At 69.0% G+C, this 47,892-nt stretch carries 39 protein-coding genes and 7 pseudogenes; 25 read left to right on the forward strand and 21 right to left on the reverse strand.

Translation table 11 applies throughout. The annotated features are described in order from the left end of the window. Positions 1 to 351: 351 nt before the first annotated feature. The 8 genes and pseudogenes from ACFXJ5_RS36180 to ACFXJ5_RS36215 all read left to right on the forward strand — a co-directional run. The gene (locus ACFXJ5_RS36180) at positions 352 to 2,994 is read left to right on the forward strand and encodes a Helicase associated domain protein (RefSeq protein WP_384641040.1); all 2,643 of its coding nucleotides are present in this window, start codon (positions 352 to 354) and stop codon (positions 2,992 to 2,994) included. Positions 2,995 to 3,192: 198 nt separating this feature from the next. Further along, a pseudogene (locus tag ACFXJ5_RS36185) lies at positions 3,193 to 5,667 on the forward strand (helicase associated domain-containing protein); the annotation flags it as partial. 292 nt (positions 5,668 to 5,959) lie between these two features. Next, positions 5,960 to 6,397 carry a helicase associated domain-containing protein gene (locus ACFXJ5_RS36190; RefSeq protein WP_384641043.1) on the forward strand — a complete coding sequence of 146 codons (438 nt, stop codon included), beginning with the start codon at positions 5,960 to 5,962 and terminating at the stop codon, positions 6,395 to 6,397. 118 nt (positions 6,398 to 6,515) lie between these two features. Further along, positions 6,516 to 7,286, forward strand: coding sequence for a TnsA-like heteromeric transposase endonuclease subunit (locus tag ACFXJ5_RS36195; RefSeq protein WP_384641046.1), 771 nt, complete (start codon positions 6,516 to 6,518; stop codon positions 7,284 to 7,286). 5 nt (positions 7,287 to 7,291) lie between these two features. After that, positions 7,292 to 9,448 carry a Mu transposase C-terminal domain-containing protein gene (locus ACFXJ5_RS36200; RefSeq protein ID WP_384641049.1) on the forward strand — a complete coding sequence of 719 codons (2,157 nt, stop codon included), beginning with the start codon at positions 7,292 to 7,294 and terminating at the stop codon, positions 9,446 to 9,448. A 116-nt stretch (positions 9,449 to 9,564) separates the two neighbouring features. Further along, positions 9,565 to 10,545 carry a TniB family NTP-binding protein gene (locus tag ACFXJ5_RS36205; protein WP_384641052.1) on the forward strand — a complete coding sequence of 327 codons (981 nt, stop codon included), beginning with the start codon at positions 9,565 to 9,567 and terminating at the stop codon, positions 10,543 to 10,545. Next, complete coding sequence (locus tag ACFXJ5_RS36210; RefSeq protein ID WP_384641055.1) at positions 10,542 to 11,498, forward strand: TniQ family protein; 957 nt, start codon at positions 10,542 to 10,544, stop codon at positions 11,496 to 11,498. Before ACFXJ5_RS36205 ends, ACFXJ5_RS36210 begins: the two co-directional genes overlap by 4 nt. Positions 11,499 to 12,046: 548 nt before the next feature. Next, positions 12,047 to 12,292, forward strand: a pseudogene (locus ACFXJ5_RS36215) (helicase associated domain-containing protein); the annotation flags it as partial. A gap of 15 nt (positions 12,293 to 12,307) precedes the next feature. Here ACFXJ5_RS36215 and ACFXJ5_RS36220 read toward each other — a convergent pair. Further along, positions 12,308 to 13,174 carry a hypothetical protein gene (locus ACFXJ5_RS36220; protein ID WP_384641145.1) on the reverse strand — a complete coding sequence of 289 codons (867 nt, stop codon included), beginning with the start codon at positions 13,172 to 13,174 and terminating at the stop codon, positions 12,308 to 12,310. 340 nt (positions 13,175 to 13,514) lie between these two features. Here ACFXJ5_RS36220 and ACFXJ5_RS36225 point away from each other — a divergent pair, with 340 nt between their 5' ends. Next, the gene (locus ACFXJ5_RS36225) at positions 13,515 to 14,216 is read left to right on the forward strand and encodes a 2-phosphosulfolactate phosphatase (RefSeq protein ID WP_384641058.1); all 702 of its coding nucleotides are present in this window, start codon (positions 13,515 to 13,517) and stop codon (positions 14,214 to 14,216) included. A 3-nt stretch (positions 14,217 to 14,219) separates the two neighbouring features. Then, a pseudogene (locus tag ACFXJ5_RS36230) lies at positions 14,220 to 14,768 on the forward strand (helicase associated domain-containing protein); the annotation flags it as partial. Positions 14,769 to 14,861: 93 nt separating this feature from the next. On the opposite strand, the gene ACFXJ5_RS36235 reads toward ACFXJ5_RS36230, so the two are convergent. The 4 genes from ACFXJ5_RS36235 to ACFXJ5_RS36250 form a co-directional block, all read right to left on the reverse strand. Beyond that, positions 14,862 to 15,407: a TIGR02391 family protein gene (locus tag ACFXJ5_RS36235; protein ID WP_384641061.1), complete on the reverse strand. Its 546-nt coding sequence runs from the start codon at positions 15,405 to 15,407 to the stop codon at positions 14,862 to 14,864. 5 nt (positions 15,408 to 15,412) lie between these two features. After that, positions 15,413 to 15,646, reverse strand: a complete 234-nt coding sequence (locus tag ACFXJ5_RS36240; RefSeq protein WP_384641064.1) for a hypothetical protein — start codon at positions 15,644 to 15,646, stop codon at positions 15,413 to 15,415. 80 nt (positions 15,647 to 15,726) lie between these two features. Then, positions 15,727 to 16,065 carry a thioredoxin family protein gene (locus tag ACFXJ5_RS36245; protein WP_384641066.1) on the reverse strand — a complete coding sequence of 113 codons (339 nt, stop codon included), beginning with the start codon at positions 16,063 to 16,065 and terminating at the stop codon, positions 15,727 to 15,729. A 557-nt stretch (positions 16,066 to 16,622) separates the two neighbouring features. Then, positions 16,623 to 17,762, reverse strand: a complete 1,140-nt coding sequence (locus ACFXJ5_RS36250) for a PucR family transcriptional regulator (RefSeq protein WP_384641069.1) — start codon at positions 17,760 to 17,762, stop codon at positions 16,623 to 16,625. A gap of 86 nt (positions 17,763 to 17,848) precedes the next feature. Here ACFXJ5_RS36250 and ACFXJ5_RS36255 point away from each other — a divergent pair, with 86 nt between their 5' ends. From ACFXJ5_RS36255 to ACFXJ5_RS36265, 3 genes are all read left to right on the forward strand, one after another. Next, positions 17,849 to 18,904, forward strand: a complete 1,056-nt coding sequence (locus tag ACFXJ5_RS36255; RefSeq protein ID WP_384641073.1) for a ferredoxin reductase — start codon at positions 17,849 to 17,851, stop codon at positions 18,902 to 18,904. Positions 18,905 to 18,911: 7 nt separating this feature from the next. Then, the gene (locus tag ACFXJ5_RS36260; RefSeq protein ID WP_384641076.1) at positions 18,912 to 20,030 is read left to right on the forward strand and encodes a fatty acid desaturase family protein; all 1,119 of its coding nucleotides are present in this window, start codon (positions 18,912 to 18,914) and stop codon (positions 20,028 to 20,030) included. A gap of 272 nt (positions 20,031 to 20,302) precedes the next feature. Next, on the forward strand, positions 20,303 to 20,998 hold the full coding sequence (locus ACFXJ5_RS36265) for an HAD family hydrolase (protein ID WP_384641079.1): 696 nt from the start codon (positions 20,303 to 20,305) through the stop codon (positions 20,996 to 20,998). Here ACFXJ5_RS36265 and ACFXJ5_RS36270 read toward each other — a convergent pair. The 3 genes and pseudogenes from ACFXJ5_RS36270 to ACFXJ5_RS36280 form a co-directional block, all read right to left on the reverse strand. After that, positions 20,964 to 21,882, reverse strand: a pseudogene (locus ACFXJ5_RS36270) (IS5 family transposase); the annotation flags it as partial. The gene ACFXJ5_RS36265 and the pseudogene ACFXJ5_RS36270 sit on opposite strands and share 35 nt — an antisense overlap. Next, positions 21,779 to 22,321 (reverse strand): hypothetical protein, encoded by a 543-nt coding sequence (locus ACFXJ5_RS36275; RefSeq protein ID WP_384641148.1) that lies wholly within the window; start codon positions 22,319 to 22,321, stop codon positions 21,779 to 21,781. The pseudogene ACFXJ5_RS36270 and the gene ACFXJ5_RS36275, both read right to left, overlap by 104 nt. A gap of 321 nt (positions 22,322 to 22,642) precedes the next feature. Further along, complete coding sequence (locus ACFXJ5_RS36280; protein ID WP_384641082.1) at positions 22,643 to 24,073, reverse strand: DUF2397 family protein; 1,431 nt, start codon at positions 24,071 to 24,073, stop codon at positions 22,643 to 22,645. Positions 24,074 to 25,542: 1,469 nt separating this feature from the next. Between ACFXJ5_RS36280 and ACFXJ5_RS36285 the strand changes: the two genes are divergently transcribed. From ACFXJ5_RS36285 to ACFXJ5_RS36295, 3 genes are read left to right on the forward strand one after another with little or no spacing between them, the layout of a single operon-like run. After that, the gene (locus tag ACFXJ5_RS36285; RefSeq protein ID WP_384641085.1) at positions 25,543 to 25,779 is read left to right on the forward strand and encodes a hypothetical protein; all 237 of its coding nucleotides are present in this window, start codon (positions 25,543 to 25,545) and stop codon (positions 25,777 to 25,779) included. Between the two features lie 30 nt (positions 25,780 to 25,809). Next, positions 25,810 to 26,499 carry an IS21-like element helper ATPase IstB gene (gene istB / locus ACFXJ5_RS36290; RefSeq protein ID WP_384641140.1) on the forward strand — a complete coding sequence of 230 codons (690 nt, stop codon included), beginning with the start codon at positions 25,810 to 25,812 and terminating at the stop codon, positions 26,497 to 26,499. Between the two features lie 13 nt (positions 26,500 to 26,512). After that, the gene (locus ACFXJ5_RS36295; RefSeq protein WP_384641088.1) at positions 26,513 to 27,040 is read left to right on the forward strand and encodes a YbhB/YbcL family Raf kinase inhibitor-like protein; all 528 of its coding nucleotides are present in this window, start codon (positions 26,513 to 26,515) and stop codon (positions 27,038 to 27,040) included. Between the two features lie 91 nt (positions 27,041 to 27,131). Here ACFXJ5_RS36295 and ACFXJ5_RS36300 read toward each other — a convergent pair whose 3' ends face one another. Next, complete coding sequence (locus tag ACFXJ5_RS36300) at positions 27,132 to 27,389, reverse strand: helicase associated domain-containing protein (RefSeq protein WP_384641142.1); 258 nt, start codon at positions 27,387 to 27,389, stop codon at positions 27,132 to 27,134. Between the two features lie 12 nt (positions 27,390 to 27,401). Between ACFXJ5_RS36300 and ACFXJ5_RS36305 the strand changes: the two genes are divergently transcribed. From ACFXJ5_RS36305 to ACFXJ5_RS36315, 3 genes are all read left to right on the forward strand, one after another. Continuing rightward, positions 27,402 to 27,638 (forward strand): hypothetical protein, encoded by a 237-nt coding sequence (locus ACFXJ5_RS36305; protein WP_384641151.1) that lies wholly within the window; start codon positions 27,402 to 27,404, stop codon positions 27,636 to 27,638. Between the two features lie 339 nt (positions 27,639 to 27,977). After that, positions 27,978 to 28,496, forward strand: a complete 519-nt coding sequence (locus tag ACFXJ5_RS36310) for a hypothetical protein (protein WP_384641091.1) — start codon at positions 27,978 to 27,980, stop codon at positions 28,494 to 28,496. Between the two features lie 528 nt (positions 28,497 to 29,024). Further along, positions 29,025 to 29,474: a hypothetical protein gene (locus tag ACFXJ5_RS36315; RefSeq protein WP_384641094.1), complete on the forward strand. Its 450-nt coding sequence runs from the start codon at positions 29,025 to 29,027 to the stop codon at positions 29,472 to 29,474. 66 nt (positions 29,475 to 29,540) lie between these two features. Here ACFXJ5_RS36315 and ACFXJ5_RS36320 read toward each other — a convergent pair whose 3' ends face one another. Then, positions 29,541 to 31,787 carry a DUF262 domain-containing protein gene (locus tag ACFXJ5_RS36320; RefSeq protein WP_384641097.1) on the reverse strand — a complete coding sequence of 749 codons (2,247 nt, stop codon included), beginning with the start codon at positions 31,785 to 31,787 and terminating at the stop codon, positions 29,541 to 29,543. A 155-nt stretch (positions 31,788 to 31,942) separates the two neighbouring features. Between ACFXJ5_RS36320 and ACFXJ5_RS36325 the strand changes: the two genes are divergently transcribed. Further along, positions 31,943 to 32,455 (forward strand): hypothetical protein, encoded by a 513-nt coding sequence (locus ACFXJ5_RS36325; protein WP_384641100.1) that lies wholly within the window; start codon positions 31,943 to 31,945, stop codon positions 32,453 to 32,455. A gap of 3 nt (positions 32,456 to 32,458) precedes the next feature. On the opposite strand, the gene ACFXJ5_RS36330 is transcribed toward ACFXJ5_RS36325, so the two are convergent. Then, complete coding sequence (locus ACFXJ5_RS36330) at positions 32,459 to 33,646, reverse strand: M20 family metallopeptidase (protein WP_384641103.1); 1,188 nt, start codon at positions 33,644 to 33,646, stop codon at positions 32,459 to 32,461. Positions 33,647 to 33,665: 19 nt separating this feature from the next. Then, a complete protein-coding gene (locus ACFXJ5_RS36335) occupies positions 33,666 to 34,055 on the reverse strand; it encodes a hypothetical protein (protein WP_384641106.1) in 390 nt (129 codons plus the stop codon). A gap of 266 nt (positions 34,056 to 34,321) precedes the next feature. Between ACFXJ5_RS36335 and ACFXJ5_RS36340 the strand changes: the two are divergent. Further along, positions 34,322 to 35,352 (forward strand): annotated as a pseudogene (locus ACFXJ5_RS36340) (IS5 family transposase). Between the two features lie 123 nt (positions 35,353 to 35,475). On the opposite strand, the gene ACFXJ5_RS36345 reads toward ACFXJ5_RS36340, so the two are convergent. Next, positions 35,476 to 35,922, reverse strand: coding sequence for an anthrone oxygenase family protein (locus tag ACFXJ5_RS36345; RefSeq protein WP_384641109.1), 447 nt, complete (start codon positions 35,920 to 35,922; stop codon positions 35,476 to 35,478). 92 nt (positions 35,923 to 36,014) lie between these two features. Here ACFXJ5_RS36345 and ACFXJ5_RS36350 point away from each other — a divergent pair, with 92 nt between their 5' ends. After that, the gene (locus ACFXJ5_RS36350) at positions 36,015 to 36,593 is read left to right on the forward strand and encodes a TetR/AcrR family transcriptional regulator (protein ID WP_384641112.1); all 579 of its coding nucleotides are present in this window, start codon (positions 36,015 to 36,017) and stop codon (positions 36,591 to 36,593) included. Positions 36,594 to 36,749: 156 nt separating this feature from the next. Here ACFXJ5_RS36350 and ACFXJ5_RS36355 read toward each other — a convergent pair whose 3' ends face one another. From ACFXJ5_RS36355 to ACFXJ5_RS36370, 4 genes are all read right to left on the reverse strand, one after another. Next, on the reverse strand, positions 36,750 to 37,358 hold the full coding sequence (locus ACFXJ5_RS36355) for a TetR family transcriptional regulator (protein WP_384641115.1): 609 nt from the start codon (positions 37,356 to 37,358) through the stop codon (positions 36,750 to 36,752). 136 nt (positions 37,359 to 37,494) lie between these two features. Continuing rightward, positions 37,495 to 38,508 carry an NADP-dependent oxidoreductase gene (locus ACFXJ5_RS36360; protein WP_384641118.1) on the reverse strand — a complete coding sequence of 338 codons (1,014 nt, stop codon included), beginning with the start codon at positions 38,506 to 38,508 and terminating at the stop codon, positions 37,495 to 37,497. A 74-nt stretch (positions 38,509 to 38,582) separates the two neighbouring features. Then, positions 38,583 to 39,494 carry an alpha/beta hydrolase gene (locus tag ACFXJ5_RS36365; RefSeq protein WP_384641121.1) on the reverse strand — a complete coding sequence of 304 codons (912 nt, stop codon included), beginning with the start codon at positions 39,492 to 39,494 and terminating at the stop codon, positions 38,583 to 38,585. Between the two features lie 74 nt (positions 39,495 to 39,568). After that, entirely contained in the window at positions 39,569 to 40,384 is an 816-nt protein-coding gene (locus ACFXJ5_RS36370) for an oxidoreductase (RefSeq protein ID WP_384641124.1), read from the reverse strand. A gap of 329 nt (positions 40,385 to 40,713) precedes the next feature. Between ACFXJ5_RS36370 and ACFXJ5_RS41275 the strand changes: the two genes are divergently transcribed. Together ACFXJ5_RS41275 and ACFXJ5_RS41280 are read left to right on the forward strand one after the other, a co-directional pair. Continuing rightward, positions 40,714 to 41,786 (forward strand): IS630 family transposase gene (locus ACFXJ5_RS41275; protein ID WP_459254000.1). Its coding sequence is split into 2 segments (ribosomal slippage): positions 40,714 to 41,200 and positions 41,200 to 41,786, totalling 1,074 coding nucleotides; the frame shifts between segments, so codons are not numbered across the junction. Between the two features lie 104 nt (positions 41,787 to 41,890). Then, positions 41,891 to 42,370 (forward strand): Mom family adenine methylcarbamoylation protein, encoded by a 480-nt coding sequence (locus ACFXJ5_RS41280; protein ID WP_459254001.1) that lies wholly within the window; start codon positions 41,891 to 41,893, stop codon positions 42,368 to 42,370. 150 nt (positions 42,371 to 42,520) lie between these two features. Here ACFXJ5_RS41280 and ACFXJ5_RS36385 read toward each other — a convergent pair. The 4 genes and pseudogenes from ACFXJ5_RS36385 to ACFXJ5_RS36400 form a co-directional block, all read right to left on the reverse strand. Continuing rightward, a pseudogene (locus ACFXJ5_RS36385) lies at positions 42,521 to 42,890 on the reverse strand (single stranded DNA-binding domain-containing protein); the annotation flags it as partial. A gap of 378 nt (positions 42,891 to 43,268) precedes the next feature. Beyond that, a complete protein-coding gene (locus ACFXJ5_RS36390; RefSeq protein WP_384641132.1) occupies positions 43,269 to 44,051 on the reverse strand; it encodes a hypothetical protein in 783 nt (260 codons plus the stop codon). Beyond that, positions 44,048 to 44,620, reverse strand: coding sequence for an RNA polymerase sigma factor (locus ACFXJ5_RS36395; RefSeq protein ID WP_384641135.1), 573 nt, complete (start codon positions 44,618 to 44,620; stop codon positions 44,048 to 44,050). Before ACFXJ5_RS36395 ends, ACFXJ5_RS36390 begins: the two co-directional genes overlap by 4 nt. 166 nt (positions 44,621 to 44,786) lie before the next feature. After that, positions 44,787 to 45,496 (reverse strand): annotated as a pseudogene (locus ACFXJ5_RS36400) (N-acyl homoserine lactonase family protein). Between the two features lie 545 nt (positions 45,497 to 46,041). Between ACFXJ5_RS36400 and ACFXJ5_RS36405 the strand changes: the two are divergent. Continuing rightward, positions 46,042 to 47,646: an ISL3 family transposase gene (locus ACFXJ5_RS36405; RefSeq protein ID WP_384641137.1), complete on the forward strand. Its 1,605-nt coding sequence runs from the start codon at positions 46,042 to 46,044 to the stop codon at positions 47,644 to 47,646. Positions 47,647 to 47,892: the final 246 nt, after the last annotated feature.

The raw sequence follows: 47,892 nt of genomic DNA on the forward strand, positions 1-47,892 counted from the left end.
GGCCGTGGGTACGGCCCGCATTGCGGGCCGTCAGTCCGTGCTTCGCACGGCCCGGATGATCGCATGTCAGGTAGCACTAATTTCTTCTGTAGTACGGGGAGTTGGGGCGTGCTGCGCACTTCCCAACTGGGGTGGGTCCGCTGCGCTCCCCCACCCCCGGGTCCTTCCGGCTGCGCCTGCAGGACCAGGACCCGCTACGCGGGTCGGCTGGCAGCAAGGGGTGACGGGGGCTCATCTGAGGGAGCTTCAGTGTAGTGCGTGTAAATGAATGAGATGCGGCATGTAGACTTGGTGGAATAGTGGCACACCCTCTCCCTTCACGGCCCCAGAATATGGAATGGAGATTTCCCAATGTCTGCGATTCGGCTTCGCGAGCACCAGGTGGACGCGAATTCGCGTATCCGTAAGTGGGTTGGATTTCCTGCAAGATCTGTTGTGCCGGAGCAGGGTGCCCGTGCCACCGCGGTGTCAGCGACCGGGTCCGGGAAGACGTACACGGCTGCTGCGGCCGCGCTGGACCTGTTCCGTGACGGCCGGATCCTGGTCATGGTGCCCACCCTCGATCTGCTGGTGCAGACCGCCCAGGCGTGGCGCGCGATCGGCCACCGCAGTCCGATGGTGGCGGTGTGCTCGCTGGAGAAGGACCAGGTGCTGGAGCAGCTCGGGGTGCGGACCACCACCAACCCGGTCCAGCTCGCTCTGTGGGCCGGCAGCGGTCCGGTCGTCGTGTTCGCCACGTACGCCTCTCTGGTGGACCGGGAAGACCCGAGGGACATCACCGGGAGGCGGAGGATCCGGGGGCCGATCGAGCACGCCCTGGCGGGTGGGGAGCTGATGTACGGGCAGCGGCTCGCGCCGTTCGACCTCGCGGTGGTGGATGAGGCCCACGGAACCGCTGGTGATCTTGGTCGGCCCTGGGCGGCCATCCACGACCAGGCGCGCATCCAGGCCGACTACAGGCTCTACCTCACCGCGACCCCGCGGATTCTCGCCGCGCCTCGGCCGCAGAAAGGGCGGGACGGCCAGGAGCTGGAGGTCGCGTCGATGACCTCCGACCCGGAGGGAACCTACGGCGAGCGGATCGTAGACCTCGGGCTGTCCGAGGCCATCGAGCGCGGGATTTTGGCCGGGTTCGAGATCGACGTGTTGGAGATCCGCGACCCCGACCCGATGCTGGTGCTGTCGGAGGAGGCGTTGCGGGGTCGGCGCCTGGCGCTGCTGCAGACCGCACTGCTGGAGCACGCCGCAGCCCACAACCTCAACACCGTGATGGTTTTTCACCAGCGCGTGGAGGAAGCGGAAGCCTTCGCAGCGAAGCTGCCGGAGACCGCTGCGGAGCTCTACGCCACCGAGGTGTCCGACAAGGCCCTGGAAGACGCCGCGCAACTGCCGCCGTCCTCGATGGGGGCGGAACCGTACGAGCTGGAGAGCTACCGGCACGTGCCCGCTAACCGGGTGTGGGCGCAGTGGCTGTGCGGGGACCACCTGGTCGCCGAACGCCGCGAGGTGATCCGGCAGTTCGCCAACGGCATCAACGCCGCCGGACGCCGGGTCCACCGCGCGTTCCTGTGCTCGGTGCGGGTTCTCGGGGAAGGCGTCGACATCGTCGGCGAGCGCGGTGTGGAAGCGATCTGCTTCGCCGACACCCGCGGCTCCCAAGTCGAGATCGTCCAGAACATCGGCAGAGCCTTGCGGCCCAACCCGGACGGCACGACCAAAGTGGCCAGGATCCTGGTCCCGGTCTTCCTCGCGCCCGGCGAGAATCCCGAGGACATGGTCGCCTCCTCCAGCTACAAGCCGCTCGTAGCCGTCCTGCAGGGCCTGCGCTCGCATGATGAGCGGCTCGTGGAACAGTTGGCCTCCCGCGCCCTGTCGCGGGGCCGGGAGCAGCGGCGTGTCCACGTCCGGCGCGATGCCCAGGGCCGCATCATCGCGGCCGGGGCAGCGGGCGAGGGCGCGGAGGGAGAAGGAGACGGTGAGGAGGGCCAGGAGCAGCCCGAGGCGATCGAGAGTGCGCTGATGCGGTTCTCCGGGCCGCGTGATGCCGCAACGATCGCGGCGTTCCTGCGCACCCGGGTCTACCGGCCGGAATCCCTGGTCTGGCTGGAGGGCTTCCAGGCGCTACGGCGCTGGCGGGCCGAGAACGGCATCACCGGGCTGTATGCCGTGCCGTATGACATCGAGGTCACCGTCGGTGTCACGCAGTTTCCCTTGGGGCGCTGGGCGGCGCAGCAGCGGCGCGCCTACCGCGCCGGCGAGCTCGAAGACCACCGCCGCCTCCGACTGGAGGACGAAGGGATGGTGTGGGAGCCCGGAGACGAGGCATGGGAGGGCAAACTCGCCGCCCTTCGAGGCTTCCACCGGGCGCATAACCACCTCGCTCCGAGGCAGGACGCCGTGTGGCTGGAGGAGCCGATCGGGCAGCACATGGCCAATCTGCGCCGCAAGGGCGGCCTCGGCAAAGACCCTGAGCGGGCTGCTGCCCGGGCGGAGCAGCTGGCCTTGATCGATCCCGACTGGTCCTGCCCCTGGCCGCTGGACTGGCAACGCCACTACGCCGTCCTGCGCGACCTCGTCGACGCCGACGGCACCCTGCCCGACATCCACCCCGGCGTCCTCTTCGAAGGCGACGACCTGGGGAAATGGACCCAACGGCAGGCCCGCGACTGGAAGACATTGAGCGATGCGCAGCGGGAGCGGCTGACCGGGCTGGGCATCAAACCCGCTGAACGCCCCTCTGCCGCCCCCACCGGGAAGGACGCGGCAACTGGTCCGGGCAAAGTGTCAGCGGCGTTCACGCGCGGCGTGACAGCCCTCAAGCAGTACATCGAGCGGGAAGGGCACACCACCATTCCCCGCGGACACGAGGAAATACTGCCGGACGGCACCACCGTCAAGCTGGGCATCTGGCACACCAACACCAAGAGCCGCCGCGGCAGGCTCACTGACCCTCAGCGCGCCGCGCTCGCGGAACTCGGGCTGGAGTGGGCGTAGGAGCCCCGAGTTTGCAGCTTTCCTGCCAAGCCGTGGCTGGTAACCCATAACGAGTGAGGCCGACTGACGGTTATGGGAGTTGCAGATCAACGGACCGGGCAGGGCATGGGCGGCAGGAATCGGAAGCTGGCGCCGTTAGGGGCGGGGTCGATGCTCCTGGCAGGTGGGGTGTGGCGGGTGGCACCGCTGCGGGGTGAGATGACGCAGTCGTTTCTGAGCCGGGTGGCTGCACGCTATGGCGTAGGGCTCAGGGATCTGCTGGCGGCAATCGCTGAGGTGGGCGGGCTGTCGAACGTCACGGGCCAGACGCGGGTGGACAGCGAGGTGTATCTGAACCGGCAGGCTCGGGATCGGGTGTCCCAGCTGTGCCGAGTTCCGGAGGATCATTTGCGACAGGCGCTGCCAGCCTGGGCACAGGAGGAGCCTCGAAAGCGGTTCGCCGCAGGCCCAGCAGCGCAGTTTCATCACACTGCGGAGAAGGTTGTGCCCTGGGGGCCGGCGTGTCCTGAGTGCGTGGCGCGATCAGCCGGGCGCGCCGAGGGCGCGCGCTTGTACCTGGAGCCGCAGCAGCGGGTGTGCGCGCTGCACCGTCGGTGGCTGATGCAGGTGCCGGGCACGGCCGGCCGGGTGGTGGGGTTGCCGGCGGGGGGCCAGCAGTGGGTGCAGGCCCATCGTCGTCATGCGAGGTTGCTGCGTCATTCCTCGGTGGCTGTGCAGGCGTTCGAGGTGGCTGCAGCGGTGACTGCCTCGTGGTGGTGGCAGGCGTGGCCGCGGGAGCACGTGTGGCCTTCTCGGCTGCGGAGCTTGGGCAGTGGACGGATAGATCCGGAGGTGTGGCGGGTCCTGGCGCGGGAGCTGGTGACGTACCCGGAGACGGTTGCGCTCGCCACGCTGCTGGCCGATGACGGGTTCCGGCAGTGCCTGATCGCCGACGCCCGGGGACATGTGCCGTTTCGGCTGGCTGATCTGCCGGTGCTGCTTTCGGCGGTTGCGCGCTGCGTGGGGCGCCCCTGGTACGGGGAGCAGCTGGCGGATGAGACGTCGGGGCCTTTGTTCGCGTGGGCGTATCAGTGCGTGCGGCCGCCGCGTCGCACCGGGCACGGGGAGCAGGCGCTGTGGGCGGTCGCTCCGGCGCACCGTTTGCGCCCGTTGGTTGACGAGCTCGCCGCGCGGATGTCCGTCGGGGCCGGCGGGCAGAAGGTGGAGGGCAAGAGACGGCGGGGGCTTAACCGGCAGTCGGATGAGTCCTTCACGGCCGGCCTGGCGCATGCGGGTCAGTACGTGCGCGAACACGGGAACCTTGCTGTCCAGAAGGACACCATGGTGGGGTCCTTCCGGCTTGGGGAATGGCTGCACAATGTGCAGACCAGGGCCTGGGCGCTGTCGCCGGATCGTGTCCGGGTGCTGACGGTTTTGGACCCGTGGTGGAACGTCCCCTGGTCGGTGCAGTGGCAGCGCTCGTACTACCGGGCGCGCGATCACGCCGCCGTGGACGGTTGGCCGGATGCAGCCGCAGGGTTTGCCGGGACCGCCGTGCTGAACGGTGAGTGGCTGTATCTGCAGTGCACCCAGTACGACGCTCTCCACCCTGAGCAGCAGCGTCTGCTGGCGGACATCGGCGTCACGGCCGAAGCCGCCCGTGCCGCTCGGCCGCGGCGGCCCAGCATGCGGGCGCGTTTCGAGACAGGGCTGGCGCACGCCCGGGCCTATGCCACCGAACATGGCCACCTGGCGGTCTCCGGTAAGGGGGCGGTGCACGAGGGGTATCCGCTGGGGGCCTGGCTGGGGGCCCAGCGCAGTAAGGCGCACCGGGCTGCAAAGCCCACCGAGCGCTCCCGCGCGCTTGATGCCGTCGACCCGTGGTGGAATCCGCCCTGGCCGCTGTCATGGCAGAGATCCTTCGCGCAGGTCCATCGGCTGGTGCAGGACGGACACGCGCTGGATGCGCTGCGTGGCTTCCCGGGCCTCGAAGCCGAGTCCGCGCTGTGGTTGTCGCACCAGTGCGCGGTGTACGGGAGTCTGCAGCATGATCAGCATTGCCTGCTGGCAGGTATCGGCATCACGGCTGAGGAAGCCGGCAAAGTCCCCATGACGGCGGAGGAGGCCAAGGCCGCCAGCCAGGCCGCAGCACGACTGGGTGGCTCGGCCGGCTTGGCCAGCGCCCGTTCCTTCGCCGCGGCATACCGGCACTTGGCGGTGCCCTTTGACTTCATGCATGACGATTATCCGCTGGGCCGCTGGCTGGTGGCCCAGCGCAGCAAGGAGCGCCGCCACCTGCGGGCCACCGGAACCGCGTGGCCGCCCGGGCGGCGCCTGACGGAGCTGGACCCCTGGTGGAACCCGCCATGGCACTTCCCGTGGCAGCGCCACTACCAGCAGGCCCGCACGCTGTGGCAGGAGGGCAGGCTGCTCCTGCCCGGCCAGCACGGCCCGCCCGGCGACCGGGCCGAGGATGAAGATCCGCTGATGGTGTGGTTGCGCCGGCAGTGCGCCCGGCACGATGTCCTGCAACTCGAGCAGCAGAACCTTCTCGCCGACATCGGTATCACCGCCGCCACCGCCCGCACCGTCACGGCATCCCTGACCGGTCCGGCCCTGGGAGAGGTCGGGCTGGCGCAGGCTCGTAGCTACGCGGCCGAGCACGGGAACCTGGCCGTGACCGACCGCACCCGCCACAACGGCCACCCCCTAGGAAGCTGGCTCCTGCGCCAGCGCCAACGCGCCGCCGACGGACCGCATCGAGCCCGCCCGGATCACCGCGCTCAACGCCCTCGACCCTCACTGGAACCCACCCTGGCCCCTCACCTGGCAACGCGCCTACCACCGGGCCCGCGCCGCCACCGACAGCAACACCCTGACCAGGACCGACCGCCGCTGGATCAGGACACAGGCACAGCTGTGGGACAGCCTCCACCCCGCCCAGCAACAACTCCTTGCCGCCCTCGGCACCGACGGGACTGCCGCCGTGCCCGCACCGGCCCGCACGACGGCACGCCACTACCCGCCAGGCGAGGGCCTGCCCCACGCCCGCGCCTACGCCACCCTGCACAGGCACCTGGCGGTATCCATCCATACCCACCAGGACGGGTTTCCCCTGGGGCGCTGGCTCGTGCAGCAGCGCCGCAAAGCCCGCTCAGGCCAGTTGTCCGCCCGCACCCTGCAAGAACTCACCGTCCTCGACCCGTGGTGGAACCCACCCTGGCCGTTCATCTGGCAACGTGCCTACCACCGGGCCCGCGCCGCCCACGCCACAGGCCAGCCCATCCCACCCGAGCTACGACGCTGGGTCCGCAAACAGACCACCCTGTGGGACCGGCTCCACCCGCATCAGCAGGCGCTGTTGGACAACATGGGCGTCGTGGGCCGGTCCCGCATTTTCTCCGAGAATCGCCCTTTCGAGTGAGAGCAGGCAGATTCGCGTCTTCCTGACAGCCGGTCCCCACTTCGGTGGCAGGGTGAAACGACGTGAGGGCGCAGGCAGCGCCTGGAGCAGTGCCGGCGGCCAGGAGCGCGGCCTGCCCGTGGAGGTGGCATTCACCGGACCGTCCGGCCAGGTCACCCAGCTGCCGTGGGATCAGGCGGTCGGTTCGGTGCGTTTTGAGGAACTGGCGCCGGTGGCGGCGTTCCCGGTCCTGCCTGGACGCCGGTGGGGGCCTGGATGGTGGTGGTCAGCCACCACGGGGCGGCACGTGGTGCACGGCTCCGCCACAATGCGCACCCAGTTGATGACGTTGGACCGGGACCCGGAGGTGACCGGACTGTCCGCCCGGCCGGTGCGGCTCATCTGGCGGGACCCGGCCGACGGGCGCGTACGCGGGTGGGTGCCGCAGCTCTTCGCCCGGTACACGGACGGCACCGGCCTGCTCGCCGACTGCCCCTCCAGCCCGACCGTCGGCGGAGACAGGGCGCAGCGGGCACGGGTGGTCCTGGAGGCGGCGTGCGCGCGCGTGGGCTGGTCATACCGGCGCCTCGAGCCACCTCCAGCGGTGGTGGCGGCGAATCTGCGGTGGCTGGCCGGCTACCGCCACCCACGCAATCAGGGACCGCCCAGGCTGCGGGCCGCGCTGGCCGAAGCGTTCACCGAGGCCCGGCCGTTAGCCGACGGCGTAGCTGCGGTGGGCGATTCCTTGCAGGTGCTACCGGCCGCCTATCACGCGCTGTGGTGCGGGCATCTGACGACGCCTCTTGATGAGCCGCTGCACGAGCGGGCGCTGATCTGTGCTGACGCAGACCGTGGTGAGGGCGTTGAAAGGCGGCTGAGCGACGTCGGCGGCGAGCAGGAGAAAGGTTGAACGCAGTGGGCGGCACACACGGTAAGAGCCGGCGGCCAGTGGTGGAGGTCGGCGCGCACGTCGTCTACCGGGGACAGACCTGGCAGGTCGCCGCATTGCAGGGCCAGCAGGTCTACCTGCTCCCGGAGGATGGAGCCGAAACGAGCCTGCTGCTCGGGCGGTTGTTCGCCGATCCGGGCTTCGAAGTAGTGGGCGCGCAGACGCCGGACACGGTGCCGCAGTGGGGGCTGTTCGAGACCGTTCCGCTGGCAGCCCAGCAACGGGCTCTGGCCTGGCTGCCGCACGTCCGGGAGGTGGAGACCGGACTGCCGCACGCCCCAGGCAGTCGAGAAGGCCAGACGATGCGGCCGGAGTACGACCCCGAGCAGTGGACCTTGGCTCAGCGGGATGCGGCCAAGGCACAGGAGCTGACCGCGCTCGGCTTCGCCCGGGTGACGCGTACGACGGTGGAGCGGATGCGGTACGCCTACCGCAAACAGGGCTTGTGGGGGCTGGTCGACAAACGCACGGTGCCGGCACGCGGCCGGCATCCGACGGGATATGCCGACGAGCGGGTCGTGGCCGCGGTGCTGGAGGCGCTGCGGCGCCAGCGGGGCCGGTCGAAGGGGACGGTGAAGGGGCTTCAGGTAATGGTCGGGCAGATCCTGGAGGACACGCACGGGCGCGGGGTGGTGGAAATGCCGTCACGGTCGACGTTCTACCGGCTGGTGAGTGTGCTGGCCGACCCAACCGAGCGTCCGGGACGTCCCGCACGCACCGCCACCGCCCCCACCCGCGCCTCGTCGGCGCCGGTGGTGCTGCGGCCCGGGGAGCAGGTACAGATCGACACCACCCGCCTGGACATCATGGCCGTCCTCGAAGACGGCACGCTGGGGCGGCCGGAGCTGACGATCGCCGTCGACGTCGCCACCCGCTCCATCCTGGCCGCCGTCCTGCGCCCGCACAGCACCAAAGCCGTCGACGCAGCCCTGCTCCTGGCCGAGATGGCCGTCCCCCACCCAGCCCGGCCGGCCTGGCCCCAATCGCTTCACCTGTCGCGGGCCGAGGTGCCGTATCAGCGGATGCTGTCGCTGGACGAACGACTGGAGGGCGCGGCCGCCCGCCCGGTGATCGTGCCCGAGACGATCGTCGTCGACCGCGGCAAGATCTACCTCTCGCAGGGCTTCGTCGCCGCCTGCGAGACACTCGGGGTGAGCGTGCAGCCCGCTCCACCGAGGCGGCCGCAGGCCAAAGCCGTGGTGGAGCGGACCTTCGGCGCGATCAACGACCTGTTCTGCCAGCACGTCGCCGGCCACACCGGATCCAACCCCCTGCGGCGCGGCAAGGACGTGACCGCCGAGACGCGGTGGACGATCCCGCAGCTGCAGGACTTCCTCGACGAATGGATCACCTGTGGCTGGCAGAACCGGCGCCACGACGGACTGCGCCATCCCGTCCTTCCCAAAACCGCCCTCACACCGAACCAGATGTGGGCCGCACTGATCACCATCAGCGGCTACGTGCCAGTCCCACTCACCGGGGCCGACTACCTCGAACTGCTGCCGGTGCGCTGGCAGCCCATCACCGAACGCGGCATCCGCCTCGACTACCGCACCTACAACCACGACATCCTCGACCCCCACCGCGGCCAGCGCTCCTCCGTCGCCAGCAAAGACGGCAAGTGGGAGGTCCACCACAACCCCCACGACGCCCGCCAGATCTGGGTCCGCCTCACCGACAGGCAGCTCCACGAGATCGGCTGGATCCACCGCGACCACGTCCACCAACCCTTCAACGACCAGCTCTGGCGCCACATCCAGACCGAGGTCGAACAACGCGGAGACCGCGACCAGCACGAAGCCGACCTCGCCGACGCCCTCGACCAGCTCCTGCGCCGCACCCGCAGCACCACCGGGACCGAGCAAGAAACCCGCCGCCGAAGAACCCCCCGCTCCGGAAGCACGGCAGCACAGCTGCCCGATCTGCCAGGCCAGCGGCGCCCCCTCGACACGGATACCGCACCGGCCCCGGCCCCGGAGTGGAGCGAGAGCCTTGACGACCTCATCGGCATCGACGCGGCGGCCGAGACTGGCACGAGCGAGCCGGAGGGCGCGGGCATGCGGGCGGCTGAGGCTGGCGGATACGGGCTGTGGGACGCCGAAGCGGAAGCCGAGCAGTGGTGAACACCCCACCAGACACAGGCGATGCACCGGCCAGCATGTCCCCGTCGGCGGCGGACCGGCCTCACGGTGCCGCGGCAAGCGCCGACGGCGGCCCCTCTGAGGCGCAGCAGCAGTCGGTGACCACCTGGGACGGCTTCCAGGCCTTCGCCACCACACCCATGGCGGCTCCTCCCCCACCCGGGGCGCCGCGCCGCAGCCTTGAGGAACGTCTGGCCTACCACTCGCGGTTCGTCGCCGTGCGCACCCCGGCCATCGACGCCCTCGCCAAGAACGTGCGCACCCTGATGATCCTCGGCCGCCACCAAGCCGTCACCGCACGGCCGTCGCTGATCGTCACCGGCCCCGCCGGCGCCGGGAAAACCACCGCCCTGCTCCAGGTCGGCCGCACCTGCCACCTCGCCCACACCCGACGCCACGGCGCTGCAGCAGCGGCCGGGCAGGTTCCCGTCGCCTACGTCCTGGTCCCGCCCGCCGCCAGCGCCAAGACCCTGGCCACCGAGTTCGCCCGCTACCTAGGCATCCCCATCGCCGCCGCCATGTCCCAGGCCCAGATCACCAACGCTGTCTGCCACACCTACACCGCCGTAGGCGTCCAGTTGGTGATGATTGACGAGGTACACCGGCTCAACCCCCGCACCACCACCGGCGCCCAGACCGCCGACCTGCTCAAGGACCTCACCGAACGCATCGGCGCCACCTTCGTCTACGCCGGAATCGACGTCACCGCCACTCCCCTGTTCACCGGGGTGCGCGGCGCGCAGCTTGCCGGACGCGCCTCCCTCATCGACTGCGGCGCCTTCCCCGCCCGCCTCGGCGAGAGCGAACCCTTCCGCGAACTTGTCAAAGCCATGGAGACCGCCCTCGACCTGCGCGACCACCGGCCCGGAGCCCTTCCCCAACTGGCCCCCTACCTGCATGAGCGCACCGCCGGCCGCATCGGCAGCCTCGCCCGCCTCATCCGCCAGGCCGCCATCACCGCCCTGCTCGACGGCACCGAGCGCATCACCAAAACCACTCTCGACGCGATCCGCCTGGACCACCTCGCCGAACAGCACTACCGACCCCGCACCCGGCCCCGGAGTACCAACACCTCATGAGCCGGACAGACGTCACGGCCCCTGCCACAGCAGGGGCCGGCACCCCACAGCGCATCGTCGACACAGGGGCATGGCTTCGGATCCCGTCAGCCGCACCGGGCGTGCTCCACGTACGGCCACTGCCCGGCGAAGCAACCGCCTCCTACACCCAACGCCTCGCCGACACCTACCAGCTGACACTGCCCCAGCTCCTCGACGGCACCAGCATCACCCTCCACGGCCACGGCACACCACCGACGGCCGAATTCCACCTCAACCACAACGCGGCCCACCACCTCGCTGTCCTGGCCCGCACCCCACTCCCCCACCTGACGCGCGCACTGCCCCGCCTCGCCCTCAGCCGCGCTGCAACCCACGACGCCGAAGCGGCCGCGCGCTGGAAGCGACTCAAGGCGGCGCAGCAACCCGTCCGCGCCTGCACCCTGTGCGCCCTCCACCAAAGCCGCGGCGCCACCCACACCGCCTGGGTACACCCGCCACCCCACCGGCTGCTGTGCCCGCACCACCACCAAGCCGCCCCCGACCCACGACTCGCCGCCACCGTCCGCACCCAAGCCTCGCCCGAACTCGCCGCCGCGCACCACGCCCACCGGCGCCTCCTGCGACACCCCCGCGCCCTCACCGCATGGACCACAGCGCGCGCCATCACCACCCGCTGGTACGACCACCAGCAACACCTCACCCACCGCTGGCACACCCGCCTGACCCGGCTCTGCGCGACCAACCCCCACCTGACCACCACGAGCAGCGCCTCCCCCGCACTCCTGGCACGCGACCTGGTGATCTACCCGGAAACCGTTGCCCTCGCCCGCGCACTCGCCGCCCTCCCGAACCGGCCACACCGCGACACCGGCAAAGCCCTCAACCTCATCGCCCACCGACTCGGACTGCCCCACCTCGCCAGCAACGCGAACGACCCCCTCCGGGTCTTCCTCACCCACACACGCCACTGACCAGCATCATCCGGAACCCCAAGCCCCCAGAGAGCGCAGCCACCTATAGACGCGCCACCACACCTACGAGAAAACCAAGATCAATCCCACACAATCACCGAACCGCAGGCCAAGCGCCCGAACAACCAAACCGAACGCGACCCCAGGCCACGCCACTCACGCCCGAACACGGCCCCTACCCCAGCTCCAATCTCCCAGCCAAAAGACGGGACACCAGACCAAAGCAACCCAGCTCCCTGAAGATCACTGCTCCGTCACACCAAGCGCAGCGCCGGCCGCATCCCCACAGACCGCCGCCCAACCACACCACCCACCACACACCACCAACACCCAGGTACAGAAAGGCAGGCAGACGAGGGGAAGTCAGCATGGCGCACGCGCCGAAAAGGGTCGCTGAGCAGGGGAAACGCGGAACTCACCACAGGGAGCACCGCAAGTGATGACGCCAGTGATGTTGCACGGGATGCTGCACGTGATGTTGCCAGCGGAGGTTCTTCAATGCGGGTGAGATGAAGCCCGTACGGGCTAAGGAACTCGAAGAGTTGGGGATGATCTGGTCGCATTGGGACGTCGCTTTTCAGGAAGGGCTGTCAGCGGCGGAGGGGTGGGCGGCTGAACCTGGTCACCTCCTGGCATCCACGACAGCGGTCTGGGACGGGCACCCGGTGGGGGTCTGGCTGAAGAATTTGAGGACCGCCGGTCGGCGGGCGGTGGAGATCGAGGCGCGGCGTGAGGCCGGCCTGCCGGTCGGCTCCACCACGGGCGCGCTAACCGAAGAACGCAGGGACGCGCTCGAGGCCATCGACCCGTCATGGTGCCCGGCCTGGCCGGTCGCCTGGCAGCGCTGCTACAAGCTGTGCCGCAACCTCATCGAGGCCGGCACCCCGCTGCCCACGGCCCCCGGGCAGATGACGCTGCAGGGCGAAGACCTGGGCGCGTGGGTCCAGGCCCAGCGGCTCGGCTGGGACCAACTGCTGCCCGCACAGGCCTGGAAGCTCGAGCACATGCTCCACCTGTCCCCAGCAGAGGCGTCGGAGCGGCCGCCGTCGCCCCGTACACAGGCAGACAAATGGGCGGCCAAGATCCGGGCCGCGAAGCAGTTCCACGCCCGTGAGGGCCATCTCCAGGTACCCAGGAAGCACCTCGAAGTCGTGGACGGGATCGAGCACAAACTCGGCATGTTCCTGGACAACGCCCGTAGGCGCGCCGCAGCAGCGGGTGCTGGGTGCGGGCCCAGCGCTCGAACTGGCCGCGGTCCACGCCGGCTGCCTCGCCGTACTGCCACCTGGTCTGTGCTGCTGGCACAGCCGGGTGGTAGGGCTGACCGCCGGGCGGTCGGAACAGATCAGGCACCGGCCGTAGTCCACTCCCCGCGCCACGGGCAGAGCGGTGGCCGCGTCCATGAAGGCGCGCTTGGTCCGGCCCGTCCGCTCGGCCTGCTCCCACTCCAGGTTGTGCGTGTTGCACAGGTTGTGGCTGACCCGGCGGATGCGCTCGCAACCCTCAACGGCGCACTGCCAGGCGTAGACCGGGTGCTGAGGCGGGATGGAGATCAGCGCGTCACGGAAGACCGGGTCGAACCCAGGGGCATCGATGAGGGCCGTGAGCAGTTCGAGCCGGTCGCGGCCGACGCGGGTGGCGTCGGTGCGGCCGGGCAGCAGCGTCAGCGGGATCACGGCCGGGTCCCCACACCTGCTCCAACGCCGCAGCAAAGACCGGATCGTGGACGTCCACATGGCCGTAGACCTGCTCGACGGTCGCAGCCGAGGCCCAACCGCCAGCATCACGCGCGATCACCGCGTTGCCCCGTGCGACGTCCAGCACCGCGGTGGCGAAGCAGTGCCTTGTGTCCGCAGAGGCCGTGTGCGGGTGACCCCGTGTGGTGATTGAGCAGGCGGGTCGTTGCGGACCACTTTCGCGACGCAGGCAGCCGGAGGTGTTGCATTCCGAGACCGTCGATGTGATGCGCATCACGCCCTGGGTGCTTCGGGTCGGGCATGCGCGATCATGATCGGAATGGACTCTCGTTTCCTTGGCATCGCTGAGCTGGTCGAAGCCCCTTCCGCGGCGGTCGTAGTCGACGTCATGCGTGCTTTCACAGTGGCTGCCTGGGCCTTTGCCCAGGGGGCGGAAAAGATCGTTCTTGCTGAGTCGCTGGACGAAGCCCTGGCACTCAAGGCTCGCCACCCGGATTGGGTGGCGCTCAAAGACGGTCCGCCCGCGCCCGGGTTCGACACCGTCAACTCCCCGGGCCTGCTGCGGTCTATTGACCTTGGCGGACGGACCGTTGTCCAGAAAACCACGGCAGGAACGGTCGGCGCCCTTGCGGTCAAGGAGGCGCCGCTGGTGCTGTGCGCCAGCTTCGTGGTAGCGGAGGCAACGGCTCGGCTCTTGCGGACACGCGAGTGTGGCAGTGTCACGTTCGTGGTCACTGGCGAGGATGGGCAGGCCGATGAAGATCTGGCGTGTGCTCAATACATCGCTCGGAGGACCACCGAGGCCGGGACGGATGCTGCTGAGTTCCTCCGCCGCGCTGGCGAGTCGCGCGCCGCCGCCGAACTGGCGGAAGGTGTGCGTCAAGGAGTCCATCCTGATGACGTTGCACTCTGTCTTGAGCTCGACCGGTTCCCCTTTGCCATGGTGGCGGCCTTGGAAGGCTCGCTCATGGTCCTGCGTCCGTGCGCCGTGCCTTCGTTGGCCGACGACGCCTCGATCTGATACGGGAAGGACCCCGACCGTGCCGCAGCGCGGGCCGCGCAGCTGACCGCCATCGATGCGGACTGGAACTGCCCCTGGCCACTCGACTGGCAGCGCCACTACCGCGTCCTCGCCGACCTGGTCGACGCCGACGGCATCCTGCCCGACATCCAGCCGGGCGTCCTGTTCGAGGGCGACGACCCGGGCAAGTGGCTCGCACGGCAACAGGAGGCGAGCACCTGGGCGCAGCTGTCCATCGAGCAGCAGGAGCGGCTGTCCGTGCTGGGTGTGAAGCCCGCTGCGGCCTCGCCCAAGAAGAGCGCGGCTGGCGGTCCGGCCAAGGTGTCGGCGGCCTTCACGCGGGGCGTGGCGGCCCTCGCGCAGTACATCGCGCGGGAGGGCACGGGCAGGCCGGTACCGCGCGGGCACAGCGAAGAGATCGCCGTCGACGGCGAGGCCGAACCGGTGTCCGTCCGGCTTGGCGTATTTCTGAGCAGCACCAAGGCGAGACGGGACAAGCTCACCGACCCGCAATGCGCCGCCCTCGCGGAACTGGGCGTGGAGTGGGCGTAGAGACGGATGCTGAGGGGCCGGAGGGCACCGCCGTTAGTTGCTCGTCGGCCCTGCGCCATGGCGCAGGTAGGTCAGATCGGTCCTTCGCACTCGTCAATCCAGTGCGAGGAGGCTCAGGGCTGCGAGGCGTTCCAGTGCCTGCTGGGCGGTCATCTCGTCGGAGGCCACGTGGGTGGCCGTGTTGCGGACGGTCATGTTGAGTCCAGGCGCGTACTTGGACAAGCCGTTCTGCATAGAGCTGACCGTGCGGTCGCTCGGGTCCCCGGGCCACGTCAGCACCGGGCTTTTGGCGTTGAAGACCTTCTCGTAGACGTGGGTGGCGTCCATGTTGGCCAGCCCGGTGCGGGTCTTTAGCTGGGAGGTGAGAGTCTCGGCGGCGCTTTGGACGGCGAGACGGAAGTGGCCGTCGAGCCAGAGCTTCCGGGCGGCTCCCCAGATCGTCGGGTGCATCGCCTCCACTCCGGTGGTCGGAGGGAGCTCAGCCTCCGCCTTGTCCGTCAGCGCCTCCAGGCGGCCCAGGATCTGCTCCGCCGAGTCCAGCACGTCGCCCGGTTCGAGCAGCGGCTTCGGCGTAGCGACGGTCCTCCAGGCCGCGATCGGATCCACGGGTTCGGAGAAGCCGGCGACGCCTATGTACATCCGGGTCAGGCCCGGGCCGCCGACGCGCGGCCGGCTGCGCGTGCCACCCGATCTGTGGCGGCCTGGAGCTCTTGAGGCGACACGCCTTCCCGGGCGACCGCGGCAGGTAGGAGGCCACGCCCGAAGCCGGCGTCCTTCGTCTCCGTGTGGAGCTCCATGAATGCCTTGAAGGCGTTTTTGAACTCAGTCACGGCTTCGGTGGTCTTGCGGAGGTACTCGGGGTTCCGCGAAGCGTCCATGCTGCTGATCGTGTCACGGGCCCGGAAGGTTGTTGCCCGAGTAGGGGCCGAGCCGGCGGAGCACGTGCCGCAGCGGCCGCTCAGAGGTGGCCGTCCAGGAACTTCCGTACCTCGGCGATAGTCATAGGCCCCGTGCCGTGCGCCACCGCCTCTCCCTCCTTCAGCAGGACGTAGGACGGGGCTCCGGTGATCCCGTATCGCTCGGTCGCAGCCGGACAACGCGTGATGTCGGCGCGGACGACCGTCAGGCGGCCCGTGTAGTCGTCGGCGATGCCACCGACGACGAGGTCCATCACCCGGCATGGCTCGATTGCCTTGGGCCATGTCCCGGTGAAGTATGCGAGGACCGGAACTCCGCTCATCCCGAGGATGAAATTGAACTCCGCGTCCTCACGGGGGCGGTGAACCCGCTTCGCCATGGAAGCTCCTGACCTCACGTTCCATCATTCCATCCCCATCATCCCTCGCGCGGTGTGCCAGGCCGGCCCGGCCGGTCGTCCGGCTGACCTGTCGGAAGGGAGGCACGGGGCCATCGCAGAACCACGGTGGTCCCCGGCGCCAGCGGCCCGGCCCCCCTGGTGACCCGGCCTGGCCGCCCCGCCGGTCACCCAGTTGCAGCCCACCGCGCGCCCGTGGGTCAGCTCGTGCCAGGACAGCGCCCTCCACGACGACATGAAAGCCGTTTTCCAGGGCATAGCAGCCCAAATCACCGACCAGATGCTCGATGAGCGCGTCGACGAGCGGGCCGGTGCGCATCGTCCACCGGATCCAGTCGAGCCGTATCCGCCACCGCGCTTCTCAGAGACAGCACCCCCGACGGGCTTCCCGAGGCCTTGTCCGGTCTTCACATCAACCCCCGGTCTCAGCCGGCTGATACCGCTCTTCCCCGGGCCGCATGAGCCAGCTGACGGCACCGAGAACGAGACACGAATCCTGGACCGCTCGCGGACGCGGTCGTGGACGGTCGAAGTACGCGTCAGCTGACCCGAAGACCGACCGCCAGCGTCAGTTCAAGGACCCGGTGTGGCGATGCGAGATCCGGAAACAGCTCCCGCAGCTGCGACATCCGGTACCGGACCGTCTGGGGATGGACGAACAACGCCGCCGCCACCTCGTCCCGCCTGCCCTGGTGCAGCAGCCACGCCCGCAGCGTCTCCTCCAGCCGCCGTGCGGTCGCGACAGGCAAGGTCCGCAACGGTGCGAGGGCTCGGGCACGCAGGTCTGCGAACGCGTCCACGTCGGCGCTCAGCACCAGCTCGGGCAGGTGGTCTTCGGTGTCGCGAATATCAAAGGAGAGGGAGCGCGCGCGTACGGCTCGTGCGTACGAGGCGGACGCACGAGTCCATGGCCGGACCGGGCCGACCACGGCGGTGCGGTCGGTCAGCTGCCGCAAGAGATGTGATCGGTCGGCATCGGGGACGAGCAGCACACCGGTGGCGTCCGGCAGATCGTCGAGGACGAGGGTGCTCGGGTCGAGCGCGCGGTAGGCGGGCCGGGCCTGGGCGGCGGGCAGCAGGACCGCGGTCAGCGAAACCGGAGGCTGCCACCCGGCCCGTTGAACAGAGGCCAGCAGCACGTCCGGGCTCGCGCCGGCGAGGAGGTCGCGGGCCAGGTGTTCCAGGTGGCGCTCGTGGACCCTGCCCCAGGCGGCCAGTTCGTCGGCGTGGCCCGCGGCGCTCGCGGCGGAGAGCTCGTCGATGTAGGCGAAGGTCAGCTCGGCGAACTTGGCGACCTCGGCGGCGGGCAGACCTGCGGGTACGGCACCCGCTGCCAGGCATCGCCAGGCCACGCGGGCGCCGACGCGGTAGGCGCTGAGGAGGGCGTCCATCGAACGGCCGTCGCGCACCTCGCCGCGGCCCAGCTCGTAGGCTGCGTCACCGGCATCGCCGCCTGTGGCGTTCCCGCTCGCGAGGTCCAGATAGTGCCCCAGGGCGGTGCGGACGGCTCGGCGGATGGTGCCGCCCATGCGGCCCGAAAGGGCGTTGGCGTAGGGAGGGACCTCGTCGATGATCGCCTGGACGACCTCGTCGGCGGTGCTCTTCAGCGCGGCCCGAAGTGCGGTGACCGTCGTCTCACCCAGGACCAGTTCGCTAGCCCTCCGGATTGCATGGCTCACATTTTGTTCCCTACGAACAATTAAGCCGACCAGATTTACGTCCTGCGGTCAGGACTTTACACCTTGAGGCGCAGCAAGCTGGAATCATGACAAGTGCAGCCCTCCGCAGCAGGGCGTGGAAACTGCTGGAGATGGTCACGACGCCGCTGCTGCCGTCGGACTACCTCGACCTGGTCAGCCCGCTGCGTGCGGGCGCTGACCTGCGTGGGCGCATCGAGGCCGTGCACCCCGAGACGGGCGACGCCGCGACCATCGTGATCAGGCCGGGACGGGGCTGGCGCGGCCACACAGCCGGTCAGTACATGCGGATCGGGGTCGACGTCGACGGGGTGCGCCTGTGGCGTGCCTACTCCATCACCTCGCCGACAAACCGCCAGGACGGCCGCGTCACGATCACCGTGAAGGCGATCGAGGACGGCAAGGTCAGCAACCACCTGGTCCGCAGGGCGAAACCGGGCACGCTGATCCAGCTCGACCAGCCAACCGGTGACTTCGTGCTGCCGCAGGCCAAGCCCGCCAAGGTGCTCTACCTGACGGCCGGCAGCGGCATCACGCCCGTGATGGGCATGCTGCGCGACATCGAGTTCGACGACGTCGTCATGGTCCACTGCGCGCCACAGCCGCAAGACGTGATCTTCCGCAACGAACTGCACGACCTGGTCGCGGACAAGAAGCTGCGGCTCACCGAGGTGCACACCGACACAGACGGCATGCTCGACATCGCCCGTCTCGACGAACTCGTGCCCGACTGGGCCGAGCGCGAGACCTGGGCTTGCGGGCCCGCGGGCCTGCTCGACGCCGCCGAAGAGCACTGGACCGAGCACGGCGTACAAGAGCGCCTGCACACCGAACGCTTCCGCCCCAGCATCGTCGTCTCCGGCGACGGCGGCGAGGTCACGTTCAGCGCCACCGGCAAGACCGTCGACGCGGACGGCGCCACGCCGTTGCTGGACATCGGCGAGGAGGCCGGCGTGCTCATGCCCTCCGGGTGCCGCATGGGTATCTGCTTCGGCTGCATCACGCCGCTCAAGGCGGGCGCCGTGCGCGACCTGCGCACCGGCGAGATCACCGAGGCCGAGCCGGGCGTCCTCATCCAGACCTGCGTGTCCGCCGCGGCGGGCCCCTGCGACATCGAACGGTAGGAGCACCTTGACCGCCACCGACCCCACCGCCCACCTGACCGCGGAGCAGATCGAGGAGCTGGGCCGCGAGCTGGACGCGATCCGCGACGAGGTGATCGCCGGCCGCGGCGAGAAGGACGCCGCCTACATCCGCAAGGTCATCTCGGCGCAGCGCAAGCTCGAGCTGGTCAGCAGGGGCGTGCTGCTGTTCTCGATCTTCCCGCCCGCGTGGCTGCTCGGCACCGCCGGTCTGTCCGTGGCGAAGATCATGGACAACATGGAGATCGGCCACAACGTCCTGCACGGCCAGTGGGACTGGATGCGAGACCCGAAGATTCACTCCACCACCTGGGAGTGGGATCACGTCTCACCGTCCGAGCAGTGGAAGCACTCGCACAACGAACTGCACCACACGTACACCAACGTGATCGGCAAGGACAACGACCTCGGCTACGGCATCATGCGCGTCGACGAGGACCAGAAGTGGCACCCGTTCCACCTCGGCCAGCCGCTGTGGAACTTCATCAACGCCTGCTTCTTCGAGTACGGCATCGCAGCGTACGACCTGGAGCTCGGCAAGAACCTGCACAAGCGCCGCCGCAAGAACCCGCAGTTCCGCGCGCGGGCCAAGGCCGTGGGCCGCAAGATCCGCAAGCAGGTGCTCAAGGACTACGTGATCCACCCGCTGCTGTCGGGCCCGTCGTTCCTCACCACGCTCGCCGCCACGTTCACCGCGAACCTGGTCCGCAACATCTGGACCCACTCGGTGATCATGTGCGGGCACTTCCCCGAGGACGTACAGGTCTTCGAACGCCAGTCGATCAAGGGCGAGACGCACGGCCAGTGGTACCTGCGCCAGATGATGGGCTCGGCGAACATCAGCGGCACCAGGGCCATGCACTTCATGACCGGCAACCTGTCCCACCAGATCGAGCACCACCTGTTCCCGGACCTGCCGAGCAACCGGTACGCCGAAGTCGCGGTGAAGGTGCGCGCGCTGTTCGAAAAGTACGAGCTGGAGTACGTCACCGGGCCACTGCCCAAACAGGTGGTCTCCGCATGGCGCAAGGTCTTCCGGCTCTCGCTGCCGAACAAGAAACCCAAGATCAAGACGCCGGACCGCGAGCAGCAGCTCATCGCGGCCTAATTCCCGGTACTGGTTCAGACCTTTCGGCCGTACCGGCGGCACCGCCGGGTTCGGTGAGATCCGCTGCGGACGGTGGGCGACCGCGACATCAGACCGTACGACACGGGATCCGGGCAGCCCGGTGTCCGACTGCGCTGCCTGGACGTGCGCCAGGAGCTCAGAGCCTGTTTTTGATCCCGGGAGCGGCCTCGCGGTCTTGACGCTCGACAGTGAACTGTCGCCAGGGTCCTGATCTTGACGCTCGACGGTGTGCTGCGGCTAGGGTCGCGATCATGACGATCAAGGGTGTGTTGTTCGACGCGTCCGGGACCCTGCTGCGGATCGAGTCAGCCCAGAGCTGGCTGCGCGGGGTGCTCGACGACCGTGGCATCGAGGCCTCTGACGAGGAGGTACGCCTGTACGGGGAGCGGCTCGACGCCGTGGGGGCCGTACCCGGTGGCACGCCGCCACGGGTGGTGCCGGATCAGCTGGCCGCGGTGTGGCAGGCGCGCGACAGCAGCGAGGAGGCGCACCGTGCGGCGTTCACCGGTCTGGCGCGGCAGGCGGAGCTGCCCTGGGAGGGCCTGTACGACGCGCTGTACGAGCGGACGTTCCAGCCCGCCGCGTGGCGGCTCTACCCGGACGCCCTCGACGTGCTGCGGGGACTGCGCGAGCGGGGTGTGCGGATCGCGGTCGTGAGCAACGTCGGCTGGGACTGGCGGCCGGTTTTCGACGCGCTCGGCCTCACGCCGTACATCGACGCAAACATATTCTCGTACGAGGTGGGGGTGGACAAACCCGATCCACGGATCTTCCGGCTCGCCTGCGACCAGCTGGGCGTCAACCCCGCCGAAGCACTGATGGTTGGTGACGAGCGGCAGAAGGACGGCGGGGCCGAGGCGGTCGGGTGCCGCTACCTGCCGGTGGAGCACCTTCCGGTAGAGAGCCGACCGGACGGGCTGCAGGCTGTGCTCGGGATGGTGGCGTGACGCTGCCGCTCCGTTCGTCAGAGGTGGTTATTGATCCTCGGGGCGCCCCCGTCTCCGACGATGCATAGGTCAAGCTGCTTCTGGCATCACGTAGCCGTGGGTTGCGTCGCGGCGTTCGGCGGGACGGGCGTTGCGGCGGGTGAGGCGCCTCGTCATGAGCGTGATTGCTGACCAGGTGATGAGCGCTTCGCTCATGTCGGGAAGGCGTTCGTGGTCGCGGCAGTGGCGGCGGGACCTCATGATCCACGACCAAGATCGTTCTACTGCCCAGCGGCGCGGTAGGACGATGAGGCCCTTGGCGTCCGGTGGGCGGCGGACCGTTTTGACGGTGATGTCGAGGTACTTCTTCGCCCAGGGGATGAGGTTGTTCTTGGCGTAGGCGGAATCCGCCCAGACGATGGCGATTTCGGGGTGCATCAGGGCGAGGCGGAACAGCAACTCCCGGGCGACCAGGGAGTCCTGGGCGTCGGCGGGAGTGACCATGACCAGCAGGACGAGACTGCGGTGGTCGCAGATGAGGTGCCGCTTCCGCCCGTTGATTTTTTTCCGCCGTCCCATCCCCGGGTCGCCTGGCTGACGGTCTCGGATGCCTTGATGGACTGGGAGTCGACGATGACCGATGCGGTCTGGGGTGTTTTGCCCGCGGCGAGGCGGATGCGGCGACGAAGCTGGTCGCGGATGACACCGAGGATACCGGCGGCGGCCCATCTCCTGGCGAACCCGTAAATCGTGCGCCAGGGCGGGTAGTCGGCAGGCATAGCACGCCATTTTATGCCGTTATCAACCAGATAGCGTATGCCGTCGACGATCTCCCGGCGGGGCCACCGTTCTGGCGCCCCGCCCTTGGATGTCCGGCAGGCCGGGATCGGCAGCAGCGGTTCGATGAGGGCCCATTCTGCGTCGCTCATGTCCGAGGGATAGCGGGAAGTACGCATGCGAGAAGGCCAGGGGGCCGGCCCGTGGGGAATGCGGATGGGCGGACCGGGCCGGCCCCTCTGGCCTCCTTCGTGTGAGGCGGACCACCTCTCTTTTGGGGTTACGGTTCTGCGGGTGGGCGATCATGTCGAGCGAGCTCTGGATGGCGTTCGTCTGGGCGCCGATGCAGGCCACCCAGCGGCTCTTGGGAAAGAGCCGCGCATGCCCTGACAGAATCCCGTTGATCACGCTGCTGATCTGGGTGGCCTTCACCTCGGCCCAGTGCCTCTCCCACTCCTCCAGCTCGTCGGCGTCCTCGCAGAAGTGGTAGCCGGCCTGGAACGACCACAGCAGCGGCGGCCACCCCTTCTCGCCGGCGAGTTCGTGGTAGGCGGCGAGCCCGCGCACGATCTGCGACCTGGACAGTCGGTGACCGCCATCAGCCTCGGCTTCTTCAGCCCGGCCAGTGCGACCTCCATCAACGCGAGACGGATCGCATCGGCGTGACGTGCGGATGAGGGCGAACGGCGCCGGTCGCGCTCCCTGCTGGAGCGCGGCATGGCTACTGGCCTCTCAGAGGTGGTTTGTGCCACGGTCGGTGGTGATCCGTACCTTTGCGCGCGGCGCCAGGTCGTCGGTCGCGGTGGTGCCGGCAACAGCTGCGCGGGCGACATTGGAGGGACGGCGGCCGGGTTCGTGGAACAGGGGGATACGGCCGGGTAGGAGCACTCACCAAGTGGGGGCCTCCAGCGTGCCGGTGCCGGTGCCGGTGTGGACCAGGGTGCAGGCGAGACCGCCGCTGATGCCGGTGCGTCGCGGGCCCGTCGCGCCGACGCGAGCGGCGGTCATGAGGGCGGCGAGCGCAACTCGGGCAGCAGCCTCGTTCAGCCTCTGGCCGGGCACTGCGGACAAGACCGCGGCGACCGCGGCCGTGTGTTCGGCCTGCCGACGTGCCCGGGCTGCGGCCACCTGCGCCCGTACCGCCGTGTCGTCGCGGGGTGCGGTGCCCCGGCCGCGCGGGCCGGAGCGGCCTGTGGTGCGCAGCAGTGTCGGGACCGGCACCTGCGGCCCGCCGCGCCAGGACGGGTTGCGGCCGGCTTCGTCCTCGTCGGCCTGGCCGTAGAGCTTGCGCCAGGAATGATCGCCTGTCGCGGCCTGGAAGATCTGTACCCCCATGCCAGGGACCAGCACTGCTCGGGCGAGGGAGAGAGCGCGGGTGCGGCTGGAGGCTGTTCCGGCTGACGAGTGCAGTCGGCGTAGGTTGGCATGCATACTCGGCAGCGTTCGCACCAGGCGCAGCGAAAACCGTGCTGCGCGTCCGGTGCGGGCGTCGAACCAGGCGTGCAGTCCCTCCCAGTCCCCGATGCGGCCGCCACGGGAGGCGGTGAGCGCGCCGGCCGCGATGAGGTCACGGGCCTGGGAGGCATCGACCGCCGCCTGGGCCAGGGGGGCGAACCACGGCACCAGAGCCGTCAGGGCCACCGCGGCACGGGCGGAACCGGAATCGAGCTCGGCCGCAACGCGGGTGGCGTAGTCGACCAGCAGTCCTTTGAGATCTCCGGTGCGTTCCTCATCCAGATCGAACCGGTCGGCCAGGGCCATCAACGCATCCTCAGCACCGACCAGGGCAGCGTCCAGATCGTCGTGGCTGGTGAACACCGCACTCACCGCTTCCACACACGCGGCGTCAAGATGGCCTGCGGCAGGTTCTCTCGTATCCAATGCGGCGGCGAGGGATTCAAGGTGGGTGACTATGCGGTTGAGCGACACGATCGGGATCTCCCGGACCGTCGCTGTCCCGGCCAGGACCTGCCGGTAGAAGCGCTGGACGTGCCGCCCGGCAGGGCTGGCGGTGTAGCGCCAGTTTCGCGCCAGGATCTCCACATAGCGGCGTGCGCGGCTGGTGTCCGACCGCACCGAGACCGCACCAATTTCTTTGAGGGCGTCCAGGCGCGTCTCCACCACGTGCGCGTCCAGGCGAAGTCCGGAGCCAAGGAGCGCCGCCGTGACCTCGGCAGCCGTCAGATCGGTCACCGATCCTTCAAGCACATCCATGATCGCGATGTACTCGTCGGACTCACGGCGCACCAGGTACCCCACGACCCGCCGGGCATCAGACACACCATCAGCCCCAGCAAAATCCGGCTCTTCTTCCGTCACCACTCCCCCTCCACGCCGTCAGGGGCTACGCCTCCCCCGTCTCGTTTCTGGAAAGTAGACGGCACCACTGACAACGGCCCCCGAATCCGCAAATTCGAGGTTTTCCCCTTCTCCTTACGTGACTTGAATTCGTCGCCGCCAGTCACTGCTCAAGAACCGATACCGATCCGCATCAACATCATTCCGCCTCCGGAGAGACCCCCGAAGAGCCTCCGAGCTGTACCAATTGATGTCTGCGTAAGCTCCTTCGCCACGATCATCGCGCTGGGACGGCGCAACAGAACGTGGCCGTGACACAGAGGACTCACTGAGTCGTATCCAGCCAGATTTGCACAACGAGCAGCCAGCAGCAGGTACGGAAGAGCAAGGCCACGCTACCCATGAAAAATATTCGATAAAAAGTTCGAATTTGAAAGTTTTGGGACGTCCCCAACGCCCACGATTGCCGCCAGACTTACCGCCACCCATTTCCCTGAGGAGACTGCCGCCGCCGCTGCACAAGAAAGCGCCGGCGCGACCTGGCGAGCTGCTCCCCCACGAGGACACACCACTTGGCGACACGGTCCGAACCTCCCGATCTCCGTGACCAGCGCCGCGCCGCCCGCGCGCTCCTGGCGCAATGCCAGTGACGTCCGGGAGAAGGCTGTCCAACGGGCCGTCCACCAACTCCACATACGCGTGCCCGAAGCTCGGGCCGCGATCCTGTCGTCGTGAACGGCGCCGTACAGACGCCGCACCCCGACTTCCTCCTGGACGCCCTGGAGCGGCGGCGCGGCGTAAAGCGCCAGCTCACCGTTTGGGCTTCTGAGGGATCACCGGTGCAGGCGCGGACGAATCTGCGCCTCTCGCGATCCCGCCGCGTGCACTGTGCTCCGCTGTGGCGGTGGTACAGACGAACTCGGGACCAGTCAGCAGAAGCCGGGCACCGGCCGCGGGGGCCCTTCGGGTCTCCCCCGTGACCGGAGAAACGACGTGGTCATACCTATCGCGGGTGGCCGGCCGGTACGGGATGGATCCGGGCGCGCTGCTGCCGCGGTGGGACTGGACGGGATCGCGGCCCAGGGACGACTTCGGCGGCTTCCGGGACGACGCCGAGGTGCTGCTGAACACGTCTGGGCGGCAGGTGCCGGCGCAGCTGGGCGGGGTCGGGCAGCAGGACCTGGCGCGCGCCCTTCCCGCGTTCGCCGACGGCCCGCAAGCACGCGAGGAGGAGCCGGAGGATGCGGCGCGCGGCCGGCGGGGGATCGCTTCGTCCGGCCCGCACGGCCCGGTGGCGTACAGGTGCCGGCTGTGCACGGCGGCGCGTACCGGGCAGGACACCGTGGTGGTGCGGTACCTGACGCCGTGGCCGCGGGTGTGCGGCCGCCACCAGCGGTGGATGCTGACCGCCGGGGGGGGGCCACCGCCGCTCCAATCTCGACCTGCGGCACGCGCCGCAGGTCGAGGCCACGCAGCGGGCGTGGCCAGGGGTGGCTCGGCAGGCGGCCGCGGCCGGTGTCGAGCCGGGGCGGGTGTTCGCGCTGGCCCACCCGGTGGTATGCGCGTGGTGGGAGCAGGCACTGGGCTGGGAGCAGGACCAGCCCATGACCCGCACCACTGCCCATGCCTCGGCCACTGCCGCCGGCTCGGCGAAGCCGGACGGCCAGACGGCCCGCACCGGCCGGCAGACCACCGCCGACCTGGCCTTCCTCGCCCGCGCCATGTAGGCACCCGCTCTACTGGACGCCGCCGAACGCCTGGCCGAGCGCGCCCAGGCCGAAGCCTGGACCCACACCGAGTACCTGGTCGCCTGCCTGCAGCGCGAGGTCTGCGCCCGCGACAGCCACGGCGGCGAGGGCCGCATCCGCGCCGCCCGCTTCCCCGCGATCAAAACCATCGAGGAGCTAGACCTCACCCACTTGCGCGGCCTGACGCGACAACAACTCGCCCATCTGGGAACATGGGACTTCATAGCGGCCAAGGAGAACGCCGTTTTTCTGGGGCCGCCGGGGACCGGCAAGACGCACCTGGCCACCGGCCTCGCGGTCCGGGCCTGCCAGGCCGGCCACCGCGTCGCGTTCGCCACCGCCGCCCAGTGGGTCGACCGCCTGGCCGCCGCCCACCAGGCCGGGCGCCTCCAGGACGAGCTGGTCAAGCTCGGACGCTACCCGCTGATCGTGATCGACGAGGTCGGCTACATCCCCTTCGAGGCCGAGGCCGCGAACCTGTTCTTCCAGCTCGTCTCGAACCGATACGAGAGGGCCAGCGTGATCGTCACCTCGAACAAGCCTTTCGGCCGCTGGGGAGAGACCTTCGGCGACGAGACCGTCGCCGCCGCCATGATCGACCGACTCGTCCACCACGTCGAGGTCCACTCCCTCAAAGGCGAGTCCTACCGCATGCGAGGCCGCGAACTCGGCCGCAGCCGCACGACCGACAACGACTGAACAGGAAGTCCAGATGAGCTGGAACCCCTACGACCGTCTTCCCCCAGCGGCCTCCTTCTCACTGACCAGCAGCGACCTGCGCGACGGCGAGAAGCTGGCGATGCCACAGGTCAGCGGCATCTTCGGCGCCGGCGGCCAGGATGTTTCCCCGCAGCTGGCCTGGAGCGGCTTCCCGTCGGGGACGCGGAGCTTCGTGGTCACCATGTTCGACCCCGAAGCGCCCACGGTCGGCGGCTTCTGGCACTGGGCCGTGGTGAACATTCGCGGCAACGTCACCCAATTGCCCGCCGGCGCCGGCGACGAGTCCGGCCCGGGACTTCCACCGGGCGCCTTCCAGCTCCCGAACGACGCCAGGACGAAGCGCTACGTCGGCGCCGGACCGCCGCAGGGCACCGGGAAACACCGCTACATGTTCGCCGTCTTCGCCCTCGACATTCCGAGCGTCGACATCGACAGGGAAGCGACGCCCGCCTGGCTGATCTTCAACCTGCGCGGCTGCACCCTCGGACTCGCCCACCTCACAGGCTGGTACGAGAGATAGGCCTGGAACGAACCACCGAGACCACACGGTGGCCCACGACTGAACCGTTCAGACCGGCCCGAAACTGAGCCGTCGCCGACACGGACGGTGTTCAGTCTCCGTGGGAGCGGGGGCGTGGCAGCCAGCGCATATCGAGGGCTTGGAGCGCATCGAGCTGCTCCCGGGTCAGTGCCCCCGGGACTCGTCGCTTGTCGGCGATCCATCTGCCGAGCAGGAACTTGGGGCCGTCCTGGTGGCAGGCATACGCGAAGGGGACGTCGGGGTGCTGGTGTGCGCGCCAGAAGGTGCGTGCTGCGCGCAGGCCGCGGACGAAAGCCCATTCCGACGCGCCCCGGGGGCGGCGGAGCAGGAGGGCAAGGGGGTGCTGGCCGTCTTGGCGGAGGCGTTGAGGTACAGGTGGGCCCTGACCGACCCGGGCAACTTCCTCATCCCCGAGGCATCGGACGAGATCCTGACGGTGGTCCTCAGCGCTGTGCGCGAGGACGAGCGGGACGGCTACCCACAGCGTCTGGAGGCGTTCACCGAGCAGCACCGTAAGCGCCTGGAGGAGCTGCTGCGCGCGTACGGGCCGGGCAAGTCGGCCAGCCCGAAAGCCTGATCATCTGCGAACGAATGGAGGCTGTCCCGTTGGTGCGCCTTCTGCGTCGGGCCTATTCGGACTGGGAGAACTGCACGTCAGGCGACCGCCGTCGGATGCCGGAGCCGCCAGAGTGGCTGCGCAGGACGATCGGGAGTCAGCTCGTTCCGTTTCTGCTGAACTGGCGCATGACCCTTGATCACCTTGCGAGCTCCGGGCGCAACAGTCACCTGCCGCTCGGAGGATTTGGCCGGGGACGCAGCGGCTTCGTCGTGGCCGCGGGTGAGCGGTGAACGACGACGGCCGAGGTCTCTGCGTGTGGTGCGGCCGGGGGCGGGTCCGCTTCTCTAGGGTGGGCTGGTGAACCGCCTCCTGCCGTGGCCGCGAAGAGACCCGCTCGGTCGGCCGCCATCGCGGACGGACTACGCAGGTGCTCTCTACGGGTCCCTGCTCGCCGCCTCTGTCATCGTCGCGGCCAGCGCGGTCGGTGACTTCCCCCGACTCCAGCTCGTGGTGCTGCTCCTCGTGACCGGCCTGGTCTTCTGGGCCGCGCACGTCTATGCCCACCTTGCCGGCGAACGGCTGGCCGGCCAGGGCCTCGGCTGGGCCGAGGCACGACGGGTCGGGCGGCGCGAGTGGCCGATCGCCGAGGCGGCGGTACTGCCCGCCGCGACGGTGGCGCTGAGCCCGCTCCTGGGGCTGGCGCTGAGCGGTACGGCGTGGCTCGCGCTGGCGGTCGCCGTGGCACAGCAGGTCGCCTGGGCCTGCATCGGTGCTCTGCATGCCGGCGCGTCCCGTGCCCAGGCGGCCGTCGAGGGGATGGTCAACCTCGTCCTTGGGTTGGTCATCGTGGCGGCGAAGGCAGCCCTCGGACACTGAACGTGATTCTGATCCACACTCTGTCTGTGGAGCAGTGACCGGGCGTCACGGGCGCCTGGAAGGATGGCTGTTCGTGTGACTGCAGCGTGCTCTGGGCCGTCTTCTCCCATCTTTCGACGGTGATGGTGGAGGAGGTCGTGGTGCACGACGGCGTGATCACCTTCCCGGCGCGTACCGCGACGCAGCAGGCCGTCCGTCCGGGGTGCGGGACAGTGCCGGGCCGTGTCCACGACGGGTACCGGCAGCGCTCGGCGGAGGTGGCGGATGTGGCGGGATCCGGGCACCGGACCCTGATCGACCAACTGGTGAGCCGGTGCGTTTACCCAGCCCGGGACTGTGATCGCCAGACCATCGTCGAGCAGGTCGACGGGCTCACCGAGCGGTTCGCCCGGCGCACAGCTCCGCTACACCGGGCACTGGAGAGGAACGCGCCGGCCCTCGCCGGGCGGCCGGCGCCCCGGCCGGCCGCGCACCTGTCGACCCCGACAAGCCCGAATTCGCCGCTCAGACTCCTGCGAAGGCTCCCCGATGAACCGGTCGGCACCGCGCCGCTGCGCCCTGGGGGTCGCCCCGCTCGTGTTCTACCGCGAGGCAGTCCGCCTCGCCCAGGCACTGGCTGTACGGGAGCGCCAACGCCTGCGGCACACCCTCGCCCAGGAAGAGGACGACAGTTGGCTGGAGCGGGTCGCACTGCTTCTGGACGAGTGGCACATGCCGGTGGCCATGGCATTGGGCCTTGTCGAAATCTGGGCAGTGCCGAACCCCCTGCTGCCCGGGCCACGCCGCACAGGACCACCCCCGCAAGACCGGCCGGCCCGCGGCCGCTACCGGCGCCTGCCCATGGCCGCCCCGCACACCAACGGGATGCTGGAGGCGACGCTCGGCAAACGGTCCTGCCTGCCGTGGCAACTGGGCGAAATGATCACCACCGAGTTGCTTCCCGCGCCCGGGGGCTGGCGCCTGGGCGGCCGCGCCTGACACTCGACCAGCCACCGGCCCTGCGCTCTCCTCGTCCTTCCCGCCATAAGACGGGCGGCCTGATGCCTACAGGAGGCCGACTTCCACGGCGCGGTCACGCAGGGTACGCAGGCTGGTGCGCACGCCGTTGTCGTCTTCGACCTGCCATTCGTTCATGCCCTGGCAGGTCTTGGTGCCGCGGGCAACGGCGCCGGCTTCGTCGGCCCGGCCGTAGGGGGTACCTCCGGTCGCAGCGAGGATGATTCCGCCGTACTCGTCGATGGTGGCCCAGTGGTCGGTGGAGCGGTAGGTGAGGACGATCCGGGTGCCGGCTGTGAGGATCTGCGCATCGACCATCTTGGCGACATCGGTGCGACGGCCTCCAGCAGTCGGCCTGCGCCGGGGGGCGTTCTGGCGGGCGGGGCGGGCGGGCTCGTCGCGGTAGTTCGATGTGGGCGGCAGGCTGACGGGCAGGCCCAGGCGTTCGGGGTCCCAGATGTGTGTGAACAGGGTCAGGTAGAGCTGCTGCCGGGTGGTGACCACCGTGGTCATGGTCTCCCGGGGCCCGAAGGAGCGGAGGGTCTTGTCGAGCTGGTGCGACTTGATGAAGTCGCGCAGCAGCGGGTTCCGGCGATCGTAGCCGGGGGCGATGATGCCCAGCAGGACATTGCTGCGGGCGTAGAGGGCGGCTTTGTCGTGCAGGGGCAGGTCGTTGATGCTGGAGTTCTCGCGGCCCATCAGTAGGCCGAGGCCGCCGAGTTGGTTGCGCAGGCTGCGGAAGACGACCTCGTTCCTGAGTCCCTCCTCCACGCGGTGAGGGTGGTTCGCCCAGAGGTGTTCGATGTGGAACTGGTCCCGGTCGAGGTAGGCGAGCGCATCGTGGGGCCGCTTGCACGCCTCTTCGACGTAGGCGGTGGCCCGGGCCAGCAGATAGCGGATCTGGTGGGCGTTGTTGCCCCGAAGCCCCAGGGTGACCGCGTCCTCTATCGCACCTCCGTCGTGCAGGACGAGATCGCCCAGCGCGGAGGCGACGTCGGAGACGTTACGGCACCTGCGCAGGAGGGGGACGAGGGTGGTGTGGACCAGCGTGTCGGCGTCAGTCGATTGGACGGGCAGGTCCTGCAGGACCCGCAGGGCATACCAACGGTCCATGTAGGCGGCGACGAGGCGGCCTTTGTCCTTGGCGTCGGAGGGCTGGTCGTCGGGGTTGATGACGGCGAGGACGGCGACTGCCTGGTTACTGAGGCCGTTGCGTTCGTTGAAGAGCACGGTCTCCAGGCGGTCGCCGTCCTTCTTGAGGGCACGGCTGGCCGCCAGGAAGGGCCGGTACAGCCTGGCCGACTTCAGCAGGTTCTGGACGAACTGCAGGAAGTTGTCGGGACGTTCGGGGACCAGGCCCAGGTGGGCGGCGTTCTGGCGGACCCACACATTGAGGTTGGTGGCGATCTGCCGACGGTCGTCGTCCCGGCCCTCGCGTGCGCAGCGGGCCAGGAGGTAGGCCTTGATGAAGCGGGAGGCCGCTACGGGGTCCTCTCGGTCGGTGATCAGCTCCCTGAGCATCTCGTGCCACTGGGTGTTGAGCTGGTCCTCGCCTGATCCGACGTGGGAGAGCAGGTGGCTCTTGAGGAGGTCGATGGCGGTGAGGCGGGCGCCGCGGTCGTTCATCGTCTCGAACATGCGGTAGCCGTGGTCGGCGCCGGCCGCCCGGATCCCGACCAGGACCACCCGGTCCAGCAGCCACTCGGTGAAGCGGTGCAGTTTCTCCGCGTCGAGCTCTTCCACGAGCTGGGATTCGATCTGCTGGCTGCGCGCCCACAGATTGCGGCGGGACAGCGAGTCCCCAAGGGCTGTTTCGTACTTGCGGCCCTGGCTGACTGCCCGCAGGACCGGGTCGTGATCGCTGATGCCTACCGAGAACTGGTCTCCGTCGATCGTGATGACGCGGTTGAGGCGGTCGACCGCCCTGGGGTATCCGGCTTCCTGTGCCCACAGCCGCAGCCGCAGGAAGATCAAATGCAGGGTGACGAAACGCTGCTGCCCGTCGACGAGGTAGCGCCGGCTTCGCGACGACTCGTAGTAGACGAAGGGGCCCAGGAAGTACTGCGGCGCGGTGTGCGGGCGACGCAGATAGGCCGGGTCCGTGGACCAGTTCCGAAATGAGTCGCACAGATCCCGCAACAGAGTGCGGACTTCTTCCTCGCCCCAGGTGTAGTCACGCTGGTAGTAGTCGATCTCATAGGTCACGTCACGGAACAGTTCCTTCAGGCTGAAGCCCTGGGATCTGATCTCGTCCGGACCCATGCCGCCCCCCACCTGCTCGGCGTACCCCTTCATGCTCCCAACTGCGTCCATCGCCGTACAGATGGCGTACACGCAGTTGCGTGCGCAGAAGACAGTGTGACGTGAGCCGACGGGGAATTGCCTCGGTGACCGGAGCCGACACTGCCAGACTGGGCGGTCTGCGCAGGCGATGTGAGGTGAATACCGGAATGGATCATCAGTTGGTGATCACTCAGAACCGGGAAGTTCTTGAGGCGACCCTCGCGTTCGGCGAGCGGGCCGTGCGGGAGCCGTCGTGGACTCCCGGTGCGGCATCGCAGGCGGAGGCCGAGCTGGCCAGCTGCGAGGCCGGCCCGAACGGCCCGTGGGGCGAGCGGCCGCCGCGGACCGCGTATGCGGCGGCGAACCTCATGATGGCTGCCGTCCTGGACGATCTGAGGAGCCTGCGGCAGCTGCTTGACAATCCGATGCCGGTGATCGGCCCGACCATTCTCGCGCGGTCCGCTATCGAGATCGCGTCGACGGTGTGGTGGCTGATGGAGCCGGGAATCGGTGTGCGCCGGCGCGTGTGCCGTGAGCTGGTGCTGAGCCTGACGAGCGCGCGCCGGGCGAAGCAGGTCGCCCAGGATTCCATGTCATCTCCATCCGCCGGTTGGCGACAGAGACGCAAGTGGGGACTTGCTGGGACGCCTCTTGGGACGGGGGTGGGACGCGGGTGGTAGCGGTCAGGCGCGCATCAGGAGGTCGGTAACGGCCTGGAGGTAGACGGCGTAGACCTCCGGGAGGCGGGAGAGGTCGGCGCGCTCGTCGATGCCGTGCAGGCCTTCGTAGGGGACGCCGAATCCGGCGGTGGCCGCGATGCCCTGACCGGCCAGCAGATTGCCGATGTTGGACGGGCCGGCGGTCTTGGGCCGCGGCGCCAGGCCGACCAAGGCGGCGGCCCGCAGCAGGGCCGCGGCGGGTTCGTCGGTGGCTCCGAGTTGGAACGGAGGCCAGGCGGCCACCGGTTCGATGGTGGTGGGGCGCGGTCCGGGCAGGGACCCGTCGAGTTCGGCGACGGCCTTGCGGAGCAAGGTGTGGGCGTCCTCGGCGTCGAAGGTGGGGGTCAGGCGCACGTCCACGTTCACCGTGCACCGGTCGGCGGTGACGGAGAAGCCCTCACCGCCGTGGATCGCAGTAACCGACAGTTTCGGGGGCAGCGGGAACCCTGCGCCGGCGGGCGGGAGTTCGGCGGCGTCGAGCAGACGCACCAGGTGGGCGGCCCGGGAGACAGCGCCCACCACTGACTGGCCGGAGCCCGAGTGCCCGGCCGGCGCGTGCACACTGACCTGTGCGCGCCACAGGCCACGGCCGCCGACCACGACGTCGTCCAGTCCCGGATAGCCGATCATCACCCCGGCCGGCCGCTGCGTGGCGGGGTCGGCGAGGTAGGCCCGGGCGCCGCCGAAGCCACCGGTGTGCTCGTCCACGTCCAGCAGAACCGCAAGCCCGCCGTGCAGGCCCGCGGCGTGGCCATGGAGGTCTGCGGCGATGTGGCAGAACATGGCAGCGGCCAGCTTGGAGTCCGCCGCCCCACGCCCGAGGAGCCATCCGTCTTCCACCCGCCCACACGTGGGCGGGAACGACCAGGCGCTCTCGTCGCCGAACGGGGCGGTGTCCACGCAGGCGTCCAGCGTCCACCACTGGCCCGGCCGGCCTCCGGCGATCTCCACCACCAGGCCGACCAGCGCGCCGGCGCCGTCGTGCAGGCGGCGGTGGGGAAGGTCCCGGTCGCCCAGCCAGGTCTCCAGGATCTGCAGGACCGGACCGTAGTCGTCGATCCCGCCCCGGCTCGGCTGCCGGACCAGGTCCATGGCCAGCTCGGTCACCGACGCCGAACGCTCGGCCGCAGCCGCCACCAGATTCTCGCTCACCTATCTCCTCACCCCGCTGTCAGAGGTGTCGCACCGGCAGGGCGCGCACCGCTTCCATGGTCTCCACTGCAACCGCCGACGCGCACGCCTCACGGCCGTGCTGGACCAGCCCCGCCGCCGCTTCCCCGCCCAGCAGCACCCCGCAGTCGAAACCCTCGGCCCCGTGGAAGGACGGCAGCGGCACCACCGCGGCTGATTCCGACGCCACGAAGAACCGCTCCAATACGCCGGCCGGCTCCACCAGCCCGATGTGCAGCGTCTTCACACCGTTACGGCGCTCATCAGGGTCCCGCATCCCCACCAGCCGCAGTAAAGGCTCAGCCAGCGCCCGATGGCGCGGCGGCCCATACAGCACGCGGTAGTACACAAGGTCCGACTGCTCAGCAACCGCCTGCTCGATCGCCGCCAAATAGGTCTCCTACCGCGACCGCGACCCGGTCACCACCAACTGCTCCCGAGCGCCACGCACCACCTCGACCATCGCCTCCACCAGATCGGTGTAACGCGTCAGCACCCGAACCACCACCGCAGTACCGGAAACCTCCAACACACTGCCCGCAGACCCGTCCTGATGAGCAAACAGTATTGGGGAACGCTCCTAGGGCGCGTATCGGGTCGTGATCAATGAGCGGGTTTTCCCCTCGCGCTGATCTTCGATCCGGTAGATCGTCTTGCATGACATGTGCGCAACTGGCCGACGTGGAATGGGAGTTCATCGAGCCGTACCTGCCGATCGGCGAGTATGGCCTGTACCCGGTGCGGCTGCGGCAGCAGTTCGAGGGGGTGCTGTGGCGATTTCGGACGGGCGGGCAGTGGCGGGAAATGCCCGCCGAGTTCGGTGCCTGGTCGACCGTCCACAACCGTTTCCGGCAGTGGCGCGACGCCGGTGTCTTCGAGGCCCTGCTGGAGGGCCTGATCGCCGAGGCCGCGAAGCGGGACGAGGTGGACCTGTCGCTGGTCAGCGTGGACTCCACCACCGCACGGGCCCACCATGACGCCGCCGGGATGCACCTCGATGACGATGTCCTGACCGCTCTGGAGAAGGTCGCCGCCGAGGAGGAGAAGGCCCGTCAAAAAGGGGCACTTCGGAAGGACGGAACGGGCAGTACACCGAGGACGCCCCCGCGCGAGAAGACCGAAGACGCATCCGGCGCCGGCACAGAGTCCGGCTGAAGGCCGCCCTGCTCGGGCGCTCACGGGGCGGGCAGACCAGCAAGATCCACCTTGCCGCCGACCGTAGGTGCCGCCCGCTGGCGATCGTACTGACCGCAGGACAGGCCGCGGACAGCCCCCGGTTCATCCCCGTGCTGAGCAAGGTTCGCGTCCCTGGTCCGGTCGGCCGTCCCCGCACCAGGCCGGACGCGGTCGCCGGGGACAAGGCGTACTCCTCCCGCGGCAACCGCGCCCACCTGCGCAGGCGCGGCATCAAGGCCGTCATCCCGGAGAAACGGGACCAGGCCGCCAACCGGAAGAGGAAGGGCCGCAAAGGGGGACGCCCCGTCGACCACGACGCCGAGCTCTACAAGGAGAGGAACACCGTCGAGCGCCTGATCAACAAACTGAAGGCGTGGCGGGGCATCGCGACGCGCTACGACAAGACCCCGGAAAGCTACCTCGCCGGGCTTCACCTGCGTGCCTCGGTGATCTGGATCAAAGACCTCACCCGAACCAGAGCCAAGAGCCGCGCAGGTGATCGAGGGGCGTAGCTTGTCGGGATCGCAGGTGTGGACTCTCAGCGGCAGCTGCATGCCCGGACGTCGGGATTTCGGTGGCCCGCTGCCGCCCGGGGTGGGGATTGTGCGCCACCGGCGCCGCGCCGGCCCGCGGGCTCAGGTGAGGGCGGCCGCCAGGCAGGCGAAGGCGGCGATGATGACGGCGACGCGGACGTGGTGCCAGCGGTCCCAGCGCTTCACCTGCTCCTTCCAGTCGGCCGGCCGGCTGCCGGCAGTCCACGTCTTGACCAGGTTGTTGATCGGGACGAGCACCAGGATCGACATGAGCACGCTGACGATCAGCAGCGCGGCGGCGGTCACGACGAGGCCGGTGCCATCGTCGTCCCATCCGGCGACGGCCCAGACCCCGACGAGGACGAGCGAGCCGATGTACCAGAACGGCATCACGGCGCCGCCCAGTCGGGCCCCGTGGACGCGGCCGCGCAGGCCGTTGTCGCCGGGGAGTGCGTTGAGGATCGGGTTGCTGAAGAAGGGGACGGAGAACTCCACCCCCACCATCACGCCGACGACCACGATGGTGACGACCTCGAGTGCATTGAGCATGATGACCCCTCCTGGGATCTAGCGCTGCTAGATGATGACAGCAACGCTATCGCTGCTGTCGCCAGATTGTCTAGCGGTGCTAGGATCGAATCATGTCGGCACAGGAACGCAAGCAGCGCGAACGGGTCAGCCGCGAGCGCCTCATCGTGGCCACGGCCCGCGAACTCGCCGAGCAGCAGGGCTGGGACGCGGTCACCACCCGGCGGCTCGCCGAACGCATCGAATACAGCCAGCCCGTCCTCTACAGCCACTTCCGCGGCAAGCGCGAGATCATCGGCGCCGTCGCTCTGCAGGGCGCTTCCGAGATGGCCGTGGCGATGCGGGCCGCGACCGCCGCCGCCGACGGCCCCCGCGCCCGGGTCACCGCGCTGGCCCGCGCCTACCTCGCCTTCGCCGAACGCCATCCGGCGGTCTACGACGCCCTGTTCCAGCTCGACGGCGGCCTGGCGTACGCGCAGGAGGACACCCCCGAACCGTTGAAGGACGCCTTCGCCGCGCTGCTGGAGTGCCTCAGCGAGGTCGCCGGGGACGGCGTGCGCCCGGAGCTGTTCACCGAGACATTCTGGGCGTCCCTGCACGGACTGGCCACCCTGACCCGAGCGGGACGGCTCCCGCCGGAGGACACCGAGTGCAGGACGGAGCTGCTGGTGGACCGGCTCGCCATGCTCTGACGCACCGTCCCGGATGGCACACGGCCGGGGTCCTCGGGCCCCGCTGCCTGCCTGCGGCATCGCTTCCGGTCACTCGCGCCCACACGGCGCAGCCGCAGATCGCCGGCCCCGTACCCCCGACGGGGCACCCGGCCCGGAAGCTGCGGTGCTCATTGATCACGACTCGATACGCGCCCTAGCCGGTGGTTGTGCGCTGAGCAGAGTGAGGGCGTTGCGGATGCCCTCTTCGAGGAGCTCGTCGGAGAGTCGCCGGTCGGCCAGGGCGCGGGAGAGCTGCAGCGTCCCGACCATCATGGCGTAGACGCTGAGGGTCTTCGTGCGCACCGAGCGCGGATCGGCAGGCGCCAGGCGAGCGGCGATACCGTCGATGACGGCGAGCACGCCGTCGGTGTACGCCTGCTTGGTCTCGTCCGCGCAGCGCCCTATCTCGTCGAGGAGTGCGGCGGAGGGGCAGCCGTCGTCGGGACTGTCGCGGTGCTGGGGCGACAGATACCACCGTACGATCTGCTCGAGTCCGGCGATCCCGGGGGCCGCCTGCTCGATGACGTTCGCGTACTGCGTGCGCAACTGGTCCGCGACCGCGGCGGCCACGAGGTCGTCCTTGGATTCGAAGTGGGCGTAGAAGGCGCCGTTGGTCAGTCCGGCGTCCGCCATCAGCGTCGAGATGCCCGAGCCGTCGATACCGTCCTTCTTGAACCGGCGGCCGGCGGTCTCGATGATCCGCTGCCGGGTCGCCTGTTTGTGTTCTTTCCCGTAACGCGCCACGCGCTCGCTCCTTTGTGCGCCGGAAGGGTCGCCTGCCCTCCGCTGGCTTCGCCATCGTATTGGATTACGAACGAACTCCAATGGGAGGCGACCGGCATCTGGAGCACCGCCACGCCTTCTTTGCGGCCAGCCCGATTCAGTCGTTGCCGGACGCCATCGAGATCACGACCTTTCCGGCCGTGGTACGCCCCTGCTCGACGTACGCCATCGCCTCGAGGGTCTGGTCGAAGGGGAAAGTGCGGTCGATGACCGGGCGGAGCCGTCCGTTGTCGTACAGGGCGCCGAGTTCGCGGAGCTGGGTGCCGCTGGCCTGCATGAAGAAGAACTCATAGCGCACGCCCAGGGCCTTGGCCTGCTTGCGCACCTTGCGGCTGAGCGCGTTCATGGCCATGCCCATGAACGAGGGGGCGTCGAGTTGCCTGGCGAAACCGGCGTCCGGCGGGCCGGCGACGCCGATGGCCAGGCCGCCCGGCTTCAGCACGGTCAGCGACTTCTCGAGGTTCGCCCCGCCCAGGGAGTCCAGCACCAGGTCGTAGCCGGACAGCACCTTGGAGAAGTCCTCCTTCGTGTAGTCGACGACGATGTCGGCGCCGAGGCTCCTGACCAACTTCTCGGTGCGGGTGTTCGTGGTCGTCGCCACCGTGGCGCCCAGGTGCTTGGCGAGCTGGATGGCCGTCGATCCGAGGCCACCGGCACCGGCGTGAATGAGCACCTTCTGACCCGGCATCACGTGGGCGCGGTCGACGAGGATCTGCCAGGAGGCCAGTGCCACCAGGGGCACCGCGGCCGCCTCGCGAGGGGTGAGGGACTGCGGCTTGGGTGCGACGTCGTCCTGGTCGATCGCGATGAACTCGGCGAAGCCTCCGATCCGCAGGTCGCGGGGACGTGCGTAGACCTCGTCGCCGACGGCCACGTCGCGCACGGCGGACCCGACCTGCGTCACGGTGCCGGCGATGTCGTGGCCGAGTACGAAGGGCAGCCTGTACTTCAGGAGTCGTTTGAACTCCCCGTTGCGGACCATCTTGTCCAGCGGGTTGATGCTGGCGGCGCTCACCCGGACCAGGACGTCGCTGTCCTTGACGGTGGGCTCGGGAACGTCTGCGGCGCGCAGGCCGTCCTTGCCGTACTTCTCGACGACGAATGCCTTCATGTCAGCCATCTCTTTGTGTGATCTTCTCGGTTGCCTTCTTGGCGGACGATGCGCATGTCCGGGCGGCTTCCACGTCAGCTGCCGAGGTGTCGGCGAAGCCACTGACCCATCTGCCCGATCGCCCGGTCCACCTCCGGCACGCGCCCCGCGCCGAGGATGAACGAGTGCTGGCCCCCGGGCAGCGGGCGGACTTCGGAGGTGATCTTGAAGTCGGCGAGTCGGCGGCCGAAGTCGGCGCCCTCGCCGGCAAGCGTCTCGTACTCGCCGTAGTGGAGGGCTGTGGGCGGCAGGCCGGTCAGGTCGGCGTTCACGATGCTGATGTCGGGGTCGGCGAAGTCCACGCCGGGGTCCTGCAGCCAAGCCGCTCGGAACTGCTCGAGGATGTCCCGGCTGAGCATCTTGTCGTGTTCCTCGTTCTCGTCCACCTTCGGGTTGCTGATGGTGAGGTCGGTCCACGGCGAGATGCTGACGATCGCCCCGGGGGTTGCCTCGCCCTTGGCGAGCAGGCGCAGCGGCAGCGCGACCGCGAGAGTGCCTCCAATGGAGTGGCCGGTGCTGCCGATGTTCCGCGGCTCGTAGCCCTGCGCGAGCAGCCAGCGGTAGGCGGTCTCGGCGTCGTCGATCTGCGCCGGGTGGGGGTGCTCGGGTGCCAGGCGGAAGCCCACGACGAGTGAGCGGGCTCCGGCTGCCTTGGCGATGTGGCCGGCGGCCTTGCGGTCCGACGCGATCGAGGCGGCGACCGATCCGCCGAAGTGGAAGTGGAGCAGCGCCTTGTCAGGGTCGGCGCCCTCAGGGATGACCCACAGGGCGTGGACGCCGTCGGCGTCCACGTCGGCGTAGGTGACGCCTTCCGGCTCGGTCGATGCCGAAGCATGTGTGTCGACGATGTCGCGGACGACGGCCAGATCGAGGCCCGGTGTCGACGCCTTCGCGCGCACGCTTTCGAGGAACTGTGCGAACTGCTGTGCTTCCGTGCTGATTCCCATGGTGCTGCTCCTTGTCAGGTCAGAGCTGAACGCGCCTCTCGCGCGCCCTGCAGGTCGATGAGCCGGGTGCGACGTCAGCCGGGCATCCGGTTGAACCTGCGGATCTGCTTGTCGAAGATCCCGGCGGGGACGAGGCGTCGCGCGGTGGTGATGCGTGAGGCGAGCGGTCCGGCGGTGTAGCGCAGCTTCGGCTTCGGGGCGGTGGCTGCCGTGACGATCTCCTTGGCGACGACGGCGGGGTCGTCGCCGGCCTTCATCGCCTCAGCGACCACCTCGTCGAAGACACGCCGCCGCTCCGCATACAGCGGCAGCGGGGTGTCGGGCTGCGCGGCATTGGCATCGAAGGCGGTCCGGGTGTAGCCGGGCTCGACGAGCAGGACGCGGACGCCGTGCTCGCGGATTTCGTGGTCCAGGGACTCGGAGTAGCCCTCGATGGCGTGCTTCGCGGCGACGTAGAGGGCCATGTAGGGCTGCGGGATGACGCCGAGGACGGACGAGAGGTTGACGATGCGTCCACGGCGCTGGGCGCGCATGTGCGGCAGGACGGCCTTCGTCATGCGGACGAGACCGAAGAAGTTGAGGTTGAAGAGGCTCTGGGCCTGGGCGACGGAGTTCTCCTCGGCGGCGCCGGCCGAGCCCAGGCCGGCGTTGTTGACGAGGACGTCGATCCGACCGAACCGTTCGATCACTTCCTGGACGGCAGCGGTGACGGATTCGTCACTGGTCACGTCGAGGTCGAGGAAGGTCACACCGGCCGGCGGGGTGAGTCCCGAGGTGTTCCGCCCGGTTCCGATCACCTCGAACCCGGCTGCGGCGAAGGCGCGAGCGGTTGTGTTACCGATCCCCGATGACGCCCCCGTCACGAGTGCTACCGGCCGTTGTGTCGCCATGACGGACTCCTTGGGCAATTGAATTACGATCGTTTACCTTACGGTCGTAATGCTATGGCGATGTGGGGCGGATGGCAAGGAGCGCGGCCCCGGCGGCCGCATGGCCGAGAACCTCCGGCTTGGCGTGGGTCGTCGGCGACGGCCTACAACGCCACTCCGAAGGCGCAGAGCGCCACGCCGTGATCGCAGCCCGCGCGGCACGCACCATCCCGCCGTCCCGACTGTGGCAACTCGGTGATGTCGGCACCGTCGCCACTTGACTAGAGATCTTTAACGGTGGGGGTTCTTCGCCTGGTGACGGCTGACGCGGGGTTCGCTATGCCGGATGTATGAGGTATCCCGATGGTGGTGGGCTGACGGCTGGGGAACGGGCCCGGCGTGAGCAGGTGCGGCTGGCGGCGGCCGAGTTGATCGAGGCGGGGGCCAGTGATCAGGAGGTGGCCCGGCGTTTCCGGGTGACGCGGGTGTCGGCGAACCGCTGGAGGCGGGCCTTGGCCTCGGGCGGCAGGCAGGCCTTGGCCTCGAAGGGGCCGGGCGGTGCACGCTGTCGGCTTGACCCGGCCCAGCTGCGGGCGCTGGAGGCACTGTTGGACGGCGGTCCGGCCGCGCATGGCTGGAGTGAGGATCAGTGCTGGACGCTGGCCCGGATCGCCGAGGTCGTCCGTCGCCGGTTCGGGTTGGATTACACCCTGGCCGGGCTGGACCTGCTGCTGCACCGGATCGGCTGGAGCGTGCAGGTCCCGGCCCGGCAGGCCACCGAGCGCGACGAGTCGCGGATCGCCGGGTGGAGGGACGAGCAGTGGCCCGTCATAAAAGGACGGCGGCGGACCTGGGCGCCTGGCTCTGCTTCGAGGACGAGGCAGGCCAGGGCCTGAGGCCGCCCAAGGGCCGCACCTGGGGCCGGCGCGGTCACACTCCGGTGGTGCGGGTGACCGCAGCGGGCACCAAACGCGTCTCGCTGGCCGCACTGATCTGCACCAAGCCCGGCCACCGGGCACGGCTGATCTACCGCACCCACATTGACCGCGGACCCCGCAAGGACCGGCGCAAGGGCTTCACCGAGACCGACTACGCCGCCCTCCTGGACGCCGCTCACCAGCAGCTCGGCGGCCCCATCGTCCTGGTGTGGGACAACTTGAACACGCACGTCAGCCGCACGATGCGGGGGCTGATCGCCGCCCGATTATGGCTGACTGTCTACCAACTGCCGCCGTACGCGCCGGAACTCAACCCGGTCGAGGCGGTGTGGTCCCACCTGAAGAGATCCCTGGCCAACCTCGCCAAGCAGAGCATCGACCAGCTGACCGCCCTGGTGAAGACCAGGCTCAAACGGATGCAGTACCGACCCGGCCTCATCGACGGTTTCATCGCCAAGACCGGACTCGACCTCACACCGCCATAACCCCCGCCGTTAAAGATCTCTAGCTATTCGGCAGGTGCTGATAGCCCCCTGCTCCAGCCAGGCGAAGCATCGACTCATTGGTCTTGCAGTGTTCACCTGCGGCGATGGCCACGCCGGATACGCATAAGATCCCGTATCAGCAGTCGCTGGAGCTGTCCCGGCTGGTTTTGCTGGACGAGGTGCCCGCCAACGCCGAGAGCTGGTTCGCCGCCAGAGCGTTCCGGCTCGCCGCCGAGGCCGGCGTGCGGGCAGTCATCGCCCACAGCGCCCCGCACTCACGCGAGCGCCGCACCCCTACCGGCGTCGAGCAGCTTCACCCCGGCCATTGGGGCACGATTTACCAGGCCAGCGGGATGGCCTACCTGGGTCGCACGCGGCCACGCCGGCTGTCGGAAGATGGCGACCCAGCCGTTGACACGTGGCCTGGGCGGGTCGCGCGGACGACCTTGCCGACCGCGTACCAGGTGGCGCGCCCTGCGTTCGCGCGTCAACCCCGGCGGCCGGCGCTTCGATCTCGATCAGGGTCTCCAGGTAGCCGATCACGTCGAGGCCTATCCTTCGACAGCAAAGTTAGTCGTGTGTAGCGCGCTGATCTGGGGCGACCGAGTTGGGTGTCAATGCGCGACCGCCGGGTGAGAGCTCATCTCCTCAATGCGGTAGGACTCTTCATTCCCCGTTTGGGGGCTCGCCTCCTTGTGGTGGGATGCGGGCCCGGCTGAGCTTCCATGGTGCTCACCCGGCCTGCCGGGGCTGGTGTAGCCGAGGGCTTTGATGTTGGCGGAGCGGTCGCCGGGGGCTGCAGGTCGGCATAAGGGTGGAGTTCAGCGCCGGTCTCGATGCGGATCGTCCGCTGCGGCCGGCCGGTGTCCGGGGAGGAAGTGCCGCTCTCGCCCAGGAGGTGCAGGACGGCTTCGGGGCCGTGGTCGCGGCGGGCGGTCGCGAGGGCTTCCAGGTCCCAGGCCATGGTGTCGACCACTGTGGTGCGCGGGCCGCGTTTTTGGGCGGTGCCGCGTGCCAGCACCAGTCCGCTGTGGAAGACGGTGTGCGCGCAGGCTGGGTGGAGTCCTCGAAGAATGCCAGGTCCACGAGCCCGGAGCCGTCGTCGTGACCCTGGGGAAGGCGGAGCTGCGTCGTCGTCCCCCATGGCGCCAAGGTTCTCGGGCCGCCCGATAACCCACCGGTCGTTAGGACTGGTCAGGACTGTCCAGGGTGGCCGTAGGCCAGCGCGCAGCGTCGCCACAGGCGCCCCTTCACCGGACCTCGTGGACTGCCATCCTGGACGCCTTCCGTCTGGCCCCCGGCGCCGACGTCATCCCGGTCACCAGCAGCCAGCTCCGCATTGTTCACGGCGGCGACTGCCGCGCCGTTCGCGACGTCCGGCCCGCTCCACCACCGGCCAAGTCCGGGCCAATTCCACCAGCTCGAAGGGCACTGTGTGGCACCTGCCACCCGGGGCGGGGTCTGGCGCTGGTGCGTCTCTCGTTACACGTCGGCAGTCATCTCTTCTATGCGTTCGGCGAATCCGTCGGGTGGCAGGGGGAGATCGATGTCGTCGTCCACGAAGCGCACGGCGGTCTTTACGTAGCCGACGACGGCGTTGGTGGCGTCGGGGACTGCCTTGCGCCGGGCGATGACTTGCAGGACGTTGGCCGTTGCGGCGGTCTTCTCGTCGCGGCCTTCCTTCACGGCGCGGGCCCACAGCGCCCGGCCGCTGCGGGGGACCTGGTCGTGCCACCAGTTGGCCTCCTGGATCTCCCCGAGGGCCAGGTGGTGCAGGAATAGGCAGAACTTGGCTAGGCCGTCGTCGGCTCCGGCGGCGAACTGCCACCAGAAGCGGGCGCTGTCCTCCCGGGCGGCTAGGTGCAGGACGCAGGCAAGGACCCGCGCAGCGTCAGGTTCGAGTATCCGGCTTGGGTCGCTGTCGGACTGCAGGGTGGTGCCGGAGACGAAGTCCGACAGGGCGTGCAGGGCGTTGGTCTGGCTTATGACGATCTTGCACATGTGGCGCAGGTCGTCCGCGGCCTCCTGCCGGTCGCGGGCTTCGGCGTCGGCGTCGGCGTCGACGTCCCACGAGTCGGGACGTGCAGGCCCGGGCCACAGGTCGGCGGAGGTGGCGTCGTCGAAGGTGAGTGCTCCGGACACAAGTCGTTGAGTGGTCGCAGCGCCCAGCCGGGCCTGCGCTGCGGCGAGTTCGTCTTGGGTGTATTCGGGTACTAGGAGCCGGGCCCTGGCGATGAACTGGTCGAGCGACGTCGGTGCGGTCATCGTCGTATCCCCTTAGGGTCAAGGTCCAGCGACGCGGCTAGTCGGCGCCGGGCGTCGCGGACGGTGGAGCGGACGGTGGCTTCGGTAATGCCGAGCACACCGGCGGTGTCGCGGGTGGAGTACTCAAGGCTGAAGCGCATGAGGAAGACGTCGTGCTGTCGTTCGGGGAGGGCGTCGATGGCCTCCCACAGCGCCATGCTGGTCTCGAGCTCTCCGATCGGGTCGACGCTCTGGTAGAGGGCCGCGGTGGCGAAGATGGCGTCGGCCATCTTCTGCCGTCGGCTGCGGGAGCGGGCGGCGTCCTTGGTGCGGTTCTTCACCAGCCACCAGGCGTAGGCGGCTGGCTCGGGCTGCTCCAGTACTTTCTTCCACTGGGCCAGCAGCTCCAGCATCGCCTCGTGGACCGCGTCCTCCGCATCGGCCCGGGACCCGAGGTACATCTCAGCCCACCGGATGTACGTGCCGCAGTACATGGCGTGGAACGCCTGGAAGTCGAGCGGTTGTTGCCCGTCGATTGTCTTGGGGCGCCGCGGCTCCCGGCCGCTGGCTTTGTAGGTGGGAACGGACATCGCTTGTCGACGAGTTTGGGCAGCACTTGTCGATCAGATAGCCGCGAAATATCGATGAGAACTGACACCACGCTGGGAGGGCTGGCCCATCCTGGGGAGGCCTTGGTGACGGCTGCCCGCCGGCCCGTGCTGCTCCGGGCGATGCTGAGCCGCCTGGTGCGGCGTTTTAACGATTGCCGTCAGAGGGTTCCCAGACCGAGCAGTCGTGGGCGAAGAGCACGCGTCGTGGGTCGAAGTCGGCGAGCCGTTCCAGCCAGTGCTGGTAGGTGGGAAGCGGCTGCTCCACGCCGTGGAGCACGGCGTGGCGGGCCAGGTGGTCCGAGGCGAAATGGGATGCGAAGTCGTGTGCCTGGCCGGCGAGGATCACGGTGCCGTCGTCTTGCTGGAGGACAGTGACTGATGCCCCTGGGTGTGCCCGGGCGTCGGGATGATCCAGATTCCTGGCCAGACCTCGGTCTCACCGTTGAGTTCCTCGTAGGCTGCGCCGGGGAAGTCGACAAGCTCATCGATGGTGTAGCCGCCTTGGCGGGCGGTGGCCAGCTCCATGTCCTGGACCAGGATCGGCTTTCCGCTCAGTAGGGGGTTCCCTCCGCAGTGGTCGAAGTGGAGGTGGCAGTTCACCACGAGGGAAATATCGGCGAGGGTGGCTCCAGCCGCCGACAGGGCGTCCTGCAGCGCCCGGCGTCGGGGCCGGTAGTGCGCTTCGGTCTCGGAGTCCGCGCTGCCGATGCCGGTGTCGAAGAGAATCAGTCCCTGGTCGTGCCGCACCAGATAGGCGAGCACGGGTTCAACCCGCGGTTGCGGACCGCCAGTCTCCGATGCGGGCCGGATGAAGTACCCCAGGTCAAGCCGACGCACTGCGATGTTCTTCCCCATCCGGCCATCCTGGCAGGCCGCGATCTGCGTTCCAGCTGGTTTGCCGACAGCGGAAAACGCCCTGCAACGTCCATCGATCCGCAGCAGGTGAGCAATCCCGTTCCCAGCTCAGCGTGTGACGGAGTCCTGCGCGGCGGCGCGGGCCTGGGTGATGGCCAGACGGAAGCCAACGCTGTCTTCACCGTCCGGAAGCCCACTCCGTACTTGTGCTGCAGGGCCCGGTTCGACAGGCCAGCACGGGCATCACGGCGGATCGCCGCGTAAAGATCGACCTTGGACTTGGGCGGCATCGGCGCCCCCTCACCACACGGAGCACTCCGATGCTCCCACCGCAAGGCTCCAAGTGGTGTCAAAACTCGTCGATATCACTCTCCGCCAGCACCGAGTGCTGTCGCCGCTGACCGACAAACGGTGTCAGCTCTCAGGTTCTGGCTCAGGTTGTGTGATCCGTGCACTCTGAGTGACGGCGGAACTCCTTGAGTTGGCTTGGGAAGTTGCCTCAAAACGAGCAGTGGCAGGAGTGACTGGGCCGACAGTTCGGGGCTGTGAAAGAGATCTTGCTCCGGCTGGAGGAGTTGTTGTTCCCGTCGATCGCGGACGTCGCGGTGCTGTCGGTGGACGTGAACATTGCGGTAGTGCGTGTTGATGCGCGCTGCACGGCTGCGGGCGCCTGGTGTCCGGGGTGCGGAACTTGGGCCGACCAGATTCACGGCTCCTACCTGCGGTTTCCCGCTGATGTTCCGAGCGCGGGACGAAGCGTGGTACTCCGGTTGCGGGTCCGCCGGTTCACCTGCCGGAATGCCGAGTGCCCGCGCCGCACGTTCGTCGAGCAGATACCCGGCCTGACCCGAAGGCACGGTCAGCGGACCGAGCGGCAGCGCTCGACCCTGGCCGCGATCGGGCTCGCCCTCGCCGGTCGGGCAGGCGCCCGCCTGGCCGACATCGTCGGCGTGCCGGTCAGCCGCAGCACGGTCCTGCGGCTGGTCGACGCACTTCCCGAGCCGGAGGCGCCCGCTCCACGGGTGGTCGGTGTCGACGAGTACGCCACGCGTAAGGGCCGCCACTACGGCACCGTCCTCGTGGACGTCGAAACCCGCCGGCCCGTCGACCTGCTGCCTGACCGGGAAACATCGAGTCTGGCCGCGTGGCTGGCCCAGCGCCCGGGAATCGAGGTCGTATGCCGGGACCGTGCGCCGTTCTTCGCCGAGGGAGCCACCGTCGGTGCCCCGCAAGCCGTGCAGGTCGCGGACCGGTGGCACCTCTGGCACAACCTCAGCGAGGCCGCCGAGCGGAGCATCGCTCAGCACCGCCAATGTCTGCGCGTCCTGGTCCCCGAGATGCCTGAACCGCCCGAGAATGAGCCCGGCCCCGCGGAGAAGCCGTCCGGCTCGCCATGGCCGACCGGCCACCGATTCGCCGACCGAACCCGGACCGTGCACGCCACCGTCCATGCTCTGGTGAAGGCAGGGCATAGCCGTCGCGCGATCCAGCGGCAGCTCGGCATGACGAGCCGAACCGTCAAACGGTACGCGGACGCCGCCAGGCCGGAAGACCTCTTCACTGGTCAGTGGCAGACCCGGACCTCGGTCCTTGACGAGTACAAGCCCTACCTCGACGACCGCTGGAACGAGGGCGGCACCAACGCCTGGAAGCTGTGGGAAGAGATCGTCCCGCTCGGCTACAAGGGCAGCTACCAGCGAGTTCGCGCCTACATTCGTCAGAAGCGCACGTCGCCACGGCCCGTGACAGCCCGGCCGCCCTCGCCCCGGAGTGTCGCCGGATGGGTCCTCCGACGTCCGGAAACCCTTTCCGAGACCGAGCAGCTCCACCTGAAGAACGTCCGGGACAACTGCCCCGAAATCGACGCACTTACCAGGCACGTCCGGTCCTTCGCGACCATGCTCACCGAACGCCAGGGCGAGCGCCTGCTGGACTGGCTCGACGCCGTCAGACAGGACGACCTCCCCAGCCTCCACACGCTCGCCGCAGGCATCGACCGCGATCGTGAAGCCGTCATCGCCGGGCTCACCCTCCCCTGGAGTTCGGGTGTCGTCGAAGGACATGTCAACCGAATCAAAATGCTCAAGCGCCAGATGTTCGGGCGCGCAGGCTTCGCCCTCCTCCGCAAGCGCGTCCTGCTGGCAGGCTGAGAGCTTCCCTGACCGGCTATCGGCAGAGATCATGGTCGGTATGAAGAACTGGTCCGGGCAGGACACAAGCGACGACAGCAGCGTTCCTCAGCCCAAGTGGACCGAGGAGATCGACCTTCAGACCATTGACGCTGCCGGCCTGGTGCATCACCTACTGACCTTGAATGCGTGGTGTCGTGGGGGCTGACGGGTGGTGATCCCTGCGGTATGCCGTGTGTATGAGGTACGCGCAGGGCGGTGGCTTGA

This window comes from Streptomyces sp. NPDC059373 (assembly GCF_042751495.1).
Taxonomy (GTDB): domain Bacteria; phylum Actinomycetota; class Actinomycetes; order Streptomycetales; family Streptomycetaceae; genus Actinacidiphila.

Coding starts and splice junctions, on each gene's coding strand:
- ACFXJ5_RS36180 (WP_384641040.1), top strand. CDS start 352: ATGTCTGCGATTCGGCTTCGCGAGCACCAGGTGGACGCGAATTCGCGT.
- ACFXJ5_RS36210 (WP_384641055.1), top strand. CDS start 10,542: ATGAGCCGGACAGACGTCACGGCCCCTGCCACAGCAGGGGCCGGCACC.
- ACFXJ5_RS36225 (WP_384641058.1), top strand. CDS start 13,515: ATGGACTCTCGTTTCCTTGGCATCGCTGAGCTGGTCGAAGCCCCTTCC.
- ACFXJ5_RS36235 (WP_384641061.1), bottom strand. CDS start 15,407: ATGTACATAGGCGTCGCCGGCTTCTCCGAACCCGTGGATCCGATCGCG.
- ACFXJ5_RS36240 (WP_384641064.1), bottom strand. CDS start 15,646: ATGGACGCTTCGCGGAACCCCGAGTACCTCCGCAAGACCACCGAAGCC.
- ACFXJ5_RS36245 (WP_384641066.1), bottom strand. CDS start 16,065: ATGGCGAAGCGGGTTCACCGCCCCCGTGAGGACGCGGAGTTCAATTTC.
- ACFXJ5_RS36255 (WP_384641073.1), top strand. CDS start 17,849: ATGACAAGTGCAGCCCTCCGCAGCAGGGCGTGGAAACTGCTGGAGATG.
- ACFXJ5_RS36265 (WP_384641079.1), top strand. CDS start 20,303: ATGACGATCAAGGGTGTGTTGTTCGACGCGTCCGGGACCCTGCTGCGG.
- ACFXJ5_RS36295 (WP_384641088.1), top strand. CDS start 26,513: ATGAGCTGGAACCCCTACGACCGTCTTCCCCCAGCGGCCTCCTTCTCA.
- ACFXJ5_RS36315 (WP_384641094.1), top strand. CDS start 29,025: ATGAACCGGTCGGCACCGCGCCGCTGCGCCCTGGGGGTCGCCCCGCTC.
- ACFXJ5_RS36320 (WP_384641097.1), bottom strand. CDS start 31,787: ATGAAGGGGTACGCCGAGCAGGTGGGGGGCGGCATGGGTCCGGACGAG.
- ACFXJ5_RS36325 (WP_384641100.1), top strand. CDS start 31,943: ATGGATCATCAGTTGGTGATCACTCAGAACCGGGAAGTTCTTGAGGCG.
- ACFXJ5_RS36345 (WP_384641109.1), bottom strand. CDS start 35,922: ATGCTCAATGCACTCGAGGTCGTCACCATCGTGGTCGTCGGCGTGATG.
- ACFXJ5_RS36350 (WP_384641112.1), top strand. CDS start 36,015: ATGTCGGCACAGGAACGCAAGCAGCGCGAACGGGTCAGCCGCGAGCGC.
- ACFXJ5_RS36360 (WP_384641118.1), bottom strand. CDS start 38,508: ATGAAGGCATTCGTCGTCGAGAAGTACGGCAAGGACGGCCTGCGCGCC.
- ACFXJ5_RS36365 (WP_384641121.1), bottom strand. CDS start 39,494: ATGGGAATCAGCACGGAAGCACAGCAGTTCGCACAGTTCCTCGAAAGC.
- ACFXJ5_RS36370 (WP_384641124.1), bottom strand. CDS start 40,384: ATGGCGACACAACGGCCGGTAGCACTCGTGACGGGGGCGTCATCGGGG.
- ACFXJ5_RS41280 (WP_459254001.1), top strand. CDS start 41,891: ATGGCCACGCCGGATACGCATAAGATCCCGTATCAGCAGTCGCTGGAG.
- ACFXJ5_RS36390 (WP_384641132.1), bottom strand. CDS start 44,051: ATGACCGCACCGACGTCGCTCGACCAGTTCATCGCCAGGGCCCGGCTC.
- ACFXJ5_RS36395 (WP_384641135.1), bottom strand. CDS start 44,620: ATGTCCGTTCCCACCTACAAAGCCAGCGGCCGGGAGCCGCGGCGCCCC.